The sequence below is a fragment of the Hymenobacter rigui genome (genome assembly GCF_003944715.1).
Lineage (GTDB): Bacteria > Bacteroidota > Bacteroidia > Cytophagales > Hymenobacteraceae > Hymenobacter > Hymenobacter rigui.
Map to the genome: position 1 here is coordinate 115,344 of NZ_RWIT01000006.1, position 56,680 is coordinate 172,023.

Here is a 56,680-nt window from a genome sequence, read left to right on the forward strand (position 1 = left end):
AGGACGAGGGCAAAACGCGCCGTCTGCATGCTCTGATCAAGCCCTTCATTCTGCGCCGACATAAGGCCCAGGTGGCCACGGAGCTACCCGAGAAGATTGAAAACCTGAGCTACTGCCCTATGACGGAGGAGCAGCAGCAGTGCTACGAGGAAACCAAGAGCTTCTACCGCAACCAGATTCTGCAGAGCCTGGAGGAGCACGGCACGGCCAGCACCCAGTTTATGTTGCTGCAGGGCCTCACCAAGCTCCGCCAGATTGCCAACCACCCCCGCATGGCCCACGAGGACTACGTCCACGAATCGGGCAAGCTGCGGGAAGTGGTGCGCATGATCAAGAGCGTGGTATCGGAAGGTCATAAGGTGCTGGTGTTCAGTCAGTTTGTGAAGCACCTGGATATTGTACGGGCAGCTCTGGATGAGCGGCAGATTGAGTATGCTTACCTCGATGGTAACACCCGCGACCGGCACCAGGAGGTGGCCCGCTTCCAGGAAACCGAGGCGCTACGCGTGTTTCTGATCAGCCTAAAAGCCGGGGGCGTGGGCCTCAATCTCACCGCCGCCGACTACGTGTTCATCCTGGACCCCTGGTGGAACCCCGCCGTGGAAGCCCAGGCCGTAGACCGGGCCCACCGCATCGGGCAGCAGCGCACGGTATTCACCTACAAGTTCATCACCCAGAATACCGTAGAGGAGAAAATTCTGGCCCTGCAGAACAAGAAAATTCAGCTGGTAACTGACCTCATCACTACCGATGAGGCCATCATTAAGAGCCTCACCCGCGAGGATATTGAGGAATTGCTGGGATAGAGGTTTTACGAATTAATTTAATCTAATCCGATAAAATGGGTTTATTTAAAGCACCTCAGCCTGTACGGGTGGAGATAAAAGGCAATCCGCTGAACTGCATTATCTGTCGGCACCAGGGTTTTCACCGCCGGGATGTACAGATCAACAAGCTGAGCTTACTGACGCCCGACTGGGCCGACCCCGTAGCCGTTTGCTACGAGTGCGACAACTGCGGCTACCTGCACTGGTTTATGCCGAAGTAACGGGTTGAGACTTTGGCAAAACCCTGGGGCAACACCCAGGGTTAAACCAGTATGCACCTTTACCTCCGCACGCACGTTGCCGCCCCGCCCGCCCAAGTGTGGCAGGGCTTTACCCGGGAGCTGTTTCTGGCCCTGGCCCCGCCGTTCCCGCCGTTTCGGCTGCTACGGTTTGATGGCTGCCACCGCGGCGACGAGGTGCACATTCAGCTGGGAGCCGGCCCGCTGAGCGCCCGTTGGACTTCGCTCATCACCGACCACGGCGTGACGCCCGACGGGACCTATTACTTCGTGGATGAGGGCCGGCAGCTGCCGCCGCCGCTGCGCCAGTGGCGGCACCGCCACCTGATGCAGCCTGCCCCCGGCGGCGGTACCTACATTGTGGAAGACCTGGAATATACCGCCGGCTCTGGTCTGCTGGACCGGCTTTTGTGGCCGGCCATGTGGGCGCAGTTTGCGTGGCGGCGGCCTATTTACCGCCGTTGGTTCGGGCAGCCGGAGTAGTAGACGTATTGGAAATAGGCGCTCAGGCAGCGGTGAGCTGATAAGAGCCGTATACCACCCCAGCAAGTCGTGTATCTTGCTGTGCCTCCGGTTTTGCCTATGTCTACTTCATTTACTTCTTCTTTTACTTCCGGCCGCTTTCTAAAGCAGGTTTCCTACTTATTGGTGCTTATGGCAGGGCTGATGGCCAGTTGCCGTAGTGCACAAACGACCTATCAGTTCAGGCCTGCTGGGGGGGCGGAGGTAGCGCATCCGGCTCCTGCCGATACCACCATCAGCCCGCCGGCCATACCAGCCCAAATGGTAGCATCGGGGGCAGTTAAGCACCCGGCAACGATTCGTAGGTACTACAACAGGCCACACATGCAGCGGCAGCTACGCCAGACGGTGGCTAAGGTGCAGGGGCACCTTGCGGCTACGGCTGCTACCGGCCGCAAGCCGGAGGCGCAACAGATGCGCCGGGTAGCCGGTCCGCAGCGCCCCGCCGAAGTTGGCCTGGGCACCACGGTGCTGGGCGTGCTGGGACTGGTAGTGCTGCCGATTTCGTTGCTAGGGCTGCTGATCTGGGGCGGGCCGGTATGGGCGGTGCTGGCCGGTCTGGCGGCTTTGGCGGTACTCATTGCCTACCTCGACCCGTTTGCCTAACCGCTTCGTGTGGCGGGGGAGGCCGATTGAGTTACCTTTGTCGTCCACTTCACCAGCCCTTTGCCATGTCACTTGCCACCGTTACTCTCAAGCCCGGGAAAGACCAGTCCCTCCGCCGCCTGCATCCGTGGGTATTTTCGGGGGCTATTGGCCGAATGCAGGGTGAGGTAGTAGAGGGGGAAGTGGTGCAGGTATTTGCCCACAACGGTGAGCTGCTGGGCGTGGGTCACTACGCCCCCGGCTCCATTGCCGTGCGCATGCTCAGCTTTGGCCCCGAGGCCCAACAGCCGGATGCCGCCTTCTGGGAAAACAAAATCCGGAATGCTTACCAGCTGCGTCAGGGTCTGGGGCTCACGGGTACCGGTAACACTAACGTATACCGCCTCACCCACGCCGAGGGCGACGGGCTGCCCGGCCTCATCATTGATGTGTACGGCGATACGGCCGTAGTGCAGGCGCACAGCGCCGGCATGTACAAGGCCCGCCCCCTTATTGCCGCGGCCCTGCAGCAGGTAATTCCTGGCCTGCGTGCCATCTACGATAAGAGCGCCGAAACCGTACCAGCCAAGGCCGCGCCCGGAGCCCAGAACGGTTACCTGTTCGGGGACAGCAGCGGGCAGGAGCATGTGGTACACGAGAATGGCCACCCTTTCGCCGTGGACTGGGAAACGGGCCAGAAAACCGGCTTCTTTATCGACCAGCGTGACAACCGCAGCCTGCTGGCCCGCTACGCGCCCGGCCGCCGGGTGCTCAATACGTTCTGCTACACCGGCGGCTTCAGCTCCTACGCTTTGCAGGCCGGGGCCGAGCTGGTGCATTCCGTGGATAGCTCCAAGCGGGCCATTGAGCTGACGGAGCGCAACGCCGCCCTCACTGGCCTGGAAAGCAAGCACGCTGCCTACGCCGAGGACGTGTTCAGCTTCATGAAAAACAGCCAGGAAACCTACGACCTGATTGTGCTGGACCCCCCGGCGTTTGCCAAGCACCTCTCAGCCCGCCATAATGCTCTGATGGGCTACAAGCGCCTGAACGCGGCCGGTATCCGGCAGATTGCGCCCGGCGGATTGCTGTTCACCTTCAGCTGCTCGCAGGTGGTATCGGCCGAGCTGTTTGAGGGAGCCGTGCTGGCCGCCGCCATTGAGGCCGGCCGCCCGGCCCGCATTCTGCACCGCCTCACCCAGCCCGCCGACCACCCCGTGAGCCTGTTCCACCCCGAGGGTGAGTACCTGAAGGGCTTGGTGCTGGCCGTGGAGTAACCCGAATTATACCATACTGAAGCCCGGCTTTTCCACCAGGATAAACCGGGCTTCGGTGCGTTCCGGGGGCTGCATGGAACGTCGGGCCGGAACGTGGGCAAACCGCTTATATTTCTGGTTGATGACGAACTACTGGAAATGGCTGGCCGGCTACGGCGCCGGCGGGCTGCTGCTGATGGCGTGTGAGCAACGGCCGGCAACGCACACGGAGCGTGCGGCCCGGCAACCGGCCGATACCTTGGCTACGGCCGCTGATAAAGCCGCAGAACCCCCCGTGGTTCCGTCTGATACCACCGATGCCAGCCGAACCGGGTATTCGCTGCTGCAGGCTGGCCACGATACCGTGTTCCGGGTGGGGCGGCGGCAGTACCGGTTGCTGCTACGCGCCGCCACTGATTCCACTAAGCCGCTGCTGGCCGTTACCACAGGAGCAGTGGGCAGCTTTTTCGCCGCCGATACGGCCACGTTTGCCCGCACTCGGCAGGTACGCGGTTACGAAGGCTGGCACACTATCACGCTGCTCGACTCGGCAGGCCGGACGGTGTTTCGGCAGCGGCTGCGCAAGGCCGATTTTTTCGGCGTAGCCGACCCCGACGTGGTGACGGTGAGCGAGCCGCAGGCTCCGCGCCTGGTGGGCGCGCACGGTCCCAGCCAGCGGCTGGCCTTGGCATTGGAAATCGGTATTCCGTACAGTGATGTTTCGCAGCGCGTGGTGGTGCTGCTGCGGCTGGATGGCTCCGGGCGGCAGCTGTTCAATAGTTACCGCTCCAATTGGGGCGCGCCCGACTGTGTGCCCCGGCTGCTGGCCGATGGTACGCTGCTTACCTGCCAGGCCCTGGTGCCGCCCAGCGGCCCGCTGGTGTCGTTGCAAAAGCCCCGCGCTGAGCTGGTGGCCGCTTTCCCGCTTACCGATACCACCTTGTTTACTGTCTACCGCTACGGCTACTACCGGCCCGCGCCGCCTGCCGCTCCCAGCCCCGCCACCGCGGAAAGCCTGCCGATTGAAGGGGCGGCTCCTAGCGCAGAGTTTCAGGAAGCGGACCAATGGGTGGAGGATGGCAGCCGCCGGCGCAGCCCTAATGCCTTCATCATTACGCCCGGTGGGCAGGTGCAGCAGCCGCTGCGCTACACCGGTACCGAGGGCACTATGGCCTATGAAGTGCCCCGCCGCTACGTGTGGCAAACGCACACGTACTATCTGCTGGATGAGAAGCGGGGCCTGCTGGCCATCGACAAGCACCGGCCCGGTACGGCGGCGACCCTTCCGTTTCGGCAGATGGAGGCTTTCCGCCGGCCCCGCCGGCCTGCCGAAATCCGGTTTGAGCTGCGTGGCCTCAACGCCCGGTACGCCTTTTATCTCGACCCCCAGCAACCGCGTCAACTCCAACTGGAGCAGCTGCCGGCCCCGGAGTAGCCAGTGTGGCGACCGTTCAGAAAGTCAGCAGTAGCTGAACAGGAAAACTGGCCTGTGCAGCGTGCGGGCCTGGCTGAGCAACGCGCGCCGGGTTTCCGGCCCGCAAACCCAAAACGGGTTTGGGTGAAACCATTACTACTTCAGCCACGCTGAAAAAACCGAAAGCCGGCCCACCCCCCTAACTGGTGAACCGGCTCCGGTACGTGCCTGCCCGACGCTGGTAGCCCGGCAGGATTATTAAAAAGACAATGGCGGAATGAGTGAGGAGCGGAACCCGGAAACTATAGCCAGGCTCCACTCTCACCCTGGCCAGCAGCCTTACGGCACTGGTGCTACGCTCAGGCTTGGTTTGTTTCCCACCCCCTTACCCGAGCAGTAGCGCTGGCTTATTTGTATTGGTAATGGCGCACATAGTCCATCTGCATCTGCTGGGGGAAGGTGGTTGAGCCATCAGGATTACCGTCGAAATTCCCCCCTACGGCCACGTTCAGAATTACGAAGAATGGGTTGTTGAAGGGGAAGGGACTTGCGTCGTTGCCTGTAAACTGGTAATACGGCTGCGTTTCCCCATCCACGTAAAAGCGGAGCAGGTCCTTGCTGCGCACTACCGAATAGGTGTGGAAATCGGCCGACAAATCCACAGACATTGCTTTGGTGAAGCCCTTGTAGCGGTGGTCGGCAGTGCTATTGCCGAAGTGCATGGTGCTCAGGAATTCCCGGGGCTGACTGCCGCGTAGCTCCATAATGTCAATTTCACCGCACTTAGGCCAGTTATTCTGGTCGATATCGGAGCCCAGCATCCAGATGGCGGGCCACACGCCTTTGCCCTTGGGTAGCTTGGCGCGCACATCAATGCGGCCGTATTGGAAGCTCTGCTTGCCTTTGGTGATGAGGCGGCCCGAGGTGTAAGCATTGGGACCCGTCTGCTTGGCCTGAATTACGAGGTTGCCCCCGCTCATGTACACGTTGTCGTTGGTGTTAGTGTAGGTCTGCAGCTCGTTGTTGCCCCAGCCGCCGCCGCCCAGCTCGTAGGTCCACTTGGTCTGGTCGAGGGCCCCGGTATTGAACTCGTCGCTCCAGACCAGCTCCGTGTACTGGTTGTAGTCGCGCGCTTCCTCATTCACTACCGGCGTGGTGGAGGTAGGAGTAGGCTGCGGGACGTTCTTGGTTTTGGTTTCGGTGCAGGCTAGCAGACTCAATGCTACAGCTAGGCCGGCAGTCAGGAAAGCGGGATTCGGCCGGAGCCGGAAGAAGTTTTTCATGGACGAAGGTTACGGAAGGAGGACTACAACACAACAAAACCAGCCCTCCGGCACCGCCAAAGCCGGCCAGCGCATTCCTGCACTGGCCGGCTAAACCGGAGAAGAAAATGCCGGAACTACTTGACAACCATCTTAATGGTGAAGACGGTTCCGCCGTTCTGGCCACTGCCGGCCCGCAGGGTCATCTTCTGGTTATCAATGCTCAGAATGCGGTACACCCGCTCGGTCGGCGAGGCATCGGTGGCGGCAATGAAGGCCCCGGGCCGCGTGAGGGTGAACTGCGCCAGGCCTGCACCCGAAGCCGGACCGAATACGTAAGGCGAGGTGCCCGACAAAGGAGCGGAGCAAACGTAGCCGGCGGCTGCCGAGAAGGTTTCAGCCTTGGCGTCGTAAGTGAAAACGTTGGCCGTGGAGAAGGTGTACTCGTCGTCCGTCTGGCAGGCGGGCAGCGTGCCGGCGGCGGCTCCGGCGAAGTAGGCCAGCGGGTTGGCCTCGGTGCCTACCGTAATGGGGGCATCGGCGGCGTTGTCCAGTTTCCAGGTACGCGAGGAGCCGCCCGTGAGCAGCTGCTTGTATGGAGCCGTAGCATCGTAGGGGGCCAGCGTCAGCACGGTACGGGTACCGTCGGGGTTGGTGCCGCGCAGGCGCAGCTTGGTATCGGTAGCCTCCAGAATATCGTATGTTTTGTTGGCTACGGAATCAGTAATACCGATGAAGTTGCCTTTCCCTTTCAGTACGATTTGCGGATTGCCGCTGGCATTGGGCCGGAACACGAAGCTGCCGCCGTTATCTACCGATGTGCCGCAAGTACCGTTCTTGAACGTCTGGCCGCCACTCACGTAGCCCAGCGAGAAGTTCTTGCTGAAAGCAAACTGGTCGTCGAGCTGGCAAGCGTTGAGTACCGTAGAGCTAGACAGCACCGTTCCCGTGGCCGATTCGCGCACGATGGCACCCGGGTCGGAGGAAAGGGACCATACGCGGGTACCGCTGCCGCTGCAGTCTACCAGCTTGCTGAAGGCCGCGTTGTTGCAGGCGTCCGGAATAGTGATGGTCTGCTTGGCTGAGATGCCCGTGCCACCGCGGCCGGAAGTGTACAGCTGCACTTGGTAGGAGCCGGGCTGCGGGTAGGTGTGCGATACCGGGCTACCAGTACCGCGCGAGTTGTCGCCGAAATCCCAGGAGTACACAAAGCCATCGGTGCTGGTGCTGGTGAACGTCACCACCGTGGGAAACTCCGTGGTATTGGCCTGGGAGGTAAAGGATGCCTGGGGCACGGCGCCCTCCAGCTTATAATCGTCGCCTTCCTTTTTGCAGGAGGCCAGCCACAGCGGCGCGGCCAGAAGGCCGAGGGCTGCTACACGTACTATCGTTTTCATGGGAAGTAAAGCAAGAAATGTGGGAAGGGGGAGAAAGGGCGGCGAAACGGGTAACCGCCCCGCCGCTACACTGGCTGCTTAGTAGCCGGGGTTCTGGCTGAGGCCCCGGTTTACGTCGCGCTCCGATTGGGGCACGGGCAGCAACACGTTGTATGATTTCACACCTTTGGCAATCAGCTGGGGCGAGGTAAGCAGCTCGCCGGTGCGCTTCATGTCAAACCACCGGTCGTTTTCGAAGGCCAGCTCGTACTTCCGCTCCCGCCACACGGCCCGCTTGAAGTTGTCGGCGCTGATGCCAGCGGCAATATCGTGGGTGCCAGGAGTATTGATGGCTTCGCCGAAAGCCCGGCGCCGCACTTTGTTGATGGCTTCCAGACCCGAGGCCGTGGGGCCTTCCGCTTCCGCCTGAATCAGGTACATTTCAGCCAGACGCAGCACCGGAATGTTCAGCTCCGAGTCCCAGATGTTGGTGTTCACTTTGCCCACAAACCACTTTTTGCAGCCATAGCCGTTGGGCGAGCCGGGCAGCGTGGCCGGCTGTACGCGGCCATCGGGGTACTTGTCGCCGGGCTTCCAGATGGTTACGTCGCGGCGCAGGTCGCCGGCTTCGTAGCCCGCCACGAAATCGGGCTCCGGAATGTTGAAGCCGTAGCCGCCCTGGGGCACAATGCCCTGACCGCGGGGGCCGAAGAACTCGTTGCCCACGAAGCCTAGCCCATCAAAGGTGTACTGGTTGCGGCCGGCCACATACTGCACCTCAAACAGCGACTCCTGGCCGTTTTCAGTGGATACCTTGAAGTTGTCGCCGTAGTTGGCCCACAGGGACTTACCGCTGCCGGCAATTACCTCTTTGGCCCGGGTGGCGGCCCCGGTCAGGTTGCCCTGGGTCAGGTACACCTTCGCCAGCAGGGCCGTAGCCGACCACTTGGTGGCCCGGCCGATGTCGTCGCCGCTGTAGGAGGTGGGCAGGTTGCCGATGGCGTCGGTGAGGTCCTGCACAATCTGGGTGTACACCTGGGCGGCCGGCGTGCGCTGCACGTTCACGTCTTCCAGGGTTACGGGGGGCTTGGTCAGCAGGGGCACGTCGCCGTAGGCCCGCACCAGGTCAAAGTAATACTTGGCCCGCAGGAACTGCGCCTCACCGATGCAGCGCTTCTGAATGGCGGCATCAATACTCATGGCCGGCACTTTCTGGAGCACAATATTGGCCCGCCCAATGCCGATGAAGCAGCCACCCCACAGGCGGCTTACAATGGGGTTGGTGGTGGGAATGTTGAAGAAATCGAGCTGTTGCTGCTCAATTCCGTCGCCGCCACCGCCACCGCCGGTAGTCGAAATGTCGGAGCCAATGTCACCGATACCCCACAGGGCGTAGTTGTACTGCCCGCCTTTGCCCAGCTCGCTGTAAATAGCGTTGGTAGCCTGAATGGCATCGGTGGTGGTTTTGTAGAAGTTGGCATCGGTTACCTGGTCAGTCGGGGATTCCGAAAGGAATTCCTTCCCGCAGCCGGTCAGCAGGCCCAGCGTCAGCAGGGTAGCACTGGTATATTTTGTGATGAAGCTCATCGTCAGAAACTGTTAGGGAATTTTGTTGGTAGCCGGGTAACCGGAAGCTCAGCACGTAGCGTGCCGGCTCCCGGCCCCTGGCATCAGACACTAGAAACCGATGTTGAGACCAGCCAGGAATACCCGCGGCTGCGGATAAATGCCCAGGTCAACACCACGGGAACCTACCTCCGGGTCGTAGCCGGTGTACTTGGTCAGCGTCAGCAGGTTCTGCGCCGATACGTACAGCCGCACCTGCTTGGCCGCAATGCGGCTCATGACCGTGGTGGGCAGCGAGTAGCCTAGCGTGAGGGTTTTGATACGCAGGTAGGAGCCATCCTCCAGGAAGTAGCTGCTTACCCGCAGGTTGGTGTTGGGGTCACCGGCCACGGCCCGGGGTACATCGTTGCTGGTGCCGGGGCCCGTCCAGCGGCCCAGTACCCGCTTGCTGCCGCTGCTGTTGCCATACAGCGGGCTTTCCAAGATGTAGCGGTTCTGGTTGTAGATGTCGTTGCCCTGGGAGCCCTGAATGAACATGTTCAGATCAAAGCCGCCGAAGGTGAGCGTGTTGTTGATGCCGTAGGTAAAATCGGGGTTGGGGTTGCCGATGAACGTCCGATCCGATGCGTTAATCACACCGTCGTTGTTCAGGTCTTTGAAGCGGATGTCGCCGGGGGCCGCCCCGTTCTGGGTAGCGTGGTTTTTCACGTCCTCCGGCGTCTGGAACAAGCCGTCAGCCACATAGCCATAGAACGAGCCGAAAGGCTGGCCTTTATCATAGCGGACAATCACACCGCTCAGCGCGCCCAGGCCATCGTAGGGCTGCCCTACCCCCAGCGACTCCAGCTTGGTTTTGTACGCCGACACGTTCAGGGTAGTGGTCCAGTTGAATGCCCGGCCCGAACCCTGCACGTTGTGCGAGGTAAAGGAGAAGTCGATGCCGCGGTTGTAGGCGTTGGCCGCGTTACGGTTTACGCTCTCATACGTACCCGATACCAACGACACCGGCACCGGCGCAATCAGGTTGGGCGAAGTCCGGTCGTATACGTCCACCGTAGCTTCAAAACGGTTATCCAGGAAGCCCATATCCAGGCCAATGTTGGTCTGGTTGTTGGTTTCCCAGCGCAGGTCCGGGTTGGCCAGGCGGGTAGGTGCGGCCCCGGTCTGGATGGTGCCGTTCGGCCCGAAGGGATACGAAATCTGGGAGTTGATGGCGTAGAGGTAGGCAAAGCGGCCGGCGTTGTTGGGGTTACCCACTTTGCCGTAGCCCGCGCGCAGCTTCAGGTTGCTGATTACGCTGTTGCCTTTCAGGAAATCCTCCTCCGAGATGCGCCAGCCGGCCGATACGCCGGGGAAGAAGCCAAACTGGTCGCCGGGAATGAAGGCACCCGAGCCGTCGTAGCGGGCAATGGCTTGGAACAGGTATTTACCGGCAAACTCGTAGTTCAGGCGAGCAAAGTAGCTGGCCAGGTGCGAGGTGGGGTTGATGATACCCGCGTTGGCCAGGGACGTGTTCAGCGGCCCGGTGTTAATCACCTGCAGGTCGTTGCGCTGGTAGCCAGTGCGATAGGCCTCCACGTTGCTGTAGTTGAACCACTGCGCCGACTGCCCCAGCAGCACCGTTACCTGGTGCTTGTCGTTGAACAGGTGGTCGTAGGTAGCGGTGTTTTCTACCAGGTAGCTGGGTGCGTACGACGACGTGGCCGAAGCGCCGGCCAGGTTATAGCGGGTGCTGTACACCTCGTTGCCAACGCGCAGCTCGGGCACCGTAGGCCGGAACGAGTTGAAGTTGTCGAAGATGAAGTCGGCCCCGATGTTGGTACGGAAGCGCAGGCCCTTCACCGGTTCCAGCTCCGCGAAAATGGTGGTGAGGGCGCGGTTGCGAACAAACTTCTGGTTGTTGAGGGTGGCCGCCGCAATGGGGTTTTCCTCAATGAAGTTATCCTGGGCCCCGCGGGGCTCATAGTAGTAGCCGTCGGGGCGGTACACCGGAATAATGGCCGGGATGCGCAGCGTCTGCTGCACCGTGCCGTACTCGCCGTTATTGCTGGTAATCTGGCGGTCTTCCAGGTGGGTCAGCGAGATGCTGTTGCCCAGCTTCAGCACCTTGTTCACCTGCACGTCGCCGTTGGCCCGCAGCGTGAAGCGCTCAAACTTGGAGCCCACAATGGTACCATCCTGCTGGAAGTAGCTGCCCGACACGGCGAAGCGGGCCTTGTCGGAGCCGCCCGTAGCCGAGAGGGAGTAGTTCTGAATGGCGGCGCGGCGGAACACCTCGTCCTGCCAGTCGGTGCCTTCGCCCAACGAGGCCGGGTCGCGCAGGCGGTCTACCACAATCGGCTCGCCGCCGGCAATGCGGTTTTCATTGTTGATAACGGCGTACTCCTGGGCATTCAGCAGCGGCAGCTTGCGCCATACCTGCTGCACGCCGCGGTAGGCATCCAGGTTGATGGTGGAGGTACCAGCCTTGCCGCGCTTGGTGGTGATAATCACTACCCCGTTGGCAGCGCGCACCCCGTAAATAGCCGTGGCCGACGCATCCTTCAGGATGTCAATGGTTTCAATGTCGTTGGGGCTGATGGCGTTCAGCTGGTTTTCACCGCCCTCGGGCAGCGGGAAGCCGTCCACCACGTACAGCGGGTTGTTATTACCTGCCGACGTAATACCCCGCACCCGGATGGAAGTGCCGGCCGCCCCGCCCGGGGCCCCACCGTTGGAGGTTACCGTGACGCCGGCCGCCCGGCCCTGCAGCGCCTGCGTGGCATCAGCTACGGGCTGCGAGGCAATTTCGCGGGAGGAAACCGACGATACGGCCCCCGTTACGCTGCCGCGCTCCTGGGTACCGTAGCCTACTACTACTACCTCGCTCAGCGCGCGGGTATCTTCGGTAAGCTTAATTGTGAGGTTGCTGGTAGCTCCGGTTATGGGAACTTCGCGGCGGGCAAACCCCACGTAGCTGATAACCAGCGTGGAGTTTTCGGGTACGTTCAGGCTGAATACCCCATCGGAGTTGGTGGTGGTGCCAATGCTGGTGCCCTTCACAATGATGGTAACACCCGGCAGTGGGTCGCCGTTTTCCTGAGTTATCCGGCCTGACACCGGCACATCGGCCAGCGCCGTTAGTCGGACGGCCGCTGAGGGAAGGCTGGCGGGAGCAGCCGCCACTGATGGTAGGGCCGGCAAACCGATGGCCGCCAGCCACATTGCCCGGCGTAGCGCCTGAGGGTAGAGGTGTTGGTTCATGAATGTGTGGGAATTGAGGGAAGTTAAAAGCAGGTAAAAAACCGGCAAGTACTGGGCCCATCCTTGGGATGAACAGGCAACCGGAGAATAAAACAAAGAGGAAAAACCAACCAGTCGTGTGGCCTGCATTGGTGCCGGAACCGGTGAGTTAAATCAGCGTGTGCAACCAAGATTGGCAGCACATCCATTGCGTGGCACCGGGCAACAGGTACTCTAAGCAGACTCAGTCGAAGCGACTTCAGATGGGGAACTGCTATCTGGCTTAGGGAAGCAGGGGTAATTAAACACTCAAATATATCGGGGCTTGTTTCGGAAAAGCAATATCAAAACCCCCTAAAACGGCTGGAATAAGCGTTTTTAACCTTACTACACAACTGGATTATACACTTACCACACACGCAAAAAACATAACTTACGGCCTCAAAACTCTGCAATGGGCATTCGGCAGTAAGTGTAGCACCACGTAAAAAACAATCAAAAAAGAGACATTTGTGGGTAAGTTTTTTACACTTATTTCTCAATTAGTGTCCACTTACCTACCAAAGAGGTTCTTAAAACCAATGATGCCCCTTTGACTTACTGCGGTCTTTGATAGGTTCAAAACCGTTGCAAGTCAAAGGGGCATCAGCCCGTTGGCCCAAACAGGGCAGTGGATTTTGCAGATCGGGGCGCTACTCTTGCACCAAAGTTTCGGCAGCTACATTCTCCTCTGGCTCGGTGGTGGTGGCATCCAGCAGCACATGAGTCCAGCCTTCGTTCTCATCAAAGTCGGGGGAGAGACGGCGGCGACGCATGGCTTCCATCACTTTCTGGCTGAAGCTCCAGCAGGTGCCCTGCCGCAAATCGAGCAGGCGGGAAAGCTCCTGGGAAGAGTAGTTACCCTTGTGGGTGTAAATCAGAAAGACGGCGTAGAATGCCTTGATAATCGAGAACTTGCACTTCTGCAGCAGGGTGTAGGCCGTGGCTGACTCCACGTAGCGGCACTTAGTGCAACGGCGGGAATGAGGCTCCCGCCCGTCGCAATACTTCTCGTGGCCACACTTGCGGCAGTGGTAGCCATCTGCCCACTTCAGGTTGGCCAGGTAGGCGAGGCAGGCGTCCTTATCGGGATAAATCTGGCTAAACTCGCCGAAATCCACCTCCTTCGAAAGAACCCGGGCCGTTTTCACCTCCTGCAGGTCCTGCTGCAGCTCGGTGTTCAGCTTTTCAATAGCTGCCGACTGCAGGGCCAGTAACCCATTCGCGTGCAGCAGCTCCCGGTTCTGCGCCGCAATGGTGTCGCTCTGCTGCCGGAGCTCGTCGGTGCGCTGGGCTACCAGACTTTCCAGTTCAGAATTGAGCTGGTCTTTGAGCTCCTGGTTGCGCTGAAGCTGCTCCACCAGCTGCTCCTGCACCAAATGCTTTTTGCGCAGCTGCTTCACCAGCTTACCCTGGGCCCGGATGGTGGCATCCTTGATAGCCTTGATTTTCTCGCCCAGCGCGTACGAGAGCACCACTACTTCAATCACAAAGGCCACGTTCATGCTATATACCGTGCCGGTATTGGTGAACATGCTGATGCCCAGCTTTCTGAGAATAAGAAAGCCTACGCTGATGGCGACCAGCGCGTGGGCCAGCAGGAAAAAGCGGGCCGTGCGCTGCCCCCGCTGCCACACCCGCAGTGCGGCGTAGTAGATGAGGCCGTAGGGCAGCAGGTAAAACCAGAAACCCCAGCCCGAATGCAGCCAGAGCGCATCAATAACCAGCCCGATAACGCTCATGATAACTACGCCCCGCACCCATCGGTCGAAACGGGGCAGGCGCAGGGACATATCCAGAAACTGCCGGGCATAGTAGCTGAACGTGAGCAGCAGTAGAATGGGCGAGCCTGCCACAATCAGCTCATTCAGAGCTGGATAATTGGGCCACAAGTACTGAAAACCCAACCCGTCTTCCGACAGAAATACCAGGCTGCAGCTGAGCACGTACAGCACGTAGCGCAGGTAGGTTTGCTCACCAATGAACAGGTAGAGGCACAGGTTATATACCACCATAATCAGCAGAATACCATAAAAGCCGCCCAGCAGGCCATACTCCGTCTGGAAGTGAATGGCGAGGGGCTGCTCAGTGCGTAAGCGGCTGAGAAAGGTGGTTTTGGAGCTGGAAACCAGCCGTAGGTAGTATGTCTGGGTTTGCTCCGACTGCAACGGCAGCCGGAACAGGAAGTTCTTGTAGGGAAATTTGCGCGTAATCAGCGGCCGGTCGGAGCCGGTAATGGTGGGGGCGGCCCCGTCGGCTGGGAAAAACTCTACGCTATTCAGGTGAGAGTCAAACATTTCCAGGTACCAGTGCTGCTGGAGCTGCCCCTGCGCCCGAATCTCCAGCCGCAGCCAGTACGCCGAGCCGGGGTGGTCCATGGTAGTGGTGGGAAGCATGCTGCCGGCCTTGAACTGCGCCGCCCGCGCGGGCTGGCGCACATCCTGAATGGTTAACTGACCGGTCGGGTCTTCCAGCACACTGTAGTAGCCGGGGTCCACAAACAGTTCCTGCAGACGGGGCGTTACCCGCAGGGTGTCGGCAGGACGGGCACCAGCGCGCAGGCTGGCAGCCGTTAGCAGCAGCAGTATACCAGCCAGCAGGAGGGAGTGCCAGGTGGGGCGCTGCACTGGAGTAAGAAAGGTTACGCGCTTCATGGGAACTTCTAAAGTACGAAAACCTGCCAGTGTTTAATTACTCACCAGCTCCCGCGCCGGCGCGGGCGGGTACAAACCGCAGCCAGCCCAGCTGGTTGAGTGGGCCCTCTATGGCTACCCGCAGAGTATGCTGCCCGGCTGGCAGGACTGGGGTTTGTAGCCCAACGGTAACCCAGCCGGTGCCGGCCGGCACCGATACGGTACCCAGGGACAGGTCGCCCAGGGTAAGGCGAAGCTGCCCGGGCTGGGCACCAGGGCGCAGATACAGCTCCGTCTGATAACTGGCTGCGGAACTGATGTTTACTGTGTACGTCAGCCATTCGCCGGGCTGGAGCTGCTCCACGGCAAATCCATTAGGCAGCTCGGGACTAGGTGCAATGTCCACGCCATCGTTGCGGTAAGCCAGGCCGAGGTTGTGCGGGGTCAGGTCGCGGTAGTCGGTGCGGGTGGAGTAGGTGTCGTGGTAAGCCACGCCGTCACGGCCCAGGTCGTAGTCGGTGGCCGCAATAGTGCCCGGAATAGTAAGAGGTCGGAAGGGTTGTTGAGAATCAGCGGGTTGGGTGAGGGCAGCGGCTACATCGGCATTGATCTGGCAATTGGCAAACCGGATATTGTGCAGCAACGCGGCCCGGCCCTGGGGCGTGAGGATGCTGCCGTAGGGCGCAATGCGCAGCAGGCCCGCGCCGGAATCTACCCGCTTAATGTTCCAATGCCCCCAGCCGATGCCCCGGTCGTTGAGGCTCTGCACTGCGGTGGCAAACCAGTCATTGGAGTTTTCGCCGGTTTCGCCTACCCACACCGGTACCTGCCACTTGTCGCGGAAGGCTGTGAGGTTGCTGAATAGGTTGATCTGGTTAGGGTTGGGGTCGGCGGCCTCGGCGGTGTTTGGGCACCAATAGCGGTGAGCGTTGTATACCAAGTTGGCGGTACTTTTTACCTTAAGCTTGTCGGGGGTGAGGTTGGTGTACTCGTTGCCATACCCGTTGCCTTCCAGCATGATGAGGTGCTGATCATTGCGGGCCCGTACGGCATCAATCAGGCGAGAGTACAGCGCATTTAATTCTTGGTTATCAGATGATAAACCATTGGCGGCATTCAGGCCATGGGGCTCATTGATGAGGTCATATAAGGCAATAGTCGGCTCGGTGCGGTACCGGTCGGCCAGCGTTTCCCACAATCGTACCGTTATATCCTGGTAAATCAGGCGTCCCTGGCTGTCGTGCCGCTTCCAGAGGTCCAGGGGCCGAAAGTTGTCGTTGATGTTGCGGTCGGTGCCCTGACCGCCGGGGGCCGCGTGCAGGTCCAGCACTACATACAGGTTATTGGCGGCGCACCACTTCACCACCTCATCAATGTAGCGGATGCCTTCCAGCTTAGCGGGTCGGGCAAATAGCTGGCCCTTGTCATACCACTGGCTGAGCTGCTGTACGTAAGCATCCAGTTTTTGCGGGTTCTGCGGGTGCCGGATTACCTCGGTTCGGGCATGGCGCTGCTCCGGAGTCAGAAACAAATCATAGTGCAGCGGCAGCCGGACGCAGTTAAAGCCCTGCCGGGCCAGAAAGTCGATATCAGCCTTCGTGATGAACTGCTGCCGATACTGGCGGTAAAACTTCTCCATTTCCGCCTCCGACATGGTGCGCAGCAGCCCCTGTTTGATGCGCCATTGGCTGTTGAGGGTATCGGTGCCGAGTATGTAGCTTTCCTGCAACAGCCAGCCCCCCACATTATAGCCCCGTAACACTACTTCCTGACCGACGGCATTCACGGTTTTAGGACCTGCTGCGTGCAAAAAATTCAGTCGTTGGGCGTGGGCCGGGCCAGCCAGTGCCAGCAGCCCGCCCAGCAACAGCCCGAGCACCCCGGAAATAACGGATGGCCCGTATAGACCTGGTACCGGTCTGTTTTGGCAAATCATAACACAGAAATATGGGTGGGATGGGAAGGGGCGGTACGGGAGAAAAAAACAAGGCGGAGAAGCTCCGCCCCGTTTCTGCTTTTTCTCACTCGTGAAGAAGGGGGTGCGCCCACAGAGCGCGGCAGCCTGTTGCGTTGCAGCGGCTCTGGCTGCGAAGGGTACTATTGCTGCTGCCGCCGACGTTCGCCAGGGCGGCAACAGCCTGGGATATGGAGCGCGCGGCCAATGGGAAAGGCAACGGCCGCGGCGCACGCAGACCCGGTACGCAGAACCCAACCGTGGGTGGGCGGCACCTAATCAAATGTAAGGGCGCGCACGGCAGAAAATCAAGGCGTGAAACCGGTTAGAAACGGCTTAAAAGGCACTTTTGCATTTGGTTGCTTAGTAGGCTATACGCTTACAGCACACGCAAAAGGTTCGGCCCAGGGGAGTTTTCGGGGTGGCACTGGCTTGAAGTGGCACGGCTAAAAAACACGTAAAAAAATGTCGGCAGCTTCCAATTATTTTTCGGTGGACGGCTGGCCACCGGTTCCTGCCTATGCTGAGCAAACATTTCCCGAAGTAGGCTTGTGTTAGGTCCGTCAATACTCCGTTCTTCGTGTGGGCAGGACGTTCTTGCCCCCTCCCTTTCCTCGTCGCTTTGCCAAAACTGCTTTCCGCCCGCAAGGGTCCACCTCAACCGGTTGCCATTGTCGGGGCCGGTATTGCCGGCATTGCCACGGCGGTACGGCTGGCCGTGCAGGGCCACCGCGTTACGGTGTTTGAGGCGCAGGAATCCTTTGGGGGCAAAATGCACCAGCTGGAACTGCCGGGCGGCTACCGTTTCGATGGAGGACCTTCCTTGTTTACCCTGCCGCATCTGGTGGACGAGCTGTTCCAGCTGGCCGGCCGCAACCCCCAGGACTACTTCCGCTATCAGCGCCTCGACCCCATTACCCAGTACTTCTTCGCCGACGGTACCCGTCTTACCGCCTGGGCCGAAGAGGAGCAGTTTGCCCGGGAGGTAGAGGAGAAGCTGCAGGTGCCGGCGGCAGAGGTGCTCCAGTTCCTGCGCCGCAGCGGCCGGGCCTATGAGGCCACCGCGGGCACGTTTCTGCAAAAATCCCTGCACAAAGCCAGCACGTACCTTAGCCCCGAGGTGCTGAAAGCCCTGGCCGCGCTGCCACAGCTGGGCCTCACCAGCACTATGCACCAGCGCCACACCGCCGCCTTCCAGGATGCGCGCCTCGTGCAGCTCTTCGACCGGTTTGCTACCTACAACGGCTCCGACCCTTACCAGGCTCCTGCCACGCTGAGCATGATTCCGCATCTGGAGCACGGGCTGGGGGCATATTACCCTGAGGGCGGTATCTATGCCATTGCCCAAAGTCTGGTGCGGCTGGCCGAGGAGCTGGGTGTGCAGTTCCGCTACCAGGAGCCGGTGCTGGAGATTCTGACGGCCAATGAGCTGGTAACGGGCGTGCGCACCTCCCAGGATGTGTACGATTTCAGCCTTGTAGTCAGCAATATGGATGTAGTGCCGACTTACCGTCGGCTGCTGCCCACCCAGCCGGCTCCCGAGCGCACCCTGCGCCAGCCTCGTTCTTCCTCCGCCCTGATTTTCTATTGGGGCATTGCCCGGCGTTTCCCGGAGCTGGGCGTGCACAACATCTTCTTCTCCCAGGATTACAAGCGGGAGTTTGAGGCCATCTTTCAGGAGAAAACCGTGTCCGACGACCCTACGGTGTACGTCAACATTACCTCCGGGCACACGCCCACCGATGCGCCGGCCGGCCACGAAAACTGGTTTGTGATGGTGAACGTACCCCACGACCAAGGGCAGCCCTGGCCCGAACTGGTGGCGCGTACCCGCACCGCCGTACTGCGCCGGGTAAGCCAGGCCCTCGGTACCGAGGTGGGCACCCTCATCCAGGCCGAACACGTATGGGACCCGCCGGGCATCGAGGCCCGAACGTCTTCTTTCGGCGGGGCGTTGTACGGTAGCTCCAGCAACAACACGCTGGCGGCCTTTCTGCGCCACCCAAATTTCTCGGGGCAACTGGAGGGGCTGTACTTTTGCGGGGGCTCGGTGCATCCTGGCGGCGGTATTCCGCTTTGCCTGCTCTCGGCCCGTATCGTGTCCTCTTTAATTATGAATGAGGAATGATGAGGTAGGAATTGTTTACGCTGGTCGGCCAACTGTCAGATAGGAGCCCCGCCGACGAGACAATTACTCACTCATACTTCTTAACTCATAGTTCATCATTCCCCCTCATGCCTGAATCAACGCAACAACTTTCTCCGCCGGCCACGGCAATTCCCGATGCGCAGAAGCGGCGTTTGCGCTGGGCACAAGGTATCCTGCTGCTGTTTCATGTTACCGGGTTCATCGGGCTGGCGTTTTCACAGGACCCTAGCTTTTACCTGCGGTTCGTACCGCTTAATCTGCTGCTGACGCTGGGGTTGCTGCTGGCCTTTCAGCCCCGCCGCACGCCGGCTTTCTGGGGCTTTTGCGTGGTGGTGGCGCTGGTGGGCTTTCTGGTGGAGGTAGTGGGCATCCGGACGGGGCTGCTGTTCGGGCAGTATGAGTATGGTGCAACCCTGGGTCTGAAGTGGCTGGATGTGCCCCTGATAATTGGCGTAAACTGGCTGATGCTCACGTATTCGGCCGGCGTATTGGCGCGCTACCTCCCCATTCCCGATTTTTTGCGGGCCGTGGTAGCGGCTTTGCTCATGGTTGGGCTTGATATTTGTATTGAGCCCGTAGCCGTCCGGTATGATTTCTGGCGCTGGCAGTATGATGTGATTCCGCTGTTGAACTTCAAAGGCTGGTTCGCAGTTAGCCTCATCCTGCAGGTGTACTTCAACCGGGTGGAATTTGACAAACGTAATGTGCTGGTTCCCTTTGTGTATCTGGTGCAGCTGCTGTTTTTTTTCGGACTGGGCATGCTACTCTGAGCCACTGCGGCGTTATGGGGGCGCCGGGCCGTGTGGATAGGAACATATTTCTAATTTTTTGCCCTTCCCCATGGAGGAACTTGTACTCCATCAATTACTGGACCGCGCCAATATCTTATTCCGTCAGGTAGGCGTCGGCATCGTGCACGAGGAGCAACTGGCTGCCGAGCTGGATCTTTCGCTTGCTGCTTTCCGGGAAATATTCGGCTCCAAGGCTGAGCTGCTGCGGGCAGTAACGCAGCGCAACCTGATGCGGCAGCGTCAGGAGCACGAACAGCTACTGGCTAACCTGGCCACGCCCGCCGAGTGCCTACTGGCCCTGCTACACCACAGCATGCACGAGCTGCGCCGTTCCCCCCACCACGACTACCATGTGATGCGGGAGCGTTTCCCGGAGTCGTGGGCACTTATTGAGGACTACCTGACCAGCTACTCGCAGCCGCTGCTGGTGCGGCTGCTGCAACACGGCATTCAGGAAGGCCAGTTCCGCGCCGATTTGGACGCACGGGCTACGGCGCATGTGTTGCTGGCCCTGTTTGGGCTGGTGGTGAACGAGCAGTATTTCCCGCCCGAATACTTCAACATTGCCGATGTGTACCGCAACGTCTGCGGCCCCTACGTGCGCGGCCTGTGCACCACCGCCGGGCTGCGACTGGTAGGGCCGCTGTTTGATAGAATGTAAATTCGTACAAGTGAAATGATGAAGGGGTGCAATGTTCCATTGCACCCCTTCATCATTTCACTTGTATAAGCCTAGCAGCTAATCTTATCCACGCGGGTTTGGTGGCGTCCGCCCTCAAAGGCCGTGTTCAGGAACTGGCTGGTGATAGCGCGGGCGGTTTCCTCATCCACGAAGCGGGCCGGAATGCACACCACGTTGGCGTCGTTGTGCTGCCGAATCAGGGTGGCTACTTCCGGTACCCAAGCCAAGCCCGCCCGGATTCCCTGGTGCTTATTGGCCGTAATGCATACGCCATTGGCGGAGCCGCACAGCAAAATGCCCCGCTCAACCTCGCCGCGCTCCACGGCCAGGGCCAGCGGGTGCACGTAGTCGGGGTAGTCAACGGAATCGAGGGAATGGGTGCCGAAGTCCTGCACTTCGTAGCCATTGTCGCTCAGCCATTGGAGTAGCATCTGCTTATACTCGAAGCCGGCATGGTCGGAGCCGATGGCAAGTTTCATAAGGAAGGTGTTGATGGTCTAGATGAATGGAAAAGGCAGAAAATGAAAAAGGTGTCGATGTAGCTTGCTAGCTGAACATCGACACCTTTTTCATTTTATCAGAAAGGTTAAGCTATGCCCTGGTTTTCGGCCAGCTTGGCGTTGAGGGCAGCCGTACGGCTCCGGCCCACAATGCGGGCAATATTGATGCTCAGCTCATACAGCAGCATAATCGGAATCGTCACAATGAGCTGGGCCGAAATATCCGGGGGCGTGATGATGGCGGCCACAATCAGGATGACCACAATGGCGTGCTTGCGGTACACCCGCATGATTTCGGGCGTAATCAGGCCGGCCTTGGCTAGGAAGAACACAATCATCGGCAGCTCAAACACGAAGGCGCACGACAGCGTCATGGTCATGAGCGTACTGATGTAGCTCTGCATGTCAATCTGGTTTTCGATGGTGGCATCCACCACATAGCCTGCCAGAAAGTTGATGCTCATAGGAGCGGCCACGTAGTAGCCGAACAGCAGGCCCAGCACAAACAGGATGGACACGAAGAACACCGCCCCGCGGGAGTTGGCCCGCTCGTGGGGGTACAGGCCTGGCCGGATAAAGCGCCAGATTTCCCAGAACAGATACGGAAAGCCCAGCACCAGCCCCACAATAAACGCCGAGCTAAGGTGCATGGACAGCTGTCCGCTCATCTCGCGGTTCTGAATCACGAAGCCGATTTTATCCACGCACAGGCCCTCGGCGTGCAATGCGGCCCCGGCCCGGCACAGCATCTGGTAGGTCCAGAAATCGGGGCGTGAGGGGCCCAGAATCAGGTCGTGAAACAGGAAGTCTTTGGCAAAGAAAGCGCCGGTAGCAAACACCACTACGGCAATAACCGCCCGGATGACGTGCCAGCGCAGCGCCTCTAAGTGGTCGATAAACGACATTTCCTGCTGGTCGCCCAGCGCGGGTTGAATTGGCTCCACTAAGGGTAAATTGAAAAAGGTAGGAAGTCAGGAACGGGAACAAGCCAAGGTGGCAGACCGTGTACGTACGGTACTTCCCCTCAAGTTGGCTTGTTCCCGAACTAACTTAGGCAAACAGCGGATACTGCTGCATCCACTCGTTAATCTCGCCGCGCACCCGCAGAATACGGGCATCATCGGCATTATGCGTCAGTACTTCATCAATGAAGTCCACGATGCGAACCATGTCGGTTTCCTTCAGGCCGCGCGTGGTAACCGCGGCCGAGCCGATGCGCATACCGCTGGTTACGAAGGGCGACTTGTCGTCGAAGGGCACCATGTTCTTGTTGATGGTGATGTCGGCCTTGATGAGGGTGTTTTCGGCCAGCTTGCCGGTAAGGCCTTTGCTGCGCAGGTCAATCAGCATCAGGTGGTTATCGGTGCCGCCCGAAATAATCTGGTAGCCCCGCTCCAGGAAGCCGTTGGCCAGGGCCTGGGCGTTGCGGATAACCTGATGGGTGTACTCGGTGTAAGCGTCGCTGAGGCACTCGCCAAACGCCACTGCCTTGGCCCCGATTACGTGCTCCAGCGGCCCACCCTGGGTGCCCGGAAATACGGCCCCGTCGAGCAGGCTGCTCATCATCCGGATTTCGCCTTTCGGGGTTTTCAGCCCGAAGGGATTTTCGAAATCCTTACCCAGCATGATGAGGCCGCCCCGGGGGCCGCGCAGGGTTTTGTGGGTGGTAGTGGTTACAATGTGGCAGTGCTGGAAGGGGTTATTCAGCAAGCCCTTGGAAATGAGGCCCGAGGGGTGCGAAATATCAGCCAGTAGTAGCGCGCCCACTTCATCGGCGGCTTCGCGCAGGGCCTGGTAGTCCCAGTCGCGGGAGTAGGCCGAGGCTCCGCAGATGATGAGCTTGGGCTGCTCGCGGCGGGCCGTTTCCTTTACTTTCTGCCAGTCGATAAGGCCGGTTTCGGGTTCCACGCCATAAAAGCTGGGCTTGTAGAGCTTACCCGAGAAATTGACGGGCGAGCCGTGGGTGAGGTGACCACCGTGTGAAAGGTCGAAACCAAGGATTTTGTCGCCGGGTTGCAGCACGGCCAGCATCACGGCCGCATTGGCCTGGGCCCCGGAGTGCGGCTGCACGTTCACCCACTCTACCCCGAACAGCTCCTTGGCCCGGTCAATTGCCAATTGCTCAATCTGGTCCACCACTTCGCAGCCGCCATAGTACCGCTTACCGGGCAGGCCCTCAGCGTACTTGTTGGTGAGGATGGAGCCCTGGGCGTGCATTACCTGCTCCGAAACGTAGTTCTCGGAAGCAATAAGCTCAAGGCCGTGGGTTTGCCGCTCTTTCTCCTTCTGAATCAGATCGAAGACGGCGGTATCGAGGGTGTAGGTGGTGGCGTGCGTTTCCATACAGCCAAAGGTAAGCCGGATTTGCGGATGAGGAAATGAAGAAAGCGGGGAGAAGGCCACCCCGGCCAAACGGCCGGGTGAGCCGGTACAAAATTTGGGCATTGGGCCGGTAGCTAGCCGCCGCCGGCGTGTGCAGTAAATGCAGTGTCGGCCCCAGTCCGGCGGAGCTGTAGCCCGGGCAGGGCGGACGGGCGTGTGCGGTAGCCTGCGGGGCACATGTGCAGTATCTGCTACGAGGTGGAATATGAGGTGAAAGCGCAGTTTTTCAGGTGATTGAGGGGCGTTACTTTGCCGGGCCGCCGGGCCCTGGGCGCGGCGGTGTTCCGTTCATTTTTCACTTCCCACAACCAATTTCCTACCCATGAAAAACCGTACTCTTTTTGCCTGGTGCCTGCTGGTGCTAAGCAGTCTGTTACCCTCGCTGGGCCGGGCCCAGGGCAGCGTGCCGTTTACTCTGGCCAACAATTCGCCCACAGCCGATGCCGACCTGTTTGTGGCCATTGTGGGCATCGATACCAACGGCAACCACGTCTGGATCAACCCCACCAACAGCCAGGTGCTGCCCATGAGCACCAGCTACAACACCGTAACCGGCCCCACTATTGGCGGCAACACCGGCCCGGGGCAGAACTCCAAGTACGCGGCCTGCTTTTTCCGGCTCAGCACCATCCCCAACAAAACGTTCACGCTGCCCTACATTGCCGGTTGCCGCATCTACATTTCCCGGGGGCAGCAGCTGTATTTCTACTTCTTCGGGGCCAGCGGGGCACCCAGCGGCTACGCCGGCCCCAACCTGCAGAATGCCACCGACCCCAACCAGGGCATCATCTTTGAAACCATTGAGCTGACCAACAACCAGTATGGTTTCTTCGGCAACACCACCCGCGTGGATGCTTTCCAATACCCGATGGGCCTGGAGCTGTGGGGTAACGGCTACTACAAGAAAACAGGAGAGCTGAAAACCGCCGCCGATATTGTGGCTGCCTACAAAGCCAATGTGCCCACTGAGTTCCAGAGCACCGTGAACAACAGCACCGGCGTCATCACCTTCCCCTCCAAGTCGGCGGCTTTTGCCGATGGCACCAACGGCACCACGGCCGGCCCCTACGGGCAGTACTTCAAAAGCTACATCGACGCCATCTGGAACAAGTACAAGTCGGTGGATCTGATTTTCAACGCCGGCAACGCAGGCGTATTTAAGGGCCGGGTAGATGCCAACGACCGGCTGGTGGTAGTGGGCCAGTCGGGGGCGTATGCCGGCCGCACGGGTATTATCAACGGCCGGCCTACTACCCAGATGGCGTTTGAAGGCAAAGGCCTGCTGGACAACCGCGTGAGCGACGGAGACTGTGACCTGGTGGTGCAGGCTCAGATGACGGCCGCCATCAACCGCCACGTGGTAAACACCACCGCCGCCACCCCCGGCCAGCAGGACTGGTACAATGTGGGCAGCTTCTACCAAACGGCTCCCATGAACTACTACGCCCGGTTCTGGCACCTGCCCGGCATCAGCGTGGATAACCTGAGCTACGGCTTTGCCTACGACGACGTGGCCGATCAGTCGGCCACGCTGCAAACGCCCCAGCCTACCAAAGTGGTAGCTACCTGGGGCGGCTTTGCTGGTCAGGCCACGGGCACCGGCGTAGCCACCATGTACAAGGACTGCAACTACACGGGTACGGCCGTGGCCCTGCCCGTAGGCGACTATACCCTGGCCGCACTGCAAAGCCGGGGCATCCTCAACGACGACATCTCCTCCCTCAAAGTGAACAGCGGCTACGAGGTGGTGCTCTACGAAAACGACAATTACACCGGCGCCTCGCTCACGGTGGGCAGCGCCGGCAACAGCTGCCTGGTAAACAACGCGCTGAGCACCGGCAACTGGAACGACAAGGCCACCTCCCTGCGCGTACGCACGGCTGCCACCAGTACCTTCAGCATAACGCTGCAGGCCGAAGCCGCTAACGTGAACAACGGCATGACAGTAGAAACCACTACTGACACCGGCGGGGGCCAGAACATGGGCTACGTGGACGCCGGCGACTATCTGGTATGGAACAACATCAACTTCCCCACCACCGGCCAATACACCATTGAGTACCGCGTGGCCAGCGGGGCCGGCGGCGGCACCATCTCCTCCGATCTGAATGCCGGTTCCATCCAGTTCGGCAACTCGGCCATTCCGGCCACCGGGGGCTGGCAAACCTGGACGACGGTAGCCAAAACGGTAACCATCAACGCCGGGACGTACAACTTCGGCATTTATGCTCAGAGCGGAGGCTGGAATATTAACTGGGTGCGTATTACCAAAGCAGGCACGGCCCGTATGGCTACCTCGGGGGCTACCACCAAGGAAACCCCGGACGCCCAGCCCGCCCTCACGCTGTACCCCAACCCCGCCGTTGACCGTCTGGAGGTGACGTCGGATGCAGTGCTGGCCGGGAGCAGCTACCGCATTGTAAATGAGCAAGGCCAAACCCTGGCGTCCGGTACGCTGGGCCGGGGGGCGGTAGACGTGGCCAAGCTGCCCAGCGGCATCTACTCACTGGTAGTGGTAAGCACCGAGGGCAAAACCACCGTGCGCCGCTTTATTAAATAACGGCGGTTGTGCTTCAACTATAGCGAATGAAAAGGCTGCTCCGGTGGGGCAGCCTTTTTTACTGCTCCGATGAGCCGAGAAAACGACCTATGCCCAATAAGTTGCCTATTGCAGTTGGGCTTGTCACTAAACGCTGCATCCCTCGTATCTTGCCCGTATGAACACACCCCAGCAGCTCGCCGAAGTCCTGACCAGCCTCCGCGTCGGCAACCAGTCGTTTCTGATTACCTTCTATGAGCAGAACCGCGACCTGTTTGCCCGCTGGGCCCGCCGCCAACACCAGCTTCCGGCCCCGGAGGCCCATGAGCTGCTGCGCACGGTGCTGGTGGAGTTCTACGACCAGGTATCGGACGGCCGCCTGACCAAGCTTCCCCCCGATTTGCGGGCCTACGTGTACGGCATGGCCGATGAGCAGGTGCGGGCTGCCCGCACCACGGCCGTGCTGCCCAAGGCCGAAGCCGGCCGTCGGCAGCGCCTGCTGGGCCTGTTCCGGCAGCTGGGCCTGGACTCCCAGAAAATGCTGATGTATTTTTATTTCCGGGGCTACAACTTCGAGAAGATGGCCGGAAAGATGGGCTTTGCCAATGCCAACGTGGCCCGGATGCAGAAATCCATCTGCCTGCGTAAACTCTACGAGTTGCGCCTGCGTACCGAAACGGCCGCCAGCTAGCGGCTATGCCGGCTTCTGCGTAGCTTAGCCACCCGATTACGTCTCTCTTCCACACTGCCGCATCAGGTTCTGAAGCCTGCTATGCACTGCCGAATTCCGCACCTGCACCTCAATGACCCCGCCCACCCCCGACCTGCGCCCCTACCTCGATGAGCTGGAACGCTTTGCCGATGGGCAGATGGGAGCTGCTGAACAAGAGGCTTTTGAAATCCGACTGGAACAGGACCCCGAACTGTACCAGGCCTACCAGCTCTATGAGCAGCTTTCGGCCGACCTGCGCTGGGTGGCGGGCCACGAAACCCTTTATCAGCGGCTGTTGTCTTTAGACCGTCGCCTTGATCAGCGGCAGGAAGCCCTGGCCCGCATCAAGCGCCGCCAGCGCCGGCTGCAGCGCCAGTGGGCCGTGGTAGGTGGGGTGGCCCTGGTCGCCTTGGTGGCGGTGTGGTGGTTTCTGATGCGACCCGCCAGCACCAGCCCCGAAATTGCCTGGACGCGCTACTACGTACCCGACTCCGGCCTCACTGACGAGGTAATTCAGGAAAGCCAGCGCCCTTTGCTGGCCGAAGCCATGCGCCAGTACCGGGAAGGACATTACACGCCTGCCCTCTACACCCTGCGCCGAGTGCCAACCAGCACGTTGGGCCAGGATACCCTTACCTACTACAACGGTATTTTCCTGCTCAGCCAAGATGACCCCGAGCAGGTACGGGCCGCTCAGCCATTTCTGCGGCGGGTGGCTATGCAGTCAAGCTCCCGGCTGGCGGGCCGGGCCCGCTACCACCTGGGCATGGCCTACTGGCGCAATCAGCAGATTACCGCCGCCCGCAACACGCTCCGGTCGGTAGCCAACGACACCCGCAACCCCTACCAGGAAGCCGCCCGCCAGCTCCTCCGCTCCGATGCGCTGCCGCAGGAGTAAGCAACGCACAAGTCAAAAGGAAAAAAGTAAAAGCGCTGACGTGGCCTCCATCAGGTTTCGTCAGCGCTTTGATTTTACCGCACCCCAATCGGGTAGTCGAGCTCGATGTTGGGCTGCAGAATCAGCTCGTCGGTATCCAGGTTAAGGGCAGACAGGTGGCGCAGCTCGGGGTTGTGGCGGTACACGCAGCCCGTATCCAGCCCAATAGCGCCGGCTCGGGCTTTCACCCGTTTTTTCACTTCAACGGTAGGTGTAGGCACGTGGCCGTGTATCAGCCGGCGGCCTTCTAGGCGGGAGGCATCAAACACAAACTCCTTGATATTAAGCATGGTGTGCCAGTCCTGGCGCATTGCGGCGGGCGGCAGCCGGAAGTTGAACCCGGCGTGTACCAGCACCCAGCCCGGCACTTCCAACTGATACGGCAGCTCCTGCAGCCAGCGGAGATAAGAGGTCGGAATATCCTCGGGGCGCTGCACGCCGAAGCTGCTGAGCGTCAGCTGCCGGTCCTGGGCGGATGCCCACGTAACGCCCGTGTTACCCTGGGCCGCATCCAGCAGCTCTTGGTCGTGGTTGCCACGCAGGCAGACGACGCGGTATCCCCGCTGCGGCAGCTGCATCAGGTAATCGAGCACGCCGCGGCTGTCCGGTCCTTTGTTTACGTAGTCGCCCAGCACATACAGCTCATCCTGGGGGCGCAGCTTCAGCCTGTGCTCAACTAACTGCCGGAAAGAGAGCAGGCAGCCGTGCAAATCGGTGGTTACGTAGCGGGCCATACAGAGGGGGAGTTGAGAATACAAAAAAGCACCTGCCTGCGCAGGTGCTTTTGATAAAAGAGAAAGAGCTGACTAATAGCCGGGCTTATCCAACTCAGGTTTATGCAGGTTGCGGTTGGGGTGGCGCTGGCCGGCATCCTGCGCATCCTGCTCCAGTTGGTCCTCGGTTTTCTCGTCCAGCGAGCCAGCCGGTAAGGCATCTGCTTTGGAGGTGCCTACATCGGCCTTCCGGTCGTGTTTCTCCTGTGATTCCTGGTTTGCTTCACTACTATGATGTGCCATGATACAAGGAAGTTAGGTAAACGATAAGGACTACCGTCAACAGGCAGTAGTCCATTAAACAGCTACTGCACAATGGCAGTGTCGGTAGCGTCGGGGTCAGTGAGGTCAGCGTTGGTGCCCTGGCGGGCCAGGTCGGCGTTGGTACCGGTTTTGGGCTCCATCTGACCCATGCCTACCCGGGAGTCGGGGTTCTGCATTTCGTCGCGGCCGGAGCGGGCGTCGTCCAGGTCCAGCTCATCCACGGGGCGGTGGGCTTCCAGGTCCTGGTCGTCATCGGCGGGCAAATCCTGATTAGGGCGGTCGGGGCGGCCTTCATCGGAGGTGCGCATGTTATCGGCAGGGTGCTCAATCTTGTCGGTGTCTTCGTTCACCGATACAGCCGAAATGCCGGTGCCGCTGTCGGTGCCGTAGCCTTCCTTGCCTTCCCGGTTGCCGAAGCCCCCGCGGGCTGCTTCGTTCTTGGGAGGGTCGCCGCCGGGCGTGATGTGGCCGGCAGCCATTTCCTGCTCAGTTGTATCGTCGTTGATGACGCGTACGGGACGGTCGTTGGGGTCAATAGCCATAGTAAAGGAGGTGTTGAGGTGGGCAGAGCGTACAGGGTAAGTGTACTGCGGTTCCCGGATTTGGGTTTAGCTTTGCCCGTATCCTGCTCAACTATTCTGCTCTATTGCCATGTCATCCAACGTATTACCGGCCATTCGTTCCGTTGCCATCCTGCTGCAGCACGTAGCATCGGGGGAAACCGTGAAGTACCTGTTTTTCTGGGGGCATACCAGCAAGGGCGGCCTTGGCAAAGAGGTGTTCAGCCAGTGGTATCCGGCTCCGTTCACCCTCGGCGGCGATACTTACGCCACCACCGAGCACTACATGATGGCCGAAAAAGCCCGGCTGTTTCAGGATGAAGCCACCCGCCAGGCTATTCTGCAGGCCCCACACCCGGACGTAGCCAAGCGTCTGGGCCGCCAGGTGCAGGGCTTCGACGAAGCGGCGTGGAATGCGCAGCGGTTTGGGATTGTGGTGCGCGGCAACCTAGCCAAATTCGGGCAGCACGCGGCGTTGCGGGAGTTTCTGCTGGGCACTGGCAACCGGGTGCTGGTTGAGGCCAGCCCCGTTGACAGCATCTGGGGCATCGGCCTGGCCCAGGACCATCCGCAGGCTACCAACCCCGCCGAGTGGCCCGGCCTGAACCTGCTGGGCTTTGCCTTGATGGAAGTGCGCAGTAACCTGTAATTTCCCCCCATTATGTGGACCGAAACCGACAACGCCCTTACCCGTACCTTCCGTTTCACGGATTTCAAAATGGCCTTCAGCTTCATGAGCGACGTGGCCGAGGAAGCTGAATACCAGGAGCATCATCCATGGTGGAGCAACGAGTATAACGTGGTCAGTTTCCGCCTGCGCACCCATGATGCCGGCAACACCGTGACGGACAAAGACCACCAGCTCGCCGCCGCCATTGACAAGCTGGCGGCCGAATACGGCGGGGAAGAGGTTAAATAGGAGCTGACAGAACCTTATTGTTCGTCATTTTGAGCGCAGCCGAGGAATCTCGCGTGCTGACGTCAGAGTTAGCATCACAACATCAGCACGCGAGATTCCTCGGCTGCGCTCGGAATGACGTGTGGTGTATACTGACAACCAGCAACCAGCAACTAGCAACTCCCTTCAACTACCTTTGCCCGTATGGCTGAACCCCAAGAAAAGACGTTGCTGTACCTGGTGCCCACGCCCATCGGCAACCTGGAGGATATAACCCTGCGCGCCATTCGGGTGCTGGGCGAGGTGGATACCGTGCTGGCGGAGGATACCCGCACCAGCGGCCGCCTGTTGCAGCATCTCGGCCTGAAAAAGCCCATGCTCAGCTACCACCTCCACAACGAACACCAGCAGGTGCAGCGGCTGTTGGAGCGGCTGGAAAAGGGCGAAACCATGGCCCTGGTATCCGATGCCGGCACGCCCGGCATTTCCGACCCCGGCTTTCTGCTGGTGCGCGAGTGCCTGGCGCGGGGCCTGAAAGTGGAATGTCTGCCGGGGGCCACAGCTTTCGTGCCGGCCCTGCTGAAATCGGGGTTCGGGGCTGAGCGGTTCACGTTTGAGGGATTTCTGCCGGTGAAGAAGGGCCGCCAGACGCGCCTGCAGGAGCTGACCCAGGAGCACCGCACCATGATTTTCTACGAGTCGCCGCACCGCATTGTAAAAACGCTGGAGCAGTTGGCCGAGGTACTGGGGCCCGAGCGGCCCGCCTCCGTGAGCCGCGAGCTGACCAAGCTGTTCGAGGAAACCGTAACGGCCCCGCTGGCCGAGCTGGCCGCTACCTTTGCCGCCCGACCCGCCATCAAAGGCGAAATAGTGCTGGTGGTGCAGGGCCGTAAGGAGGAGCGCCCCGCCAAAGAAGACCGATACAAGAACGACGACCGTGACGAATAACGCTACCCGGACCACTGCCGCCCCCGCTGCCGCACCGGTCATTACCACTCCGGCGTTCTGGCTGCCTACTATGCTGGTGCTACTAGGGGCTTTTCTGCTGTGGCTGGGCTGGCCGGTGCACCCGGCTCCACTGGCGGCGGTACTACTGGTGGGCTGGGTGCCATACTTGGTGCTGGAACACCTGCTTACCCAACGCGGGGCCAGCGGCTGGAAAGTGTGGCGCTACAGCTACCTGCTGCTGCTGCTCTGGAACGTGTTTACTACGTACTGGGTGAGCTACAGCACTTTGGGTGGCGGCATCACGGCCGTGGTGGCCAACGCCGCCCTCATGAGCCTGCCGCTCACCGCCTTCCGGCTCACCAAGAAGCACTTCGGCCCGAAGCTGGGCTACGCCTCCCTGCCTGTTTTCTGGATTGCCTTCGAGCAGCTGCACCTGCATTGGTTTCTGACCTGGCCCTGGCTGACGCTGGGCAACGGCTTTGCGCAGGCCAACCAGTGGGTGCAGTGGTACGAGTACACCGGCTTTCTGGGCGGCTCGCTCTGGATGTGGGTGGTGAACCTGCTGGCGTTTTTATCAATTAAAAATGAAAAATTAAAAATTAAAGGTGGAGCCGGTGAGGTAGTAAAACCTCAGCCACTTTTAACTTTTAATTCTTCATTTATAATTCTCTCTCTACTGGCGGCGTTGCTGCCCATCGGCTTGTCTTATTTTATCGGGAGCCGGGTGCAGGAAAAAGGCGAAACGGCGGAGGTGCTGGTAGTGCAGCCGAACGTGGACCCCTACAACGAGAAGTTCGAGGGCGGCTCCCGTTTCGTGCCCTACGATGAGCAGCTGACCCGCCTGCTGACCCTCACCGAGCAGAACCTCACGCCGCAAACCAAGCTGGTGCTCTGGCCCGAAACCAGCCTCGACGAAACCTACTTCGAAGCTACTTTCAATGGCTACCCCAAAGTGCAGCGCCTGCGCGACTGGCTCAGCCGCCACCCCGGCCTCGACCTCGTCACGGGCCTGACTTCGGTGCAGCAGTACGGCTCCGATAAAGCCAAAGCCAGCCCCACCGCCCGCTTCCGCGAGGACCTAGGCTACTACGATATCTTCAATGCGGCCGTGCACCTGCCGGGGCCGGCGCAGTTCTACCACAAGAGCCGGCTGGTGCCGGGCGTGGAGGGTGTACCGCCGTGGCTGAGCATGTTCGTCATTGATTTGGGCGGCACGGCCGGCGGCCTGGGCTCCCAGGAGGAACGCACGGTGTATCCCATGGCCACGCCCGCTCTCAAAGTAGCCCCCGTTATCTGCTACGAGTCGGTGTACGGCGACTTTGTGAACCAGTATGCCCGGAACGGGGCCACGCTCATCGGCATCATCACCAACGACGGGTGGTGGAGTGATTCGCCGGGGCACTTGCAGCATTTGCAGTACGCTACGCTGCGCGCCATTGAAACCCGCCGCGACGTGGCCCGCTCCGCCAACACCGGCATTTCGGGCTTCATCAATCAGAAGGGCGAAATCACCCAGCAAACCGGCTGGTGGGTGCCCGCCGTGAGCCGCGCCACCGTGCACCTGAACACGGAGCTGACGTTTTACGTGAAATACGGGGAGCTTATCGGGCCCGCTTGTCAGGTACTGGCGGTGCTGCTGCTGGTACTTACTGCGGTACGGGCTGTATTACAAAGACAAACCAAACAGTCTAAACTGGCTTAGAATGTTCTGCTTCGAATTCGGTCAGCATGAATCAACACGACTAATTGCATGGATTACAATCAAATCAGCTTTCAGCTGGCGGCCGTAACGCGCCACGCGGGCCAGTTCATCCGCCAGGAGGCGGCCACGTTCAACCGCAGCCACATTGAGTTGAAGGGCGTGCACGACCTGGTGTCGTACGTGGATAAGGAAACCGAAAAGCTGCTGGTAGCGGGTCTGCGCGAGGTGCTGCCCGAGGCTGGCTTTATCACCGAGGAAGGCACCGAGGGCGCCGACCGGGCCGAGGAGTACAACTGGGTTATTGACCCCCTGGACGGTACCACCAACTTCGTGCACGGCCTGCCGGTGTACTGCGTGAGCGTGGGCCTGGTAAAAGGTAACGAGCTGGTGGCCGGCGTGGTGTACGAGGTAGTGCGCGACGAATGCTTCCGGGCCGCCAAGGGAGCCGGGGCGTTCTGCAACGAGCTGCCCATCCACGTGTCTGACGTGCCCGATCTGAACAACAGCCTCATTGCCACCGGCTTTCCCTACACCAAGTTTGAACTGATGAACGATTACCTGCAGGTGTTGGGCTCGTTCATGCGCCGTTCCCACGGGGTGCGCCGCATCGGTTCTGCCGCCGCCGACCTGGCCTACGTGGCCGCCGGCCGCTTCGAGGGCTTCTTCGAATTCAACCTCAACTCCTACGATGTAGCCGCCGGTATTCTGCTGGTGCGCGAGGCCGGGGGCCGCGTAACGGAGTTCCTGCAGGATGGCGACCCACTATCGGGCCGGCAGGTGGTGGCCAGCAACGGCCTGGTGCACCAGGAAATGCAGGATACCATTCGGGAGTTCTGGCACGAGCAGGAGTAGAAAAAACCTGTTTACTACCGCCCGTCTTTCCGAGCAGCGCGAGGAATCTTGCGTGCTGATGTTGGAGTAGTAACCCCACAACGAAGCGGAAGAGATGCTTCGGCTCCTTACTTGATGCGCAACATGCTCCGCATGATGGATGGTTTGGCAACGTCAGCACGCGAGATTCCTCGCGCTGCTCGGAATGACGGTCCTCTGTACCAGTAAACTTTCCGGCGCGCATCGTAGTTTTGTGAGCATCATGTGGATACAGTATCTCATCATTGCCCTGCTGTTTGCCGGCGCAGCCTGGTACGTGGGGCGCATCTTCTGGCGGTCCTTTTTCTCCAAAGACCAGACGGCCTGCGCCAAGGGCTGCGGCGGGGCCTGCTCCACCATTGATGTGGACCGCCTGCAGCGCACTATTGAGTTGGCCGCCGCCCGCGAAGGGGCCAAAGCATAACGGCGCAATATTCTTGCCCTCGGATATAACCCGCCCCCGTGCCGGCTACGTATAGTCCGGCACGGGGGCTTTTCTGTAGCCCTCAGATTCCTACTGACCGCATCTCTACCTATTCCCTAAAACACCCCTCGCCATGCAGGACAAAGAAGAAGAACGCACCCTCGTAAACGTAGAGCGTAGACTGAACAAGGACGGCTTCACGGCTGACTTCCGCGTTACGGATGGCCGTTTGCACACCATTGACACTGACCGGGACAAGAGCTACGGCCCCAATGAAGTGACTATCGTAGACTTCTACCGCTTCGAGGGCGAGAGTAACCCCGACGACATGTCTATTCTCTACGCCCTGCAGACCACTGATGGCGTAAAGGGCACTATTTCCTCCGCCTTCGGCACTTACGGCGACTCTGACGCGCTGGAGTTCCTGAAGCAGGTAGAGGACCTGGGCAAGAACCTCGATAAGAAGCACATGTAGTCTCTGACTCACATGGCTCAAAAAGAAAAGGCGTTCCGAATTTGTTCGGAACGCCTTTTCTTTTTGCAACAGCCTGAGCGGGTTACTGTACTACTCCAAACCGGCCGCCCTGAGCATCAAGCAGCACCGTGTGCCGGGTGAAGGCCTCGTTACCGAGCATGCCACCCATGCCCGATACCTGCATCAGGGCCCGCTGCCAGAAGCTCACGTTATCAATGTACGTAACGGAGTGCAGCGGCAGCGCCTGGGTACCAATGTGCAGAGTCGCCGCTGAGGCTACGGTGTGGGCGTTAAGGGTTTTGCCCCAGGAGTTCACGCCCGATACGCTGGGCCTGGCCGCCGAAGTGGCTAGTTTTTCCCAGTTGGCCTGGCTGGTGAGCAGCGAGAATGCGCTGCTGCCCGAGTCGAATAGGTAGTTCTGCTGGTCGTTCTGTACGGTGGCCTGCACCAGTACCCGGCGGTTATCGAAGCTGAGTTTGGTGAACTGGGCCCGTTGGGTGAGGCTGTCGGGCAATTGGGCATACAGGCTGAAGCGCTGATGGGGAAAATCAATAACCAACGACTGATTCACCAGCACATCGGCCCCCAGCGAGCCGATGACGAACGGAGCGGTGCTATCGGCCGGCAAGGTGGTGGTACCGTAGCGCAATACCGGCGCTTTGGCCACCGATACCTGCGCGTTACCCAACCCGAACCGTACGGCCCGGAGCGTATCGTGCTGGGGCAGCAGGGCATTTTGGGTAGCGGGGTAGGCGGCGCGCAAAGCGGCCAGCGGGTTGGCGTAGAATACCGTGTACGGGGCGCCGGTATCAAACTGCAGGTAGCAGGTACGGGCGCACCCGGCCAGCTGCACCGGCACCAGCAGCACCGCGTGGGGCCGCGCCGGCGTAACGGTGGAGTCGCCCTGCCAGGCAAACGTAGTGGTAGCGGGTAGCCCAGCCACCGTAAGCTGATTGGCCGGCGGCGCAAAGGCCTGACGAGCGTAGAAGTACCCGCCAATGCCGCTGGCTACCAGCAGCACGACCAGAACGAGGAGAACTTTAAACAGGGTTTTCATAGCAGAGCAGGAACAGGTGGTTGATGTCACCAAAAGTGCGGGTTGCCTGCCCTCGGCCCTGCGTCATTCTACCGTCATTTACCCGTCATTAGGTGTATGTAATTGGTGTATAGTGATTTATAAAATTGGGGTTTACAGGCGAGTCGGGTAGATATCCAAGTGGCCTTTGCGCAGCTGCATCCCGTTGTAGCCTATTATCAACACGTTGAAGCCATAGGTAAGCACTACCATTCCGACGTATAGGCCGGGAAAAACCGTGCGGTGTGCGCCGGCCAGCAGCAGCTGCGCTACCAGTATCAGCATGAAGGCGAAGAAGCTGCCTACCTGCCACAAAATCTGGAAGCCGAGCACCCGCCGGCCCACCTCGGCCACGTGCGCCGTGGTATGCCGGCGGGCCCGCCACAGCCACCATGGCACCAGAATATTGAGCAGCGGCAGCACCAGAAAGCTCAGGGCACTCAGGTTCAGCAGCTGCAGAAAATCGGGGTCGGAGCGGAGGGTGGTCGGGACTACGACCGGGGGCGCGGGCGGGATGGGCAGGGCCGGCTCGGGCTCCGGCCGGAAGGCTTCCAGCGGTACATCCAGCGCAGCGGCCAGGGCCTGCAGGGTATAGCCCCGCGGCTCGGTTTCGCCCTGCTCTACCCGCTGAATGGTGCGCAAACTCACCCCCGACTGCTCCGCCAGCACCTCCTGCGACAAGCCCTTACTTTTGCGGATAGCCGTGATGCGCGCAGTCGAAAACATGGAGTAGGAATAACGGACGGGTAGGTGCCTACCAAGATAGGCGCTTCACCGCATATCCGGCCCCGGCCCGGTATTCCAACGCTTCACAATTTCACCGCTACCCCCACACTTTGGTGCCCTCGGTGCAGTTGCGGCACATGTCTATCTGGTCGCGGCCTTTGAGCAGGGAGCTGCGGAAGCGCTGGTACTTAGGGCCGTGCCAGAGCTGGCGGAAGGTCTGGGTCTGCAGGTCGCCGAGGCGGTACTCCGCGTCCTTATCGAAGCAGCAGGGCACCACTAGTCCGTCCCAGGTAATCACGCAGCTGTGCCACATCTTCCAGCAGTGGTTGAGCAGCCGGTTTTTGATGCTCCAGGTACCGTCCGGGTTGTTTTCGTAGCGGGAGTAGTAGTCAATGGTGGGGATGAGGGGGCTGCCGTTGTGGTAGTCGTAAATCTGGGCGGTTTTAAACCACACGTCATCTACGCCCAGCTCCTGGGCCAGTTGCTTGGCCTCCTCAATCTGGTGCTCGTTGGGGCGGACCACCAGAAACTGAAACACCACCCGCGGCGTCTGGCTTTTCAGCTCCCGCCGCCACTTAATCAGGTTCTTGGTTCCCTCCAGCACCTTATCCAGCTTACCGCCCACCCGGTACTGCTGGTACACGTCCTGGGTAGTGCCGTCCAGGGAAATAATCAGCCGGTCGAGACCCGATTCCACGGTGCGGCGGGCGTTGGTGTCGTTGAGGTAATGGGCATTGGTGCTGGTGGCCGTATAAATGCCTTTGCGACTGGCGTACTGCACCAGGTCTAGGAAGTTGGGGTGCAGGTATGGCTCGCCCTGAAAGTAGAAAATCAGGTACCAGAGCCGGGAAGCTACCTCGTCGATGGTCTTTTTGAACAGCGCATCGGGCAGCATGCCGGTAGGCCGGGTGAAGGAGCGCAGGCCGCTGGGGCACTCGGGGCAGCGCAGGTTGCAGCTGGTGGTGGGCTCGAAGCTCAGGGCCACCGGCAGGCCCCAGTGGCGCGCCTTGCCCGTGAGCTTGCTCAGGGCGTAGCCGCCCACCACCTGCGCCCCGTTCCAGAGGCGGCCGGGGGTAGCTTTCGACAGGAAGTTGAGCGCGTCAGTGAGGAGGGAGGCCATGGGAAAGGCGAAGGTACGGCACCAGTAACAAGCAGCGGCGGAAATCCTCTCTGCGACGGGACGTGAGCAGTTCTGAAAAATATTTTTCGCCCCCGTGTGGAATCTGTCGGGGGCTCGCATCTATCCAGCAGAACCCGGCCGGTTCCCATTCATACACCGCTATTCTCTCTGCTGATGAAACCCTTGCTGTATGGCCTGCTGGCGGCCGGACTACTAACCGCGCCTGGCGCGGCCACCGCCCAAAAAAATACCACTGAAACCCAGCGTCCGGCCCGCTATACCGTGCAGGGCCGCGTAGCCGAACGGACCACTGGTCAGGGCCTGCCGGGTGTTACGGTGCTGATGAAGGGTACCACCGTGGGTGCCAGCACCGACCAGGATGGCCGCTACCAGTTACTGGTGCCCGCTGGAGCTACTACGCTTGTTTTCAGCTCCATTGGGTACGTAACGCAGGAGGTAAAACTCACCGGCCAGACGGTCATCAACGTAGCTTTGACCGCCGACCAGAAGGCGTTGAGCGAAGTAATAGTAACAGGCGGCCCTATCCGCATCCGCGGCAACCGGACGTACGAAAAGCGGCGGGCTAATAAATCGGCACCTGCCAGCGTGAGTTATGATCTACAGGGCGTAGCCCCCAGTCCGTATTACGCCCATGTACAGGAAAACGGGTTTCAGCTGGTAGCGAAAGAGCCGCTGAGTACCTTCAGCATTGATGTGGACGCGGCCAGCTACAGCAACGTGCGCCGCTTCCTGCAGCAGGGCCAGCTGCCGCCCCCCGATGCCGTGCGGGTGGAGGAAATGCTCAACTACTTCCAGTACGACTACCCCCAGCCCGCCGCCACGGCCGCCGAGCCCTTCCGCATTATCACCGAGCAGGCCCAGTGCCCCTGGAACACCGAGCATCAACTGGTGCAGGTGGCCCTGCAGGCCCGCCAGGTAGCCACCGAGAAGCTGCCCCCCGCCAACCTGGTATTTTTGGTAGATGTGTCGGGCTCGATGCAGGGCGAGGACCGGCTGGGACTGGTGCAGCAAAGCCTGCGCCTGCTCACCAAACAGCTGCGGCCCCAGGACCGGGTGGCGCTGGTGGTGTACGCCGGGGCCGCCGGCACGGTGCTGCCGCCCACGGCCGGCACCGAGCGGGCCACCATTCTGCAGGCCATTGATAACTTGGCGGCGGGTGGCTCCACGGCCGGGGGCGCGGGCCTGCGCCTGGCCTACCAGGTGGCCCGGCAGCACTTCAGCAAAGAGGGCAACAACCGCGTGCTACTCTGCACCGATGGCGACTTCAACGTGGGTGAGCAGAGCGACGACGCCATGGAGCACCTCATTGAGCAGGAGCGGGAAAGCGGCGTGTTCCTGACGGTGCTGGGCGTGGGCCAGGGCAACTACCAGGACAAGAAAATGGAGCTGCTGGCCGACAAGGGCAACGGCAACTACGCCTACCTCGACAACCTCGACGAGGCCCGGCGGGTGCTGGTCCAGCAGTTCGGCGGCACGCTGTTCACCCTGGCCAAGGATGTGAAGCTGCAGGTGGAGTTCAACCCTAGCCGGGTGCGCGAGTACCGTCTGGTAGGCTACGAAAACCGCCTGCTGGCCGCTGAGGACTTCAATAATGACCGCAAAGACGCCGGCGAGCTGGGCTCGGGCCACACCGTTACGGCCCTCTACGAGGTGGTGCCCGTGGGCGCGCCAGGCTCGGTGGATCCGCTAAAGTACCAGACCCCTCAGCCCGCCGCGCCGGCCCCGGCTTCGGCGGAGATGCTCACCGTGAAGCTGCGCTATAAGGAACCCCAGGGCCTCACGAGCCGCAAGCTGGAAGTGCCGCTTACCGGCACCGCCCGGCCCATCCAGGAGGCCAGCGAGAACCTGCGGTTTGCAGCGGCCGTGGCCCAGTTTGGCATGCTGCTGCGCCAGAGCGACTACCGCGGCACGGCCACCTACGAAACCACTACCCGCCTGGCCGACGGAGCCCGCCGCTTCGACCCCGACGGATACCGCGCCGAGTTGGTGCGCCTCGTCAAACTGGCGGAAGGCCTGCGCCCCGAAGCCTATGGCGCACGGTAAGGTTCTTTAATTTGAAAAATAACTATCAGATTTTCAGAAACATGCAACCAAATACTGGCTTTCTGTGCTCTTGATTCTGCCTGGACTCCACACTAGCCGAAGATTCCGGGCGTTTCGGCTCTGATTTCACTTTTACCGAAGGCGGCCCACCTTCACTCACAAGGCGGCAGGTGCGGGAGGTTGCAGACTCCGGCGCTGGTTCACGCTGCCGGGCCGCCTTCGGTTTTATTATTCTATCCGGGTGTCGTATCCTCCCGCTTCTGCATCCTATGTGTAGCAAAAACGGCCCCGCTGGCTAGCAGCGGGGCCGTTTATCGTTTGCCGGGTAAGTAGCAGCTTTTTAGAACGAGTAGTTCACCGAGGCCTTAATCACGCGGTTGTAGGCGTTGAAGTTGTTGTTTTTGTCGAGCGAGGTGAGGCCGTAGTCATATCCGGCGCTCAGGCCCAGGCCGTTCTGGAACTGGTAGCCCAGGCCACCTACTACCCCAAAGTCAACCTGGCGGAACTGGTCTTTGATGTCGAAGTTGGTGTTGATGGCGTTGAAGCCCAGCGCTCCAGCTTTTACCTGGGCCTTACCCGAGAGTAGCACCGACGCCTGCGGACCGGCGTACACATAGAACCCATCCGTCAGGTAGGCCTTGGCCAGCAGCGGAATATCCAGGTAGGCCAGGCGGCCGGTGGCGGTTACTTTGGCGTTCAGGAAGTCAAACTGCTCCAGCGGAATCCGGCCCGTGAGGATGGTGCCCTTCTCGGAGTAGCCGATACCGGGCTCAATGGCGAAGCGCGGACCCAGCGGCAGCGTAGCATAGAGGCCGGCGTAGAAACCGGGCTTCATTTGCTTGGTTACGGCCCCGTTGGTGTACTCGGCCAGATCCATCACGCTGCTGACGGCGTCGCCCGAGAAATCAGAGACGTTGACGCCAGCCCGCACCCCGAATTTCACCCCATCCGTAGCCGTGGAGGATGAATAAGAAGGTGTAGCACGCACCGCGCGGGCCTGAGCCGGACCGGTGTACTTCGGCACCCTGTGAGTAGTCACCTGGGCTTCAGCAGCCGACGAGAAAACTGAAAATAATAGAGTAGCAGCGGCCAGGCGGCCGAAAAGACGCTTCGTATTCATGGCAGGAAAGGTGTTGGAAGGAGAAACCGGCCGCCGCGTTTGTGCAGGGTGGGCCGCCAGATGACACTCAGTATTTCAAAACCGTGCCAACTTTTTATCACCCCCGAATTACTAAGCCCCTAAACACAGTTTGCTGCCCATGAAACACGGGCAGTAAACTGTGTTAATATCTAATTCAATTTTACATAGTTGCTTCACAAACAATATAGTATGCTGTGCCGGTTACGGCTTGATGGCTCCGTTCAGTAGGTGCATGATGCCGTTGTAGGCCTGTTGGTCAATCAGCGAAAAGGAGGTTTGCTGAGCCTCTACTCCGGCGTAGGTTGTAGTGCTAACCTCAAAGCCGTAGTGCGCTGGGGTGTTAATAGCCGGAAACGTGTAGCTGCCGGTGAGCCGGAGTGTACTATCCCACTGGGTAGCGCCGGCCAGGGTGGGGCGCTTTTCGCCCATTATGGTGCTGGACGTCAGATGCTGGGTGATGATGTGCAGGCGTAGCGTAGTAAGCAGGGCCGCATCGGGCACGTCGCTTAGGCTTGCCCAGGCAGAATTCTGGCGCTGCCACCGGGCCCGCAGGCCGGCATCGGAGGGCAGCAGTACGGTATAGTCGGTTTGGGGCGCGGTCAGCTCGGCCAGCAGGGCGGCGGCGGCGGGGCGTTGCAGGGCCTGCCAGAAAAGAGTGTGCTGGCTTCCGGTCTGTTGGGCCTGGGCCTGAATGAGTTCGGTCAGCGACTTGGTGCCGGGTAGTATCACCTGCTGTAGCGCATGCACCGTCCCTTCGGTCAGGGCAGTTCCTTTAACTGGGGTAACTGCCCCCGTAATGCCGTTGATGCTGACGAATTCGTTGTGGCGGGCCACCTGCAGTTCGCGGCGGGCGGCACTGGGCGCGGCCAGCAGCGTGGTGAACTGAGCGTATCCAAATGTGCTCAGGCTGCTGAGTTGCTGGTTGGGTAGCAAATGATACTGCAGTATTTCGCGCAGCTGTTGCAGTTTATTGGCATCGGTGAGGGCATTGATACGGTCCGCCGTGCTAAAGTCGGCATAGGGACCACTCAGGCGAGTGAAGGCGTCGTTGGTGGGCGCCAGCACCGTGAAAAGTGCTGCGGGCTTCAGTTCCGGCAGGAGCCCGGTTTTGCGCAGGCCGGCGTAGAAAGTGCTGTACTGCGCGTCATCGGCCAGGTGCTTTTCCAGCTGCGTTACGGGCACGGCCGGCTCCGTATCGTGCTGGCAGCTCATCAGGCCCAGCAGGCCCGTCAGGAATACAAGTAGGAGTCGAAGCGTTTTCATAGAAGTAGTAAGGTAGAAGTAGCGCAGCATGTGGGCTAACGTATGTGTAAGCTGGTGCTGATGAGGCCGGACGCGGAACGGACCTGGAGCTGGTAGTGGCCTGCGGGCCATTGGCGGGTATCCAGGGTAAGGCTGACGGTGGCAGCTGCTACCAGTTGCGGCGGCTGCACCGGGTGATTCTGCGCGTCCAGCACACTCACCTGCAGGGCTCCGTGGCGGGCCGGGAGCTGCACCTGGAAGTAGCCTTTGTTTTCAGCATCAGGCACTACCACCAAACCCGCCCGCGCCGCGGCGCAGGTGCCCGCTTGCTCTGATGACTCAGTTTCGCCCGCAGCAATGCAGTGCCATTGTGGAGTATAGCTCAGCAGAGGCAGGCTCGTGCAGAGCAGCAGAAACAGGATTTTCATAGCGTAGAAAGGTGGGCAACAGCAGCAGAGGAACCGTTACAAAGGTGGGTATTGAAGCCCCCTTGCCGCCTCACCGGAAAGCGGTAATCTGACCTACCGGAAAACCAGTATTTTTTCCGTAGCTCGTCCGTTTTCTGAAAAACCCGAGCATGTTTGCAGCCGCTATGCTGCAGCTACTATCTGGTTTTTGGGGTGGGCGGGTACTGGTAGTGTGGGGAGTACTCCTGCTACTGCTGCCCCGGCTGACTCATGCCCAGCGGTCCATCGACAGCCTGCGGCAAGCTCTGCGTGCTACCCCGGCCGATACCGAGCAGGTGAAAACAGCCCTGCGGCTATCCACCGCACTGGCCGCCACCGATACCGCCCAGGCCCGGCTGGTAGCCGCGCAGGCCTTGCGGCAGAGCAAGCGCCTGGGCTATACGTACGGGCAGGCACACAGCTGGCTGCAGCTCAGCGCCCTGCATCTTATTGGGCACCGGTTTAGGCCCGCCCGGCAGGCGGCCGGGCGGGCCGGGCAGGTGGCGGCGCCGCTGCTGCGCCAGGCACCGGGGAGCCTGCGGGTACGGCGGCTGCTGGCCGGCATTGCCAACAACCTCGGCAGCGCCGCCGACCAACAGGGCCGGGTGGCTGCCGCTACCCGGTACTACCTGCAGGCCGCTGGTTATCTGGAGGGCACGCCGGAAACTGCCGTGCTGCTCACCGTATACTCCAACCTGGGCCGCAATTTTCAGCTGCTGCGCCAGCCCGAGCAAGCAACCCGGTACTGGCGGCGGGCAGTGGCCGCCGGTGGCTCTGCGTCCCGGCCTGAGCTGTTGCCGGCTTATCTGCAGCTGGCCGCCTGGCACCTGCAGCAGCAGCACCCCGACAGTGCCCTGTACCTTTTGCAGCTGGCCCGCACCCTCCGGCCCGAAAGCAGCCTGTACGCGGGCGAGTACTATGGCGCGCTGGGGCAGTATTACCTGTTTCAGCAGGAGCCGGAGCGGGCGTATCCGGCCCTGCAACGAGCCGCCACCTACGCCACCCGTAAAGGCGACCCCGCCTATCAGGCCCGGCTGCTGTTCAGTCTGGGCCAGATGGAAGCGCAGTTAGGCAATACCAGTAAAGCCGTGGAGCTGCTGCGCAACAGTCTGCAACTGCTGCAGGGTTTGCACGATATGGAGCAGGAAGCGGCTGTACTGACGGCCTTGGGCCGCGTGGCCGAAGCCAACAGCCAGTATCAGGCGGCCCTGGGTTACGTCCGCCGCAGCCAGTCTCTGCGCGACTCCCTGGCGGCAACTACCGTGCGGCAGCAGGTCAATCAACTGGAAACTCAGTACCGCACCCGCCAGCAGACCCAGCAGCTTCGGCAGCTCCGGCAGCAGCAGCAGGCGCAGCAGCTGGCCTTCCGCCAACAGCGCCGGCTTACCACCGTGTATCTGCTGCTGGCGGTAGTGCTGGGCGCGGCCGTACTGCTGGCGCTGGGGCTGCTTCGGCACCGGCGGCGGTTGGCCCGGCAACAGCAGGAGCTGCAGCAGCAGCGCATCCGGCAGCTGGAGCAGGAGCAGGAGTTGCGCGCGGCTCAGGCCGTGCTACAGGGTCAGGAGGAGGAGCGCCGCCGCGTGGCCCGCGACCTGCACGACGGCCTGGGCGGCATGCTTTCCACCGTGAAGCTCTATCTGGGTACCCTGCGCAGCCGGCACCCATTGCCGGCACCCGCCACTGAGTTGCTGGGCCAGTCAGTAGAGCACCTGGACAGCTCCATCAGTGAGCTGCGGCGCGTGGCCCGCAACCTCATGCCCGAGGCCCTGCTGGCGCTGGGACTGGCCCAGGCCGTGCAGGATTTCTGTGACGCCCTGCGCCGCGCGGGCCAGGTGCAGCTGGAGCTGCATCTGCACGGCCTCGATACCCGCCTGCCGCCCACCATCGAAACCGGGGTGTACCGCATTGTACAGGAACTGCTGAACAACGTGGTGAAGCACGCCCGGGCCAGTCACATATTAGTGCAGCTCATGCGCCACGACGCCCTGCTGCACGTGGTAGTAGAGGACGATGGCCAGGGTTTCGACCCGACACTGGCCAGTTCGGGGGTGGGCCTGCGCAACCTACAGGCCCGGGCCGAACAGATGGGCGGTCAGCTTACTTTTGAATCCGAAATCAACCAGGGCACCACGGCTACCCTCACGCTGCTGCTGTCGGCGGCAGATGCTGCCCCCCAATCTTTCTCCCTTACCTCAAGTTGATATAGATGGCTGCTATCCGTGTACTGCTCGTCGATGACCACCGCATGGTGCTGGAAGGTCTGCGGCTTCTGCTCCAGCCGTTGCCTCACATTCAGGTGGTGGGCACCTGCGCCAGTGCCGCCGAGGCGCTGGCCGCCGTGGCCGCCGAGGCACCCGATGTAGTGCTGCTGGACCTTAACCTGCCCGACCAGCCCGGCAGCGCCGTGTGCCGCCAGCTTGCCAGCACTTACCCAAGCGTAAAAGTACTGGTGCTCACCACCCTCAACGAGAAAAGCATGGTGCAGCGGCTGATGCAGGACGGCGCCGCCGGCTACGTACTCAAGAATGCCTCCCCCGAGGAGCTGGCCGAAGCCATCAGCCGGGTGCACGCGGGCCGCAAGTACTTCAGCGACGAAGTACAGGAGCTACTGTTGCAACCTACCCCGCCCGCGCCGGCCGTACCGACCCTCACCCGGCGCGAAAAAGAAATCCTGCCCCTCATTGCCCAGGGCCTCACCAGCCAGGCCATTGCCGATCAGCTGTTCCTGAGCGCCCTCACCGTGGAAACCCACCGCCGCAACATCCTGGCAAAATTCGAGGTGAACAACACGGCCGCCCTGATTCGGCTGGCTGGGGAGCACGGGTTGTTGTAGAAATCCGTTTTAATAGACCGTCATTCCGAGCGAAGCCGAGGAATCTCGCGTGCTGACGTTGCCAAACTATCCGTCATGCTGAGCTTGTCGAAGCATCTCTACCGCTTCGTTAGATTACCATCACAACGTCAGCACGCGAGATTCCTCGGCTTCGCTCGGAATGACGGTCTATTAAAAAACCTGCTCAACGGCTTGCCGCGCGCTGGTTGTACTGGCGCACCACCGTTTCCAGCTCGGCTAAGCCGTAGCCGGGCTGCCGGGTGGCTACGCGCTGGGCCAGCTCTTTATCAGCGGCCAGAAAACCGGCTACCTGGCTGGCGAACTTCTCGGGGTCGATGCGCAGGATGGTGCCGTCGGCGCGGCGCAGGTACCACCGGGCACCGACTGTTACGCTGCCCGAAGCTGGTGTGCTCAGCACCGGGGCCGAGCCCATAAAGCTGGCCACCGGCAGGGGCACTGTCTTCACCCGGAATACCTCCACCGGTCCCGCTACCCGCAGGGCGGCCAACTCGCCTAGCTCCTTCGGGTCCGGCTGCATCAAGGCCGAATAATGGTTGCCCACCCGCACCCACCTGACGTTGGCGGCGGCTATCAGCTTGGGTTTGAGGCTGGCGGAGGCGGGCAGGCTGATATAGTAAGGCACCACTGCCTCAAAGCCGGCATCGGTGGTGGGCAGACAGACCCGCACCACGGGGCCACGCTTAGGTACCAGCGTGCCCCATGCATAGGTGTGGCCGCCGTAACCCGGGGCGGTGCCAGTAGTGTCAGGAGCTTGAGCCGGGCCGCTCAGCAATAGGAGCAGGGTAGAAATCAGCATAGAAATAGGAAGAAAGGCGTAGGAAGCCTGCCTGGCAAAAACAGTGCTAAGCTGCTCCGTTACGGCTTCGACTCGGCTATTCCTTCCTCTATCTTATTCAAAAAAGCATGCCCATCTCTTAATACTTTTTCTAGCTGAATTTTAGCCTCCTGAAAGTGTGGATATGCCTGTTGGGGCCTTTTAAGCTGCATGTTGAGGGCACCCAGATAAAACTGTAGCAAGCCCTGCGCGGTAGGTTCCTTGGACGCCGTGGGTAGCTGGCTGCTGAAAAAGGCCTCCGCCTCCGCCCACTGATTATTATTCTGGTAAATGTCCATGATGTCGTTGAACATCTGGTCGTCGGCCGGATTGAGCTGGTACAGCTTGGCGGCCCAGCCCGGTGCCTCCGGTGAGTGGGCCGCCACCGCCAACCGCAGCATCCCCAGCATGGAAGGCGTATCCTGCGGGTTCAGGGCCAGGCTTTGCTGATAGGCGGCTTTGGACTCGGCCGGTTTCTGCTGCTGCTCCTGCAGCATGCCCAGCATACGGGCGGCATCGGCCCGGCGGCGCGGCTCGTCCACGTACAGGTTGTAGGCGGCTTTGGCGTGCGGAATGCCTTCAGCGGATTTCTTCTGCAGCCAGAGCGCGTACGAGAGGTTGTAGTGCGAGTTGGGATAATCGGCCTTCAGCGCCACCGACTTTTCGAAGGCCACCGTGGCGGGCACCACTTGGTCGCGCAGGAGCTGCACGTAGCCCAGCCCGAAGTAGGAGGTGTAGTCGCCGAGGCCGTGGGCGTGGGCCGCGTTGTAGTAGCGCAGCACCAAATCCTGCTTTTGCTGCTCGGGCTTGTCCTGCTCCCCGCACCCACACGCAAGCACCGCGTACCAATAGTCGCCAAGGCCTTTGCTGAGGGCATAGTTGGTGGGGTACTTGCGTTGCAAGCGGTTGAGCTCCAGCGGCAGGTTCAGCAGGTGCATGGAGTAGTTGCCTTCCCGGCCGCGCAGCTTTTCTACGGTTTCGCCGGGGGCCAGGTCGCGCAGGCCGAACCCCTGGTGGCCCATGCTAATGAGGTAGTAGTCCAGCACCAGCTTTTCCTTGGCCAGTAGCACCTCCGGCTGCAGGTTTTTGGGGTCGGCCTTGTCCAGCACGGTAAAAGCCGATTCGTATTTCTTCTCTTGTGTGAGCTGGGCTGCCTGAGCCAATACAGTTGGCACGGGAGTTTGGGCCGAGGCTGCCTGAATGGTCAGCGCTAATGCTGTAACTATGCTATAAACGCGCATTAATCAACGAGTTGTCTATCCTGTTTTTGCGTGCAGCACGCAGGCCGCCACGGTAGCGGAAAGTTGCCGTTTTTTCGACTGATTTCGGATACAAACGAACAGTTGTTCGGGCTTTTTTTACATTTTTTGTTTGGAATTACCGCCGGCCGGTCCCACCTTGCCGACAGTAAAAGCCCCTGACACTCATGGCTCAGCCCACGGCCCGCTTCTTTTTTAGCTATACCTTCTACTACGCCCACGCGTAGTCGAGCGGCCTCCCTGTAGCCTTCCTAACCCGAATCCTTCAGCGCCTCTCGACAACTTCGGGAGGCGCTTTTTTTACGCTCATTTTCTCCGCCCCATGGCACCGCAGGCATTCTTTTATTACGGCTTTAGCTACGGCTTCTTTTACCGGAAGCCGCCGGGGTCCACTTGCCAGCTGTGAACGGTTATCCTTCACACCACAGCAACCCAGGGCCCCACACCGGAGGCCCTTTTTTGTTGCCTGTCAGTCAAACTCACCAGCTCACAATTTCACCACTTCACCGCATGATTGCCATTCAGGGTTTCGCCGGAAGTTTCCACCAGATAGCCGCCCACCAGCACTTCGGCGCGGACGTGGCGGTACTGCCCTGCGCCACCTTTACCGGGCTGGTGCAGGCCGTGGCCCAGGGCCGGGCCCGCGCCGCCGTTATGGCCATCGAAAACTCCATTGCCGGCAGCATTCTGCCCAACTACACGCTGCTGCGCAAAACCGGCCTGCGAGTGGTGGGTGAGGTGTACCTGCACATTGGTCAGCAGCTGCTGGCGTTGCCCGGCCAAACCCTGGCCGATATCCGGGAGGTACACTCGCACCCCATGGCCCTGCTGCAATGCGCTGATTACTTGGGTCAACACCCGCACTGGAAGCTGGTGGAAACCGAGGATACGGCCCTGAGTGCCCAGCGCATCCGGGAGCAGCAACGCACGGGCGTGGCGGCCGTAGCCGGGCACCTGGCCGCCGAGCTGTTCGACCTAAACGTGCTGGCCGCCGATATTCAGTCGGAGAAAAACAACTACACCCGGTTTCTGGTGGTGGCCCGCCCCGACGATGCCCGGCCGGTAGAGCAGCCCACCAAGGCCTCGCTCTACTTCGAAGCACCGCACACTACCGGCAGTCTGGCCCGCATCCTCACGGCCGTGGCTGAGCGGGGCGTGAACCTGAGCAAGCTGCAGTCGTGCCCCCAGCCGGGCCGCACCTGGCACTACTTCTTCCACGCCGATTTGGAGTTTGATGCTCCGGCTCAGCTGGACGAAACTCTGGCTGCCCTGGCTCCCCTTACTGAAAATCTGCAACTGCTGGGAGCTTACGCTAAAGGACTGGATGACAGCAAAAGCCAGCATTCGGAGCCGGCGAAGAAGCTGCTCACGCTTGCCTAACTGAATAACCGGCTGTTTGTCACAACAAGGCCCTCAACCAACCATTACAACCAACCATCAGCTTACCCTCATGCAAGTTGCCAGCCGCCTTCAGCATATTCAGGAATACTACTTCTCCCAGAAGCTGCGGGAAATTGACGGCATGAACAAAGCCGGCGCGCAGGTGATTAACCTCGGCATCGGTAGCCCCGATATGCCCCCGCACCCCAAGGTTATTGCCGCCCTCACCCGCGCCGCCGAGCAGCCCAACACCCACGCCTACCAGGGCTACAAGGGCGTGCCCGCGCTACGCCAGGCCATGGCCGACTGGTACCAGCGGCAGTACGGCGTGGCCCTGAACCCCGACACGGAACTGCTGCCGCTGCTGGGCTCCAAGGAAGGCATCATCCACATCAGCATGACGCTGCTGGAGGCCGGCGACGAGGTGCTGATTCCGAACCCCGGCTACCCGGCCTACCGCGCCGCCGCCCACCTCAGCGGCGCCACCCCCATCGACTACGACCTGAAACCAGAGAACAACTGGCTACCCGACCTGCAGGCCCTAGCCCAGCACGACCTGAGCCGGGTGAAGCTGATGTGGGTGAACTACCCGCACATGCCCACCGGCACGGCCCCCAGTCCCGAGTTCTTCGAGCAACTGGTGGCGTTTGCCCAGGCCCACAACATCCTGCTGGTGCACGATAACCCCTACAGCTTCATCCTGAACCAGACTCAGCCCCAGAGCCTGCTGGCGGTGCCGGGGGCGCGGGAAGTGGCTCTGGAGCTGAACTCCCTAAGCAAGTCGCACAACATGGCGGGGTGGCGCGTGGGGCTGCTGGCCGGCCGGGCCGACGTGCTGCAGGACGTGCTCCGCTTCAAGAGCAACCTCGACTCGGGGATGTTTCTGCCGGTGCAGCTGGCCGCTGTGGAGGCCCTGAACCTGGATGCCAGCTGGTACGAGGAGCTGAACGCCCACTACCGGGCCCGCCGGGAGCTGGTGTTTGAGCTGCTGCACCTGCTGGGCTGCTCCTTCGATGCCAATCAGGTAGGCCTGTTCGTGTGGGCGCAGGTACCGACCACGTATGCCGACGGCTACGCCCTCAGCGACGAAATTCTGCAACAAGCCCGGGTGTTCCTGACGCCGGGCGGCATCTTCGGCAGCAACGGCAACGGCTTCATTCGCATCAGTCTGTGCCAGCCCATCGAGGTGCTGCAGCAGGCACTGGGGCGGGTGCGGGAGGCATTAGGCAAATAATCTCATCGTCATGGTAGTTACCATCATCGGAATTGGCCTGATTGGCGGGTCGCTGGCCCTGAGCCTCAAGGAAACCGCCCTGGCCCACCACATCATTGGGGTGGACCGCAGCCCCGAGCACCTGCGCGAAGCCGTGGCCATCGGCCTCATCGATGAGCCCACCCAGGACCTATCCGAGGCCGTGCGCCGCGCCGACCTGGTAGTGGTGGCCGTGCCTATGGACGCCATGCTCAAGGTGCTGCCCCAGGTGTTAGACGCGGCCACCGAGCGGCAAACGGTTATCGACGTAGGCTCCACCAAGGCCCTGCTGCTGGGCGCAGTAGAAAATCACCCGCAACGGAGCCGGTTTGTGGCGGTACACCCAATGGCCGGCACCGAGTACTCGGGACCTTCGGCGGCTTTGCCGGGGCTGTTTCGGGATAAGACGCTGGTAATCTGCGACGCGCCCCGTAGCGCCCCGGATGCCGTGGCGCGGGTGGAGGCCGTGTTTGGGCGCTTGGCCATGCGGCTGGTGTACATGGATGGCACCGCCCACGATCTGCACACAGCCTACATTTCGCACATTTCGCACATCACCTCCTTTGCCCTGGCCCTCACGGTGCTGGAAAAGGAAAAGGAAGACGAGCAGATTTTCGCCCTGGCCAGCGGTGGTTTCGAATCAACGGTGCGCCTGGCCAAAAGCTCGCCCGATATGTGGGTGCCCATCTTCCGCCAGAACCGGGAAAACGTGCTGGATGTGTTGGATGAGCATATTCACCAGCTTCAGCACCTGCGCCAGCTGTTGAATCAGGAAGACTATTCGGCTGTTTATCAGCAGATCCAACAGGCCAACCTCATCAAGAAAATTCTGAAGTAAGCTGTTGTTACACAGCCGCTCCTCGCAAAACATACAACCTAATCATACCATGAGTCAGTCGCTTACCTCTGAGCAACCCGTTGCCACCTCGTTGCTGAAGAAAAAACCGCTTATCATTTCCGGGCCCTGCTCCGCCGAAACTGAGGAGCAGCTCATTGCCACCTGCACCCAACTGGCCGCCACAGGCAAAGTAGATATGCTGCGGGCCGGCATCTGGAAGCCCCGCACCAAGCCGGGCATGTTCGAGGGCATCGGCACCAAAGGGCTGCCGTGGCTGCAGAAAGCCAAGCAACTCACCGGCCTGCCCACCACGGTGGAGGTAGCTACGCCCAAGCACGTGGAGGACGCGCTGGCTTTCGATGTGGACGTGCTCTGGATTGGGGCCCGCACCACAGTAAACCCCTTCTCGGTACAGGCCCTGGCCGATGCGCTACGGGGCGTGGATATTCCGGTGCTCATCAAAAACCCCGTGCACCCCGACCTGGAGCTGTGGCTGGGGGCCGTGGAGCGCCTAGCGAAAGTGGGCGTGAAAGACCTGGGCCTCATTCACCGGGGTTTTGCCAGCTACGGCAACACCGAGTTCCGCAACGCGCCCATGTGGCACCTGCCCATTGAGATGAAGCGCCGCCTGCCCGAGCTGCCCATCATCTGCGACCCGAGCCACATCTGCGGCAACCGCACCGGTTTGGCCGCCGTGGCCCAGAAAAGCATCGACCTGGATTTCGACGGGCTGATGCTGGAGTCGCACATTGACCCAGACAATGCCTGGAGCGACGCCAAACAGCAGGTAACGCCCCAACGTCTGGCCGAGCTGCTCGACGGCCTCATCTGGCGTCACGAAACCACCGACCAGCAGGAGTTCCTCAGCAAGCTGGCCCAGATGCGCGAGCAAATCAACCAGCTCGACGATGAGATTCTGCATCTGTTGGGCCGCCGCATGCAGGTAGCTGAAAGCATTGGCACCTACAAGAAGGAAAACAACATTACCATTCTGCAAACCAGCCGCTGGAATGAAATTCTGGAGCGTGGCATCCAGAAAGGTCACAAGCTGGGCCTCACCGAAGACTTCATCATGAAGTACTTCGACGCGGTACACCTGGAATCCATCAACCGCCAAAACCGCGTGATGAACCAGAAATAAGTTTCTAGTTGCTGGTTTCTAGTTATTAGAACGAACTAACAACTAGAAACCAGCAACTAGAAACTTATTTCATCCTTTCCTCAATCTGGCTGAGCAGGAAGGCGGCATCTTCCTTGTGGGGGTCGTCGGGGAAGAGTTCCAGGGCGCGGCGGGCGTGCTCCTGCGCTTTCGGAAACTGCTTTAGCTCCAGGAGTACAAAGGCCAGGTTGAGGTGAGCGGTGGCGTAGGTGGGCCGGAGCTGCAACGCCCGCTCAAACGGGACCAGACTTTCCCGGAACTGGCCCAGCCGCTGGTAGGCATAGCCCAGCGCGAAATAGGAAAGATAGTCGCCCTGACCGTGGGCGTGGGCTTCCTGGTACTGGGTAATGGTGCGCCGGAACACCTCATCCTCGCCCAGCTCGGCCTCGGCACAGTCGCACTGCTGCACGATGAAATAGTAGTCGCCGAGGGCGCGGGCCAGCTTGTAGTTATCGGGGAAGCGGGTTTGCAGGCGTTCCAGCACCTTACGCACCGGAAAGGCGTAGCGCAGCGAGTCTTGGCCCAGCTGCCGGATGCTGTCGAGGCTGGGGTCCAGAAGTTTGAGGTTGCGGAAGGCGAAGCGGTGCAGGTTTTCGGTGCCGGCATAGTAGTTCAGGGCCACATCCGTTTTCATCAGCACCACAGCCGGCACGGCGTTGGCGGGGTCGGTGAGGGCGAGCAGCTGCCAGGCAGCTTCGTAGCGACGCTCCAGCACCAGCTGCCGGGCCTGGCGCAAAGCTGTTGCCTCGGCAGCAGCAGCCGTACCCGCGGCCGTTTGGGCCCGGGCCGGGGCCGGCCCCAAGCCGGCGCACAACAGAAAAAACAGGGACAACAGACGCATCATCAGGAATCAAAGATGCGGGTTTTTACCGGCTGGCACCAAGCCACTGAAAAGTCTGAATCCGGCGAGTTGTGGTGGGCTGCTTCCGCCAAAAAATGTGCAGGTTGCCGCCCCAACCCGGCTTCGCAACTTGCGGGCCACGGTTGAGTATAACCAACCCTCCTCTCACCCTTTCCTGCGGGTATGCTTTTTTACACGGTTATGAAGCCCCTGGTGCAGGTGGCCCTGCGCGTTTTTTTCCGGCAGCTGGAAGTGCGCCACCCCGAGCGCCTGCAGCAGCCGGGGCCGCTGCTCATCTGCAGCAACCACCCCAATACCCTCATGGACCCCTTGGTAGCGGCCGTAAACCGCCGCCAGCCCATTGCCTTTCTGGCTAAGAGCACCTTCTTCCAGAATCCCGTTCTGCGGGCCATTATGGAGTCGGGCAATTCCATCCCCATCTACCGCCGCCAGGATGTGGATTCCGGGGCCGAAAAGCTGACGCCCGAGCAGTTGGAAGCCATGAACGAGAAGATTTTCGGCCGCTGCTATGATTACTTCGACAAGGGTGGCACCATCATGATTTTTCCGGAAGGCACCAGCGTGCAGGAGCGGCGGCTGCGGCCCCTGAAAACCGGCGCGGCCCGCATTGCCCTGGGTGCCGAGGCCCGCCACGATTTCCGGCTGGGCCTGCGCATTCTACCCATGGGTATCAACTACTTCGACCCCAGTCGGTTCCGCTCCGATGTGTTTGTGAATGTGGCCGAGCCCATTGCCGTGGCCGACTACGCCACCCGCTACCGCCAGGACCCTGAAGCCGCCGCCGATGCCCTGACTGAGGAAATCCGCCGCCGCATGGAACAACGGCTGGTAATAACCCGCACCGACGAGGAAGACGAGCTGGTGACCCAAGTGGAGCGCACCTTCGGCCAGCACCTCATCCAGGACGACGATGAAACCCTCTACGACAACTTCCAGCTCAGCCGCACGCTGCTGAAGGCCGTGCGCTACTTTGAGGAGCACGATGCCGGCCGTTTGGGCGAGGCCCGCGAGAAGCTGCAGGCCTACCACGAGGAGCTGCACCGCCTGCGCCTCACCGACGATGCGCTGGAGACGCGGGGGCCGTCGGGCGGGCGGCTGCGCCGGGCCGTATCGGCCGGGGTGCGGCTGGTACTGGGTGCCCCGCTCTATCTGTACGGGCTGATCAATAGTTACCTGCCCTACAAAATTCCGTCTTTGGTCGCCCGCAGCGCCACCAAGGATGTGGAGTTCGTGGCTCCCATTATGCTGGTAGTGGGCATGATAACATTTACCGGGTTCTACCTGGGGCAAACGGCGCTGGTGCACCATTTTACGGGCAGCTGGCTCTGGGCGCTGCTCTACTTTGTAAGCCTGCCGCTTACCGGGTTTTACGCCCTGAGCTACGCCGGTAACCTGCGCAGCCGCCTACGCCGTTTGCGGGTGTTGCGCCTGTTCCGGCAGCAGCCCCAGCGCCTGGAAGCCCTGCTGCGCCAGCGTACCGAGCTGGTTCGGTTGCTGCGCGAGGCCCGGGCTACGTATCTGGCGAAGTAGTTGTTAGTTGGTGGTTGCCAGCGCAGAGTTATGTTTTGCAACGAACAACTGACAACCACCAACTAACAATTAAAACCCCCGTTTCAGCCCGCCTCCCAGGGTGAGGATATCTACCAGGCGCAGGCTGCGGTTGGTGAGCCGACTGACAAGGTGCAGGTCGTTGGTACTGAGTTCGGCGTAGGCGGTAGTTGACTGCTGGTGCGGCCCGCCGTAGTTGACCCGGGTGCCAGCCAGTAGCCCCAGCCGCACCGCCGACGACCACCAGTAGTAGCCCGGCCGGTAATTGCCAGCCGAGTTATTGGTGAGGAAAAACTGCTGCCCGGTAGTGTAGTTTATCATGGCTCCCAGCGTAACCGGGGTAGCCTGCCAGCGCGACTGGCCCAACCGGGGCGACCAGGGCAGGTACGTCGTTTTCAGAGTGAAAATGGCCAGCGGCTTGCTGCCACTCAGCCGACGCGGTACGTAACCCACCAACAGTTCCGGCTCCAGCCGCTGCCGGGCAAGCCGGTAGCCGCCCCCCAGTGCTACCAGTCCGGTGCCGCCGGCCACGTGCAGGGTCAGGTAGAAAGGGCCGGCGGCAGGCTCGGGTGCCTGAGCACATGTTTGATTTACAAGTAGGCACAGCGCCAGTGGGAGGCCCGTATGCACCCCGTTACCAATCCAGCCCATACGTTACGGTCTGTAATCGGTACTTGCGCTGCCCCCATACTGTTAATATGTGGTAGCGTTTTTTCTGCAGGCTATAGGTGGTGAGGTACGTAACCCCATCCTGGTATGGCTGCCCAACGGTAAACCGGTGAATGTGCGCCCCCAGGTGAAACACCAGGCGGTTGCAGCCCCGTAGCGCAGCCGTGTAAGCCGGCACTACGGCAGGGTCAAAATCCTCATCCTGGGGCGGTACGTGGCTGACCACTACAGTTTGCCGGGTGCCGGCCGTATCGGTCAACTGCTGCTGCAGCCAGGCTACATCGGGTACCTTGTGGTTGAAGCCGTACTCACGACCATTAGTGTCCAGGCAAATGAACTGGGTGCCCTGATAGCGGAAGGTGTAGTTAAGCGGGCCATATACCTCCTGGTACACCGCCCGCCCATTGCCTACCAAATCGTGGTTGCCAATAACGGTGAGGTAGGGGACACTGAGCAGCCGCAGCCGCTGGTGCACCCACCGAAACTCCCGCGTCAGCCCGAAGTCGGATATATCCCCCCCAATCAGCACGAAGTCAATGCCGGGCTGCTGGTTTACGCTGGCTACAAAGGCCTCAGTTTCATCGTAAAACCGCTGCGTATCCCCCACAAACACAAACCGGATGGTATCGTCGGGGGCTGGAGCGGTCTGCAGCCGGGTCAGCTGCTGCCGGGTGAGGCCGCGCTCCTGCGTCGGTACGTACGCCTGGTTAGGACTGAATTCCACCAGCTGACAGCCGCCCAGCAGTAGCACCATCCCCGCAAAACAGCTCGTCCGCAGCATACGTATGCGGGCAGCCCGGCGCCCACCCCGTTTTCTAAATGTCCAGCTTCAATCCTAAGCTCAGCGTCAGGATGTCAGCAGGGGAAAGCCCCCGTCGATTCTGAACGTAGCTTACGATGTATAAGTCGTTTGTACTGAACTCGTAATACGCGGATAGGTTTCGGCTACGGCCACTGGCTGTGGCTGGCAGCGCGTAGCTCAGCCGGCTGCCGAGCAGTGGCCCAACCCGCGTGTCCGTAGAAAACCAATAGTAACCGGGTTGGTACTGGTCGGGCTCCTCATCGTTGATGGTGCCGTGGGTGTAGCTAAAGTAGCCACCCACCGATAAGGGTTTCAGTGTCAGCTTGTCATGCAGGGGCAGGCTCCACGGTGAGTAAATCAGCTTGGCTGAGGCCAGCGACAGGGCCGAGCCGGCATATTTCTCCGGCACGTAGCCAATGAGAATATCCAGGTCGAGGCGGTCTTTGAGGCTGAAGCCGGCTCCTCCGGCAATCATGCCCAGGCCCCCGCCCGTTTGCAATACTACGTGGTTGGGGCGGTACCAGGGTAGCGGATTGCTGGGAGAAACGCGGCCGGCGGGAGCCGGTGCGGTAGGCACGCCCACAGAGTCGGGCAGGGCACCAGGCACAGAGGAAATGGAAGCCGACACGGCCAGCGGAGCCGCTACCAGGGCGGCCAGAATCAGGCGGAACTGCATCGGAACTAGAATTTTACTTGTTTTAACCGGAATTGCTTGTCGCCCCATACCGTCAGAACAACGTACTGGCGCGACTCGAATGAGGAGGAGTTGATGTAGGTAACTCCGTCGCCGAATACTTCACCAATGCTGAAAGCGTGGCGGTGACCGTTCAGCTCAAATACCAGCCGTGGGTCTTCGCGCAGGGCCGTAACGTAGGAATTCGAGAGGGCCGGGTCAAAGTCCTCATCCTGGGGTGGTACGTGGCTGATA

Annotated in this window: 52 protein-coding genes (2 of these 52 only partly in view); 27 read left to right on the forward strand and 25 right to left on the reverse strand. The window is 60.6% G+C overall.

The features are described 5' to 3' along the window. From EI291_RS13130 to EI291_RS13155, 6 genes are all read left to right on the forward strand, one after another. Positions 1 to 806, forward strand: partial view of a DEAD/DEAH box helicase gene (locus EI291_RS13130; RefSeq protein ID WP_125420608.1) — the final stretch only. The gene continues 2,170 nt to the left of window position 1, outside the view; only the last 806 of its 2,976 coding nucleotides appear in the window; its start codon lies off the left edge, out of view; its stop codon occupies positions 804 to 806. Positions 807 to 841: 35 nt separating this feature from the next. After that, entirely contained in the window at positions 842 to 1,048 is a 207-nt protein-coding gene (locus EI291_RS13135; RefSeq protein WP_125420610.1) for a hypothetical protein, read from the forward strand. Between the two features lie 51 nt (positions 1,049 to 1,099). Continuing rightward, positions 1,100 to 1,549 carry an SRPBCC family protein gene (locus EI291_RS13140; RefSeq protein ID WP_125420612.1) on the forward strand — a complete coding sequence of 150 codons (450 nt, stop codon included), beginning with the start codon at positions 1,100 to 1,102 and terminating at the stop codon, positions 1,547 to 1,549. 363 nt (positions 1,550 to 1,912) lie between these two features. Then, a complete protein-coding gene (locus tag EI291_RS13145; RefSeq protein ID WP_125420614.1) occupies positions 1,913 to 2,194 on the forward strand; it encodes a hypothetical protein in 282 nt (93 codons plus the stop codon). Positions 2,195 to 2,259: 65 nt separating this feature from the next. Continuing rightward, positions 2,260 to 3,450 carry a class I SAM-dependent rRNA methyltransferase gene (locus EI291_RS13150; RefSeq protein WP_125420616.1) on the forward strand — a complete coding sequence of 397 codons (1,191 nt, stop codon included), beginning with the start codon at positions 2,260 to 2,262 and terminating at the stop codon, positions 3,448 to 3,450. Between the two features lie 121 nt (positions 3,451 to 3,571). Beyond that, on the forward strand, positions 3,572 to 4,864 hold the full coding sequence (locus tag EI291_RS13155) for a hypothetical protein (protein WP_125420618.1): 1,293 nt from the start codon (positions 3,572 to 3,574) through the stop codon (positions 4,862 to 4,864). A gap of 386 nt (positions 4,865 to 5,250) precedes the next feature. On the opposite strand, the gene EI291_RS13160 is transcribed toward EI291_RS13155, so the two are convergent. The 6 genes from EI291_RS13160 to EI291_RS13185 all read right to left on the reverse strand — a co-directional run bounded on the left by EI291_RS13160 (position 5,251) and on the right by EI291_RS13185 (position 16,820). After that, on the reverse strand, positions 5,251 to 6,126 hold the full coding sequence (locus EI291_RS13160; protein WP_125420620.1) for a glycoside hydrolase family 16 protein: 876 nt from the start codon (positions 6,124 to 6,126) through the stop codon (positions 5,251 to 5,253). A 116-nt stretch (positions 6,127 to 6,242) separates the two neighbouring features. Then, positions 6,243 to 7,502, reverse strand: coding sequence for a PKD domain-containing protein (locus tag EI291_RS23025; RefSeq protein ID WP_205701600.1), 1,260 nt, complete (start codon positions 7,500 to 7,502; stop codon positions 6,243 to 6,245). Positions 7,503 to 7,580: 78 nt separating this feature from the next. Beyond that, the gene (locus EI291_RS13170; protein WP_125420622.1) at positions 7,581 to 9,068 is read right to left on the reverse strand and encodes a RagB/SusD family nutrient uptake outer membrane protein; all 1,488 of its coding nucleotides are present in this window, start codon (positions 9,066 to 9,068) and stop codon (positions 7,581 to 7,583) included. Between the two features lie 90 nt (positions 9,069 to 9,158). Next, positions 9,159 to 12,290 carry a SusC/RagA family TonB-linked outer membrane protein gene (locus EI291_RS13175; RefSeq protein WP_170172632.1) on the reverse strand — a complete coding sequence of 1,044 codons (3,132 nt, stop codon included), beginning with the start codon at positions 12,288 to 12,290 and terminating at the stop codon, positions 9,159 to 9,161. A gap of 671 nt (positions 12,291 to 12,961) precedes the next feature. Next, entirely contained in the window at positions 12,962 to 14,962 is a 2,001-nt protein-coding gene (locus EI291_RS13180; protein WP_125420626.1) for a 7TM diverse intracellular signaling domain-containing protein, read from the reverse strand. A gap of 37 nt (positions 14,963 to 14,999) precedes the next feature. Further along, positions 15,000 to 16,820, reverse strand: a complete 1,821-nt coding sequence (locus tag EI291_RS13185; protein WP_170172633.1) for a cellulase family glycosylhydrolase — start codon at positions 16,818 to 16,820, stop codon at positions 15,000 to 15,002. 697 nt (positions 16,821 to 17,517) lie between these two features. Here EI291_RS13185 and crtD point away from each other — a divergent pair. The 3 genes from crtD to EI291_RS13200 all read left to right on the forward strand — a co-directional run bounded on the left by crtD (position 17,518) and on the right by EI291_RS13200 (position 20,496). Further along, the gene (gene crtD, locus EI291_RS13190) at positions 17,518 to 19,023 is read left to right on the forward strand and encodes a 1-hydroxycarotenoid 3,4-desaturase CrtD (RefSeq protein ID WP_240635543.1); all 1,506 of its coding nucleotides are present in this window, start codon (positions 17,518 to 17,520) and stop codon (positions 19,021 to 19,023) included. A 107-nt stretch (positions 19,024 to 19,130) separates the two neighbouring features. Beyond that, positions 19,131 to 19,814: a carotenoid biosynthesis protein gene (locus EI291_RS13195; RefSeq protein ID WP_125420630.1), complete on the forward strand. Its 684-nt coding sequence runs from the start codon at positions 19,131 to 19,133 to the stop codon at positions 19,812 to 19,814. A gap of 70 nt (positions 19,815 to 19,884) precedes the next feature. Then, positions 19,885 to 20,496 (forward strand): TetR/AcrR family transcriptional regulator, encoded by a 612-nt coding sequence (locus EI291_RS13200; protein ID WP_125420632.1) that lies wholly within the window; start codon positions 19,885 to 19,887, stop codon positions 20,494 to 20,496. 71 nt (positions 20,497 to 20,567) lie between these two features. Here the strand turns inward: EI291_RS13200 and rpiB are convergent, their stop codons facing one another. From rpiB to EI291_RS13215, 3 genes are all read right to left on the reverse strand, one after another. After that, entirely contained in the window at positions 20,568 to 20,996 is a 429-nt protein-coding gene (gene rpiB, locus EI291_RS13205) for a ribose 5-phosphate isomerase B (RefSeq protein ID WP_125420634.1), read from the reverse strand. Positions 20,997 to 21,103: 107 nt separating this feature from the next. After that, entirely contained in the window at positions 21,104 to 21,961 is an 858-nt protein-coding gene (gene tatC / locus EI291_RS13210) for a twin-arginine translocase subunit TatC (protein ID WP_317127656.1), read from the reverse strand. Positions 21,962 to 22,067: 106 nt separating this feature from the next. Continuing rightward, positions 22,068 to 23,360, reverse strand: a complete 1,293-nt coding sequence (locus tag EI291_RS13215) for a serine hydroxymethyltransferase (RefSeq protein WP_125420636.1) — start codon at positions 23,358 to 23,360, stop codon at positions 22,068 to 22,070. Between the two features lie 361 nt (positions 23,361 to 23,721). On the opposite strand from EI291_RS13215, the gene EI291_RS13220 reads away from it, so the two are divergent. From EI291_RS13220 to EI291_RS13230, 3 genes are all read left to right on the forward strand, one after another. After that, positions 23,722 to 25,959, forward strand: coding sequence for a beta-1,3-glucanase family protein (locus EI291_RS13220; RefSeq protein ID WP_125420638.1), 2,238 nt, complete (start codon positions 23,722 to 23,724; stop codon positions 25,957 to 25,959). Positions 25,960 to 26,116: 157 nt separating this feature from the next. After that, complete coding sequence (locus tag EI291_RS13225) at positions 26,117 to 26,629, forward strand: hypothetical protein (protein WP_125420640.1); 513 nt, start codon at positions 26,117 to 26,119, stop codon at positions 26,627 to 26,629. Positions 26,630 to 26,741: 112 nt separating this feature from the next. Beyond that, positions 26,742 to 27,548, forward strand: a complete 807-nt coding sequence (locus tag EI291_RS13230; protein ID WP_125420642.1) for a hypothetical protein — start codon at positions 26,742 to 26,744, stop codon at positions 27,546 to 27,548. A 74-nt stretch (positions 27,549 to 27,622) separates the two neighbouring features. On the opposite strand, the gene EI291_RS13235 is transcribed toward EI291_RS13230, so the two are convergent. The 3 genes from EI291_RS13235 to EI291_RS13245 all read right to left on the reverse strand — a co-directional run bounded on the left by EI291_RS13235 (position 27,623) and on the right by EI291_RS13245 (position 29,166). Then, the gene (locus EI291_RS13235; protein WP_125420644.1) at positions 27,623 to 28,321 is read right to left on the reverse strand and encodes a metallophosphoesterase family protein; all 699 of its coding nucleotides are present in this window, start codon (positions 28,319 to 28,321) and stop codon (positions 27,623 to 27,625) included. Between the two features lie 72 nt (positions 28,322 to 28,393). Next, on the reverse strand, positions 28,394 to 28,603 hold the full coding sequence (locus tag EI291_RS13240) for a hypothetical protein (protein WP_125420646.1): 210 nt from the start codon (positions 28,601 to 28,603) through the stop codon (positions 28,394 to 28,396). A gap of 62 nt (positions 28,604 to 28,665) precedes the next feature. Beyond that, on the reverse strand, positions 28,666 to 29,166 hold the full coding sequence (locus tag EI291_RS13245) for a hypothetical protein (RefSeq protein ID WP_125420648.1): 501 nt from the start codon (positions 29,164 to 29,166) through the stop codon (positions 28,666 to 28,668). A gap of 109 nt (positions 29,167 to 29,275) precedes the next feature. Between EI291_RS13245 and EI291_RS13250 the strand changes: the two genes are divergently transcribed. From EI291_RS13250 to EI291_RS13280, 7 genes are all read left to right on the forward strand, one after another. Further along, positions 29,276 to 29,833, forward strand: coding sequence for an NADAR family protein (locus tag EI291_RS13250; protein ID WP_125420650.1), 558 nt, complete (start codon positions 29,276 to 29,278; stop codon positions 29,831 to 29,833). 12 nt (positions 29,834 to 29,845) lie between these two features. Next, entirely contained in the window at positions 29,846 to 30,103 is a 258-nt protein-coding gene (locus EI291_RS13255; protein WP_125420652.1) for a 4a-hydroxytetrahydrobiopterin dehydratase, read from the forward strand. A 183-nt stretch (positions 30,104 to 30,286) separates the two neighbouring features. Next, positions 30,287 to 31,030: a 16S rRNA (cytidine(1402)-2'-O)-methyltransferase gene (gene rsmI, locus EI291_RS13260; protein ID WP_125420654.1), complete on the forward strand. Its 744-nt coding sequence runs from the start codon at positions 30,287 to 30,289 to the stop codon at positions 31,028 to 31,030. Then, positions 31,020 to 32,732 carry an apolipoprotein N-acyltransferase gene (lnt, locus tag EI291_RS13265; protein ID WP_240635544.1) on the forward strand — a complete coding sequence of 571 codons (1,713 nt, stop codon included), beginning with the start codon at positions 31,020 to 31,022 and terminating at the stop codon, positions 32,730 to 32,732. The genes rsmI and lnt overlap by 11 nt, the downstream gene beginning before the upstream one ends. A 48-nt stretch (positions 32,733 to 32,780) precedes the next feature. Further along, positions 32,781 to 33,584: an inositol monophosphatase family protein gene (locus EI291_RS13270; protein WP_125420656.1), complete on the forward strand. Its 804-nt coding sequence runs from the start codon at positions 32,781 to 32,783 to the stop codon at positions 33,582 to 33,584. A 241-nt stretch (positions 33,585 to 33,825) separates the two neighbouring features. Then, the gene (locus tag EI291_RS13275; protein ID WP_170172626.1) at positions 33,826 to 34,026 is read left to right on the forward strand and encodes a FeoB-associated Cys-rich membrane protein; all 201 of its coding nucleotides are present in this window, start codon (positions 33,826 to 33,828) and stop codon (positions 34,024 to 34,026) included. 133 nt (positions 34,027 to 34,159) lie between these two features. Further along, positions 34,160 to 34,501 carry a hypothetical protein gene (locus EI291_RS13280; protein ID WP_125420660.1) on the forward strand — a complete coding sequence of 114 codons (342 nt, stop codon included), beginning with the start codon at positions 34,160 to 34,162 and terminating at the stop codon, positions 34,499 to 34,501. An 82-nt stretch (positions 34,502 to 34,583) separates the two neighbouring features. Here the strand turns inward: EI291_RS13280 and EI291_RS13285 are convergent, their stop codons facing one another. The 3 genes from EI291_RS13285 to EI291_RS13295 form a co-directional block, all read right to left on the reverse strand. After that, positions 34,584 to 35,558 carry a hypothetical protein gene (locus EI291_RS13285; RefSeq protein WP_125420662.1) on the reverse strand — a complete coding sequence of 325 codons (975 nt, stop codon included), beginning with the start codon at positions 35,556 to 35,558 and terminating at the stop codon, positions 34,584 to 34,586. Between the two features lie 132 nt (positions 35,559 to 35,690). Further along, complete coding sequence (locus tag EI291_RS13290) at positions 35,691 to 36,302, reverse strand: helix-turn-helix domain-containing protein (protein WP_125420664.1); 612 nt, start codon at positions 36,300 to 36,302, stop codon at positions 35,691 to 35,693. 97 nt (positions 36,303 to 36,399) lie between these two features. Next, entirely contained in the window at positions 36,400 to 37,422 is a 1,023-nt protein-coding gene (locus EI291_RS13295) for an SPASM domain-containing protein (RefSeq protein ID WP_125420666.1), read from the reverse strand. A gap of 174 nt (positions 37,423 to 37,596) precedes the next feature. Between EI291_RS13295 and EI291_RS13300 the strand changes: the two genes are divergently transcribed. Continuing rightward, the gene (locus EI291_RS13300; RefSeq protein WP_125420668.1) at positions 37,597 to 39,486 is read left to right on the forward strand and encodes a vWA domain-containing protein; all 1,890 of its coding nucleotides are present in this window, start codon (positions 37,597 to 37,599) and stop codon (positions 39,484 to 39,486) included. A gap of 340 nt (positions 39,487 to 39,826) precedes the next feature. Here the strand turns inward: EI291_RS13300 and EI291_RS13305 are convergent, their stop codons facing one another. The 3 genes from EI291_RS13305 to EI291_RS13315 form a co-directional block, all read right to left on the reverse strand. Then, positions 39,827 to 40,606 (reverse strand): porin family protein, encoded by a 780-nt coding sequence (locus EI291_RS13305; protein WP_125420670.1) that lies wholly within the window; start codon positions 40,604 to 40,606, stop codon positions 39,827 to 39,829. Positions 40,607 to 40,828: 222 nt separating this feature from the next. Continuing rightward, positions 40,829 to 41,890 carry a fasciclin domain-containing protein gene (locus EI291_RS13310; protein WP_170172634.1) on the reverse strand — a complete coding sequence of 354 codons (1,062 nt, stop codon included), beginning with the start codon at positions 41,888 to 41,890 and terminating at the stop codon, positions 40,829 to 40,831. 35 nt (positions 41,891 to 41,925) lie between these two features. Beyond that, complete coding sequence (locus EI291_RS13315; protein WP_125420674.1) at positions 41,926 to 42,297, reverse strand: hypothetical protein; 372 nt, start codon at positions 42,295 to 42,297, stop codon at positions 41,926 to 41,928. A gap of 149 nt (positions 42,298 to 42,446) precedes the next feature. On the opposite strand from EI291_RS13315, the gene EI291_RS13320 reads away from it, so the two are divergent. Then, a complete protein-coding gene (locus EI291_RS13320; RefSeq protein WP_125420676.1) occupies positions 42,447 to 44,516 on the forward strand; it encodes an ATP-binding protein in 2,070 nt (689 codons plus the stop codon). A 5-nt stretch (positions 44,517 to 44,521) separates the two neighbouring features. Then, a complete protein-coding gene (locus EI291_RS13325; RefSeq protein ID WP_125420678.1) occupies positions 44,522 to 45,148 on the forward strand; it encodes a response regulator in 627 nt (208 codons plus the stop codon). Positions 45,149 to 45,332: 184 nt separating this feature from the next. On the opposite strand, the gene EI291_RS13330 is transcribed toward EI291_RS13325, so the two are convergent. Beyond that, complete coding sequence (locus EI291_RS13330) at positions 45,333 to 45,965, reverse strand: hypothetical protein (protein WP_125420680.1); 633 nt, start codon at positions 45,963 to 45,965, stop codon at positions 45,333 to 45,335. Between the two features lie 59 nt (positions 45,966 to 46,024). Further along, the gene (locus EI291_RS13335; protein ID WP_125420681.1) at positions 46,025 to 47,224 is read right to left on the reverse strand and encodes a UDP-N-acetylglucosamine--peptide N-acetylglucosaminyltransferase SPINDLY family protein; all 1,200 of its coding nucleotides are present in this window, start codon (positions 47,222 to 47,224) and stop codon (positions 46,025 to 46,027) included. A gap of 528 nt (positions 47,225 to 47,752) precedes the next feature. Between EI291_RS13335 and EI291_RS13340 the strand changes: the two genes are divergently transcribed. From EI291_RS13340 to EI291_RS13355, 4 genes are all read left to right on the forward strand, one after another. After that, a complete protein-coding gene (locus tag EI291_RS13340; RefSeq protein ID WP_125420683.1) occupies positions 47,753 to 48,622 on the forward strand; it encodes a prephenate dehydratase in 870 nt (289 codons plus the stop codon). A gap of 70 nt (positions 48,623 to 48,692) precedes the next feature. Further along, positions 48,693 to 49,856 (forward strand): pyridoxal phosphate-dependent aminotransferase, encoded by a 1,164-nt coding sequence (locus tag EI291_RS13345; protein ID WP_125420685.1) that lies wholly within the window; start codon positions 48,693 to 48,695, stop codon positions 49,854 to 49,856. Positions 49,857 to 49,866: 10 nt separating this feature from the next. Further along, a complete protein-coding gene (locus EI291_RS13350; protein ID WP_125420687.1) occupies positions 49,867 to 50,712 on the forward strand; it encodes a prephenate dehydrogenase in 846 nt (281 codons plus the stop codon). 49 nt (positions 50,713 to 50,761) lie between these two features. Continuing rightward, positions 50,762 to 51,853, forward strand: coding sequence for a chorismate mutase (locus tag EI291_RS13355; RefSeq protein WP_125420689.1), 1,092 nt, complete (start codon positions 50,762 to 50,764; stop codon positions 51,851 to 51,853). A gap of 64 nt (positions 51,854 to 51,917) precedes the next feature. On the opposite strand, the gene EI291_RS13360 is transcribed toward EI291_RS13355, so the two are convergent. After that, on the reverse strand, positions 51,918 to 52,715 hold the full coding sequence (locus EI291_RS13360) for a tetratricopeptide repeat protein (protein ID WP_125420691.1): 798 nt from the start codon (positions 52,713 to 52,715) through the stop codon (positions 51,918 to 51,920). Between the two features lie 180 nt (positions 52,716 to 52,895). Here EI291_RS13360 and EI291_RS13365 point away from each other — a divergent pair, with 180 nt between their 5' ends. Then, positions 52,896 to 54,263 (forward strand): lysophospholipid acyltransferase family protein, encoded by a 1,368-nt coding sequence (locus tag EI291_RS13365; protein WP_125420693.1) that lies wholly within the window; start codon positions 52,896 to 52,898, stop codon positions 54,261 to 54,263. A 69-nt stretch (positions 54,264 to 54,332) separates the two neighbouring features. On the opposite strand, the gene EI291_RS13370 is transcribed toward EI291_RS13365, so the two are convergent. The 4 genes in view from EI291_RS13370 to EI291_RS13385 are tightly spaced (at most 34 nt apart) and all read right to left on the reverse strand, a layout consistent with a single transcriptional unit that may run on beyond the window. Next, complete coding sequence (locus EI291_RS13370; protein ID WP_125420695.1) at positions 54,333 to 54,932, reverse strand: hypothetical protein; 600 nt, start codon at positions 54,930 to 54,932, stop codon at positions 54,333 to 54,335. After that, the gene (locus EI291_RS13375) at positions 54,916 to 55,731 is read right to left on the reverse strand and encodes a metallophosphoesterase family protein (RefSeq protein ID WP_240635545.1); all 816 of its coding nucleotides are present in this window, start codon (positions 55,729 to 55,731) and stop codon (positions 54,916 to 54,918) included. The genes EI291_RS13370 and EI291_RS13375 overlap by 17 nt, the downstream gene beginning before the upstream one ends. 34 nt (positions 55,732 to 55,765) lie before the next feature. Then, positions 55,766 to 56,428: a hypothetical protein gene (locus tag EI291_RS13380; protein WP_125420696.1), complete on the reverse strand. Its 663-nt coding sequence runs from the start codon at positions 56,426 to 56,428 to the stop codon at positions 55,766 to 55,768. Between the two features lie 5 nt (positions 56,429 to 56,433). Beyond that, a protein-coding gene (locus EI291_RS13385) for a metallophosphoesterase family protein (RefSeq protein ID WP_125420698.1) crosses the window boundary here: on the reverse strand, positions 56,434 to 56,680 show its final stretch. The gene runs 581 nt beyond the window's last position; only the last 247 of its 828 coding nucleotides appear in the window; its start codon lies off the right edge, out of view; the stop codon is at positions 56,434 to 56,436.

Coding starts and splice junctions, on each gene's coding strand:
- EI291_RS13135 (WP_125420610.1), top strand. CDS start 842: ATGGGTTTATTTAAAGCACCTCAGCCTGTACGGGTGGAGATAAAAGGC.
- EI291_RS13140 (WP_125420612.1), top strand. CDS start 1,100: ATGCACCTTTACCTCCGCACGCACGTTGCCGCCCCGCCCGCCCAAGTG.
- EI291_RS13145 (WP_125420614.1), top strand. CDS start 1,913: ATGCAGCGGCAGCTACGCCAGACGGTGGCTAAGGTGCAGGGGCACCTT.
- EI291_RS13150 (WP_125420616.1), top strand. CDS start 2,260: ATGTCACTTGCCACCGTTACTCTCAAGCCCGGGAAAGACCAGTCCCTC.
- EI291_RS13155 (WP_125420618.1), top strand. CDS start 3,572: ATGACGAACTACTGGAAATGGCTGGCCGGCTACGGCGCCGGCGGGCTG.
- EI291_RS13160 (WP_125420620.1), bottom strand. CDS start 6,126: ATGAAAAACTTCTTCCGGCTCCGGCCGAATCCCGCTTTCCTGACTGCC.
- EI291_RS23025 (WP_205701600.1), bottom strand. CDS start 7,502: ATGAAAACGATAGTACGTGTAGCAGCCCTCGGCCTTCTGGCCGCGCCG.
- EI291_RS13170 (WP_125420622.1), bottom strand. CDS start 9,068: ATGAGCTTCATCACAAAATATACCAGTGCTACCCTGCTGACGCTGGGC.
- EI291_RS13175 (WP_170172632.1), bottom strand. CDS start 12,290: ATGAACCAACACCTCTACCCTCAGGCGCTACGCCGGGCAATGTGGCTG.
- EI291_RS13180 (WP_125420626.1), bottom strand. CDS start 14,962: ATGAAGCGCGTAACCTTTCTTACTCCAGTGCAGCGCCCCACCTGGCAC.
- EI291_RS13195 (WP_125420630.1), top strand. CDS start 19,131: ATGCCTGAATCAACGCAACAACTTTCTCCGCCGGCCACGGCAATTCCC.
- EI291_RS13200 (WP_125420632.1), top strand. CDS start 19,885: ATGGAGGAACTTGTACTCCATCAATTACTGGACCGCGCCAATATCTTA.
- rpiB (WP_125420634.1), bottom strand. CDS start 20,996: ATGAAACTTGCCATCGGCTCCGACCATGCCGGCTTCGAGTATAAGCAG.
- EI291_RS13215 (WP_125420636.1), bottom strand. CDS start 23,360: ATGGAAACGCACGCCACCACCTACACCCTCGATACCGCCGTCTTCGAT.
- EI291_RS13220 (WP_125420638.1), top strand. CDS start 23,722: ATGAAAAACCGTACTCTTTTTGCCTGGTGCCTGCTGGTGCTAAGCAGT.
- EI291_RS13225 (WP_125420640.1), top strand. CDS start 26,117: ATGAACACACCCCAGCAGCTCGCCGAAGTCCTGACCAGCCTCCGCGTC.
- EI291_RS13230 (WP_125420642.1), top strand. CDS start 26,742: ATGACCCCGCCCACCCCCGACCTGCGCCCCTACCTCGATGAGCTGGAA.
- EI291_RS13235 (WP_125420644.1), bottom strand. CDS start 28,321: ATGGCCCGCTACGTAACCACCGATTTGCACGGCTGCCTGCTCTCTTTC.
- EI291_RS13240 (WP_125420646.1), bottom strand. CDS start 28,603: ATGGCACATCATAGTAGTGAAGCAAACCAGGAATCACAGGAGAAACAC.
- EI291_RS13245 (WP_125420648.1), bottom strand. CDS start 29,166: ATGGCTATTGACCCCAACGACCGTCCCGTACGCGTCATCAACGACGAT.
- EI291_RS13250 (WP_125420650.1), top strand. CDS start 29,276: ATGTCATCCAACGTATTACCGGCCATTCGTTCCGTTGCCATCCTGCTG.
- EI291_RS13255 (WP_125420652.1), top strand. CDS start 29,846: ATGTGGACCGAAACCGACAACGCCCTTACCCGTACCTTCCGTTTCACG.
- rsmI (WP_125420654.1), top strand. CDS start 30,287: ATGGCTGAACCCCAAGAAAAGACGTTGCTGTACCTGGTGCCCACGCCC.
- EI291_RS13270 (WP_125420656.1), top strand. CDS start 32,781: ATGGATTACAATCAAATCAGCTTTCAGCTGGCGGCCGTAACGCGCCAC.
- EI291_RS13275 (WP_170172626.1), top strand. CDS start 33,826: ATGTGGATACAGTATCTCATCATTGCCCTGCTGTTTGCCGGCGCAGCC.
- EI291_RS13280 (WP_125420660.1), top strand. CDS start 34,160: ATGCAGGACAAAGAAGAAGAACGCACCCTCGTAAACGTAGAGCGTAGA.
- EI291_RS13285 (WP_125420662.1), bottom strand. CDS start 35,558: ATGAAAACCCTGTTTAAAGTTCTCCTCGTTCTGGTCGTGCTGCTGGTA.
- EI291_RS13290 (WP_125420664.1), bottom strand. CDS start 36,302: ATGTTTTCGACTGCGCGCATCACGGCTATCCGCAAAAGTAAGGGCTTG.
- EI291_RS13295 (WP_125420666.1), bottom strand. CDS start 37,422: ATGGCCTCCCTCCTCACTGACGCGCTCAACTTCCTGTCGAAAGCTACC.
- EI291_RS13300 (WP_125420668.1), top strand. CDS start 37,597: ATGAAACCCTTGCTGTATGGCCTGCTGGCGGCCGGACTACTAACCGCG.
- EI291_RS13305 (WP_125420670.1), bottom strand. CDS start 40,606: ATGAATACGAAGCGTCTTTTCGGCCGCCTGGCCGCTGCTACTCTATTA.
- EI291_RS13310 (WP_170172634.1), bottom strand. CDS start 41,890: ATGAAAACGCTTCGACTCCTACTTGTATTCCTGACGGGCCTGCTGGGC.
- EI291_RS13315 (WP_125420674.1), bottom strand. CDS start 42,297: ATGAAAATCCTGTTTCTGCTGCTCTGCACGAGCCTGCCTCTGCTGAGC.
- EI291_RS13320 (WP_125420676.1), top strand. CDS start 42,447: ATGTTTGCAGCCGCTATGCTGCAGCTACTATCTGGTTTTTGGGGTGGG.
- EI291_RS13325 (WP_125420678.1), top strand. CDS start 44,522: ATGGCTGCTATCCGTGTACTGCTCGTCGATGACCACCGCATGGTGCTG.
- EI291_RS13330 (WP_125420680.1), bottom strand. CDS start 45,965: ATGCTGATTTCTACCCTGCTCCTATTGCTGAGCGGCCCGGCTCAAGCT.
- EI291_RS13335 (WP_125420681.1), bottom strand. CDS start 47,224: ATGCGCGTTTATAGCATAGTTACAGCATTAGCGCTGACCATTCAGGCA.
- EI291_RS13340 (WP_125420683.1), top strand. CDS start 47,753: ATGATTGCCATTCAGGGTTTCGCCGGAAGTTTCCACCAGATAGCCGCC.
- EI291_RS13345 (WP_125420685.1), top strand. CDS start 48,693: ATGCAAGTTGCCAGCCGCCTTCAGCATATTCAGGAATACTACTTCTCC.
- EI291_RS13350 (WP_125420687.1), top strand. CDS start 49,867: ATGGTAGTTACCATCATCGGAATTGGCCTGATTGGCGGGTCGCTGGCC.
- EI291_RS13355 (WP_125420689.1), top strand. CDS start 50,762: ATGAGTCAGTCGCTTACCTCTGAGCAACCCGTTGCCACCTCGTTGCTG.
- EI291_RS13360 (WP_125420691.1), bottom strand. CDS start 52,715: ATGATGCGTCTGTTGTCCCTGTTTTTTCTGTTGTGCGCCGGCTTGGGG.
- EI291_RS13365 (WP_125420693.1), top strand. CDS start 52,896: ATGCTTTTTTACACGGTTATGAAGCCCCTGGTGCAGGTGGCCCTGCGC.
- EI291_RS13370 (WP_125420695.1), bottom strand. CDS start 54,932: ATGGGCTGGATTGGTAACGGGGTGCATACGGGCCTCCCACTGGCGCTG.
- EI291_RS13375 (WP_240635545.1), bottom strand. CDS start 55,731: ATGCTGCGGACGAGCTGTTTTGCGGGGATGGTGCTACTGCTGGGCGGC.
- EI291_RS13380 (WP_125420696.1), bottom strand. CDS start 56,428: ATGCAGTTCCGCCTGATTCTGGCCGCCCTGGTAGCGGCTCCGCTGGCC.